Raw genomic sequence first — 57,671 nt, 5'->3', positions numbered from 1 at the left:
GGGTCGACGGCGACGGCGACGGCGAGTGGGCCATCGCGCTGCGCTGCGCGCAGATCGGCGCCGGGCCGACGCGCGGGTACGCGGAGTTCCGTGACACGATCCCCGTCGTCGCGCACGCGGGCGCCGGCATCGTCGCCGCGAGCGACCCCGAGACCGAACTGCTCGAGACCCGTGTCAAGTTCAGGCCGATCGTGGATGCCATCGCATGAACGCGCCCTCGTCGCTGCCGACGCGCGGGAGCGCGGTGCTCACGAACCTGCGGCTCGTCGACGGCGTCACGCCGGAGCCGCAGGAGGGACTCGCCCTCGTGATCGAGGAGGGCGTGATCGCGGAGGTCGCGGCGGAGGCATCCGTCCCGTCCTCGACGGAGGTGATCGACCTCGACGGTGCCTTCGTGATGCCCGGGCTCGTCAACATGCACAACCACTTCTCGCTGTCGCTGCCCGGTCCCGGCGGCGACGCCGTGAGCGCGCTCGGGCCGCACGACCTGGCGCTGTACATGGCGGATGCCGCACGCCGGACGCTGCTCGCCGGCGTCACGACCGTGCGGTGCGTGGCCGAGAAGTCCGGGGCCGACTTCGCACTGCGGCGCGCGATCGAAGCCGGGCTCGTGCCCGGACCGCGGATCCGGACGGCGGGACGCGCGCTGTGCTGCACCGGCGGGCACGGGCACGACACCGACGACACGGTCGAGTGCGACGGCGCGGACGCCTTCGCCCGTGGCGTGCGCGGTCAGATCGCGCTCGGCGCGGACCTCGTCAAGCTCATGATCTCGGGCGGCATCGCCGGCGAGCACGAGCAGATCACCACCGCGCAGCTGACCCGCGACGAGATGGCGGCCGCGATCACGACCGCGCACGCGTGGGGACGCAAGGTCACCGCGCACGCCGGTCCGGCGCCGGTCATCGCCGAGGCGGTCGAGCTCGGCCTGGACTGCGTCGAACACGGCTACGAGCTGACGCCCGACGTCGCGCGGCTCATGGCGGAGCACGGCACGGCGCTCGTGCCGACGCTCGTCGTCACACGCGCGTCGGCGTTCTTCGACGACCTCGGCGTGCCGCCGTGGATGCAGGAGCGCTCGCTCGGGGCCGGCGAACGCCACCGGGAGTCGTTCCGGTACGCCCTCGACGCCGGCGTCGAGGTGCTGCTGGGCAGCGACATGCCGCCGTACTGGGCGTTCGAGGGGACGACCGCGATCGTGCGAGAGCTCGAGCACATGGAGGCCGGCGGCCTGACCGGGCATGACCTCGTCCGCGCGGCGACCGCGGCGCCGGCGCGGTGGCTCGGCGACGAAGAGCGGTACGGGATGCTGCGCCCCGGCCTCGCCGCGGATCTCGTCGCGATGCGCGAAGACCCGACGGCCGGGATCGGGGCGCTGCGCACGCTCGAGCTCGTGATGAAGGCCGGGGTCGTCGTGCGCGATGACCGCGGCTGCGGTCGTCCGTAGGCTCGGGGCGTTTCGTCTCGCTTCGCTCGCTCAACGACCGGGGGCTGCTGCCGGTCGCCGAGCGCGACGAAACACACCCGGGGGCTGCTGCCGTTCGTTGAGCGAGCGAGCGCCAGCGGCGGCCTCCGGTCGTTGAGCGAGCGAGCGCCAGCGAGCGAGACGAAACGCCCCGGGCCCTTCGGTCGTTGAGCGAGACGATACGCCCGCGGCGGCCTCCGGTCGTTGAGCGAGCGAGCGCCAGCGAGCGAGACGAAACGCCCCAGGCTGCTCTCGGTCGTTGAGCGAGACGAAACGCCCCGGGCTACTGTCGGTCGTTGAGCGAGCGAGCGCCAGCGGCGGCCTCCGGTCGTTGAGCGAGCGAGCGCCAGCGAGCGAGACGAAACGCCCCGGCCCGCACAGACTCAGCGGCCGTTGAGCAGCGACCGCAGCGGGTCGAGGCCCATCGGACCGAGCGCGAGGGCGTCGCGGTGGAAGTCGCGGAGCGAGAACGCACCGCCGAGCCGGCGCTCGCGCGCGGCGCGCGCCTCGAGCCACAGCCGCGCCCCGACCTTGAACGCGAGCGCCTGCCCCGGCCAGCCGAGGTAGCGGTCGACCTCGAATCCGGCGAGCGCGGGTTCGACGAGCGCGAGCTCGACGAGCAGGCGGCGCGCGAGCTCCGGCGTCCACTCCCCCTCGGCCGCGAACGCGTTCGGCGGAATCGGTCGCCCGGTGTGCAGCCCGATGTCGGCGACGATGCGCACCGACCGCCAGATCTGGCCGAGGAGCAGCCCCAGCCGCTCCGCCGGGTCCCGGATGAGCCCGAGCTCGTCGGCGAGCTGCTCGGCGTAGTGCGCCCACCCCTCGGCGTACCCGTGGATGTGGCAGAGGTGCCGCTGCCAGGCGTGCAGTTGCGGGTCGGCGGCGGTGAGCACGAACTGCAGATGGTGCCCGGGCACGCCCTCGTGGTGGACGCTCGTCACCTCCTGCCAGCTCGCGGCGACCGGCACGCCGCTCGGGATGGTCCAGACCACGCGGCCGGGTATCGACCCGTCGGGCGCGCCCGGCGTGTAGTAGACCACGCCCGAGGCCGCCTCCGAGACGAGGCATTCGACGTCGCGCACCGAGTCGGGCAGGTCGAACGCCGGCGCGACCGCGTCGATCGACTCGGCCACCCGTGCGGTGAGCCACGTGCGGATCGCGTCGACGCCGTCGAGCCGGAACCGTGGGTCGGCATCGAGCGCGGCGGCCGCGGCCCGCACCGGATCGTCTCCCGTGCCGCCGAGCTCCACCGCGAGCGCGCGGGACTCGGCTACGAGCCGCTCGAGCTCGGCCCAGCCGTACGCATACGTGTCGCCGATGTCGATGCGGGCGCCGAGCATCGCGGCCGCGAGCTCCGGGTAGACCGCCTCGCCCACGCCGTCGGCCGCCGGTGCGACCGGCCGCAGCTCGTCTCGCAGCACCACGGCCAGCTCGGCGAGTGCCGCGGCCGTCTCATCGGCGGCGGCGCGCACGCGCGCGGTGTCGGAGTCCGAGACGCCCGGCGCGACCGGTACCGAGCCGAACCAGTCCGCGGCCACCCACGACTCGACCTGCGCGGCGAGGGTGTCGAGCTGGCGCACGGGCGCGACGCCGGTGCCCGTGAAGCGGTCGGCGTGATCGCGCGACCACCGCAGGGCGGCGATGTACTGGCGCACCGCGGCGGGCGCCGCCTCGAGCCGGCGCACGAGCGCCGCGCCCGCGGCATCCGGCGTCACCGTCAAGCCCTCGAACGCGTACCGCACCAGGTGCACGGGCGTCGCGAGGCCCGCGACGAGGCGCGACGTGAACCCGGTGTCGAAGAGCAGCCGCTCGCGTTCGAGGCGTTCGCCGAGCGCGGCGCGCAGCACCTCGTCGCCGGGCGCGGCGGCCCGCAGCGCGGCGAGGGTCTCGCCCTGCAGCTCGTACCTGCGCTGCAGCCACTCCGGCGACAGGTCGGGCAGCGGCGGCCCGTCGACGCCCAGGGCCATGGCGGCATCGGGTTCGTGCTGGGCCAGCTCGCGGACGTAGGCGTCGGCGACGACGCGGACGGGGTCGGGAACGCTCACCGATTCAGCCTAGGCGGCGGCGCGTTTCGTCTCGCTTCGCTCGCTCAACGAACGCAACCCGGCCGTCGAGCAACGAAGCGCAACGACCGCAACCCGGCCGTTGAGCGACGGAAGCGCAACGAACGCAACCCGGCCGTTGAGCGACGGAAGCGCAACGACCGCAACCCGGCCGTTGAGCGACGGAAGCGCAGCGACCGCAACCCGGCCGTTGAGCGACGGAAGCGCAGCGACCGCAACCCGGTCGTTGAGCGACGGAAGCGCAGCGACCGCAACCCGGTCGTTGAGCGAGGGAGCGCAGCGACCGAGACGAAACGCGCCGCACCCGTCAGCCGGGGACGACGCCCGTGCGGGCCAGCTGCCCGTACCAGAGCCCGCTGTCTTTCACGGTGCGGTCGAGCGTGTCGAAGTCGACGCGCACGATGCCGAAGCGCTTCGCGTACCCGTAACCCCACTCGAAGTTGTCGAGGAGCGACCACACGAAGTATCCCCGCAGGTCGACACCGCGCTGGATCGCCCGGTGCGCGGCCGTGAAATGCCGGCGGAGGTAGTCGAGCCGCTCGGGGTCGGGCACCGATCCGTCCTCGGCCACGACGTCGTCGAACGCGGCGCCGTTCTCGGTCACCATGAGCGGCTGCGCCGGGAACTGCTCCGACAGCGACACCAGCAGCTCTTCGAGACCCTCGGGCGCGATGTTCCAGCCCATGGCGGTGTAGGGCCCGGGCTGCTCGACGAACTCGACGACCTGGTCGCTGCCCGGCCACGCGGTGCCGCCGGCGGCGCCCTTGTGCCCGTCGTTCATCTGCTTCGGCGACACGCCGTCCCACAGCCGCACGGTCGCGGTCGAGTAGTAGTTGACGCCGAGCACGTCGATCGGCTGGTGGATCGCGGCGAGGTCGCCGTCCTGCACGAACGACCAGTCGGTGACGGATGCCGTGTCCTCGAGCAGATCGGCCGGGTACTCGCCGCGCAGCAGGGGGTGCGTGAACGCACGGTTCGCGAGGCCGTCGATGCGGCGCATCGCCTCGTCCGCGCCGTCGCCGAGGCCGCGCAGCACGTGGAAGTTGAGCGTCACCGAGTACTGCGGGTCGCCGGTCGAGGTCGCCCGGAGCGCCTGGACGGCCCGCCCGTGGGCGAGGTTCAGGTGGTGCACCGCGGCCAGCGCGGCGGCGGGCTCGTGGCGGCCCGGCGCGTGCCCGCCCTGGCCGTAGCCGAGGTAGGCCGAGCACCACGGCTCGTTGAGCGTCGTCCAGGTGTGCACGCGGTCGCCGAGCGCCGCACCCATGATCTCGGCGTAGCGCTCGAACGCGTCGGCGGTCGCACGCGAGGGCCAGCCCCCGGCATCCTCCAGCGCCTGCGGCAGGTCCCAGTGATATAGCGTCGCGACCGGGCGGATGCCGCGCTCGAGCAGCCCGTCGACGAGACGCGAGTAGAAGTCGACGCCGGCCTGATTCACCGCACCGGTTCCCGTCGGCTGGATGCGCGGCCACGCGATCGAGAACCGGTAGGCGCCCAGGCCGAGCTCCTTCATGAGGTCGAGGTCGCTCTCCCAGCGGTGGTAGTGGTCACATGCGACATCGCCGGTGTCGCCGTTCCACACCTTGCCGGGCGTCTTCGAGAAGGTGTCCCAGATCGACGGGCCCCGGCCGTCCTCGTCGAACGCGCCCTCCACCTGGTACGCGGCCGTCGCCGACCCGAACGTGAACCCGGGAGGGAACACCAGACCGGCGTCGCGGTAGTCGGGGTTCCCCTGCGGTCCAGGGCGTGCCGTCTCGTTCTGCTCGCGCAACGACCGGCGAGAGGGTGTCGTCATCTGGTCACCTCCGAGAGATTCACCCTAAAGGACTGCGAGCGCCCGTCGGGGTTCGTGACGGTGACGGATGCCTCGCCCTCTCCGCCCGGGAAGACCCGCAGCCGCAGGCCGTCGAGGTAGTCGTAGTCGGGTCGGTCGCTGCGCGCACCCCAGGGGATGACCGCCCCCGGCCGCACGTACAGCGGCAGCGAGGTGAAGCCGTGGTTCTCACGCCGCCACGAGCCGCCCTGGACCTCCTCGCCGGTGAGCAGATTCGTCCAGGTGCCCGCCGGCAGGTAGAACTCGACGTCTCCGGATGCCGAGAGGACGGGCGCGACCAGGAGGTCGCGGCCGAGCATGTACTGCTGGTCGAGGTACGCGACCGCGGGGTCGTCGGGGAACTCGAGCTGCATCGGCCGCAGCGTCGGCAGGCCGGTGGCGGCGGCATCCACCCCCGTCTGGAACAGGTACGGCATCAGGTGCATCTTGAGGTGCGTGAAGACGCGCGTGACCTCGACGGCCTCCTCGTCGAAGGCCCACGGCACGCGGTACGAGCCCGAGCCGTGGAAGCGGGAGTGCGAGCCGAGCAGACCGAAGGCGGTCCACCGCTTGAACACCGTGGCATCCGGCGTTCCCTCGAAGCCGCCGATGTCATGGCTCCAGTGCGCGAAGCCCGAGAACGCGAGCGACAGCCCGCCGCGCAGCGTCTCGGCCATCGACTCGAACGTCGAGGTGGAATCGCCACCCCAGTGCACCGGCATGGTCTGGCCGCCCGCGGTCGCCGAGCGCGCGAACAGCACCGCCTCCCCTTCGCCGCGCGCCTCGACCAGCACGTCGTACACCGCCTGGTTGTAGAGCTGCGTGTAGAGGTTGTGCATGCGCTCGGGGTCCGAGCCGTCGAAGTAGGCGACGTCGAGCGGGATCCGCTCGCCGAAGTCGGTCTTGAAGCAGTCGACGCCCTGATCGACGAGGGCGCGCAGCTTCGACTGGTACCACGCCGTCGCCTCGGGGTTGGTGAAGTCGACCAGGCCCATGCCGGCCTGCCACAGGTCCCACTGCCACACCGACCCGTCGGGGCGCTTCACGAGGAATCCCTGCGACGCGGCCTCGTCGAACAGCGGCGAGCGCTGCCCGATGTACGGGTTGATCCACACGCACACGCGCAGGTCCTTCTCGTGCAGCCGCGCCAGCATGGCCGACGGTTCGGGGAACACCCGCGGATCCCACTCGAAGTCGCACCAGTTGAACTCGCGCATCCAGAAGCAGTCGAAGTGGAACACCGACACCGGCAGCTCGTGCCGGGCCATCTCGTCGATGAACGACGTGACGGTCGCCTCGTCGTAGTCCGTCGTGAACGATGTCGAGAGCCACAGCCCGTACGACCACGCCGGCACGACCGGCGGCCGCCCGGTGAGCGCCGTGTAGCGCGTCAGGACGTCCTTCGGGGTGGGACCCGCGATCACGAAGTACTCGAGCTCCTCGCCCGCGACCGAGAACTGCACGCGCTCGACCGCTTCCGAGCCGACCTCGAACGAGACGTGGCCCGGGTCGTTGACCAGCACGCCGTACCCGCGGCTGGAGAGGTAGAACGGCACGTTCTTGTAGGCCTGCTCGCTCGAGGTCCCGCCGTCGGCGTTCCAGATCTCGACCGTCTGCCCGTTCTTGACGAGCGGACCGAAGCGCTCGCCGAGGCCGTAGACGAGCTCGCCCACCCCGAGGTCGAGCTGCTCGTGGACGTAGGTCGCCGACCGCGGTGCGCCGAGGCCGCCGCGAGCGTTCCCGGCGACGCCGTGCGCGGCATCCGTCGCCTGCGCCAGCTGGATGTAGCCCTGCGCCTTGCGGCCGCTGCCGGTGAGCCGCACCCCGTCCTGTTCGAACGACAGCGACCAGGGCGCGCCGGGCGCGACGCGCGCCGTCAGCGGTCCGGTCGCGAGCACCCCGCCGTCGACGGCGACGGATGCCTCGCCCGCTCCGCCGTCGACGGCACCGGGCAGGCCGAACCCGCCGTGCCACGCCCGTCCGCGGTGGTGCGAGATCCGCACGCGCACCACGCCCTCCAGCGGCGACGACAGCGTGACCGTCAGCACGGGGCGGTTGAGCGTGTCTCCGCGCTGGGAGATGACGCTCGTGGGCGCCGTGACCACGAGACCGGGGCCGTCGGCGGTGGCATCCGTCGCCTCGATGTCGTACGCCTCCTGCGCGTACAGCGCGGTGACGCCCGGTCGGAGCTGCCAGAACCCGTCGGTGAACTTCATTTACTTGACCGCTCCTGCCGTGATGCCGCGTGTGAGTGTGCGCTGGAAGATGAGGAAGAACAGCAGCGTCGGGATGAGGCCCAGCAGTGCCGACGCGCTGGTGGTGGTGACGTCCATGAGCCGGTCCCCCTGCAGCACGCTGATCGCGACCGGCACCGTCTGCGTCGAGTTCGACACCAGGAACGTCAGCGGGATGAGGAACTCGTTCCACGTCCAGATGAAGAAGAAGATGAGCAGCACCGACAGCGTCGGGCGGCTGATCGGGAAGATGACGCGCCACAGGATCTGCCAGCGCGACGCGCCGTCCATCGCCGCGGCCTCCAGCACCTCCTTGGGGAACGTGCCGTACACCGCCGACAGCAGATACGTGCCGAACGCCGCCTGGATGACGGTGAAGATGATGATCACCGACCACACGTTGTTGTAGAGGCCCACCGCCTTGGCCATGAAGTACAGCGGGTACAGCAGCGCCTCCTGCGGCAGCAGGTTCGCCAGCAGGAACAGCAGCACGATCCAGGTGCGGCCCTTCACGCGCCCGATGCCGATGGCGAAGGCGTTGAGCACCGAGATGAGCACCGCCAGCACTGCCGTCATCCCCGCGATGAAGAACGAGTTCCACACCTTCTCGGGGAAGTTCACGCGGTTCCAGAACGCGACGAGGCCGTCGGTGTAGAACGACGTCGGCAGGCTCAGCGGACCGCTGTTGGAATAGTCGGCGGGCGACTTGAACGAGTTCACGACGATCAGGTAGAACGGCGCGACGATGAGGATCGCGGCCACGATCGCGAAGGCGAGCACGAGCCAGTCCACGCCGCCGGGGCGCTTGCGCGTGTTCGCGCGCGGCCGGCGCACGGGCGCGGGCGCGGTGGTGGTGTCGGTGAGGACAGCGGGGGCGACCATCAGAGACCTGCCCTTTCCTTGCGCTCCGAGGCGTTCTGCGCCCGGATGAAGAAGACGGCCACGATTGCGATGACGACCGTCAGGGCCGTCGCGATGGTCGCGCCGTAGCCGACCTGCTGGGCCTGGAAGAACTCGCTGTACGCGTAGTAGGCCGGCACGATCGTCGAGGTGCCGGGGCCGCCGCGCGTCAGGACGTAGACGGGGCCGAAGACCTTGAGCGCCGCGATCGTGCACGTGAGGGTCACGACGTAGACCTCGGGGCGGATGCTCGGCACGGTGATCGCGCGGAACCGCTGCCACCAGTTCGCGCCGTCGAGCTCGGCGGCCTCGTACAGCTCCGGGTCGACGCGCTGCAGCGCCGCCATGAAGATCACGACGGGGTACCCGATCTGGATCCAGACCAGAACCACCATGATGCTCGCCAGTGCCGTGTCGGGACTGCCGAGCCAGTTGTGCGCGAGGTTTCCGAGGCCGATGTTCGTCAGGATCTCGTTGAGCGCACCGTCCTCGGGGCGCAGGATCCAGCCGATCACGATGCCCGCGATCGCCGCGGGGAGGATCTGCGGGAGGTAGTACGACGCGCGCAGGAAGCTCGCGGTGCGGCCGCCGAACTTCGTGCCGATGATGTCGAACAGGAACGCGGCCAGCAGCAGTCCGATGAGCGTCGGCACGACGACCATCGCCACGATCATCCAGACCGAGTTGATGAACGAGGTCCAGAACTTCGCGTCCTGGAACAGCTCGACCCAGTTCTCGAGGCCGATCCACACCGGGGGACGGATGCCGCGGTACTCGGTGAACGTCAGGTAGACGTTCCACACCAGCGGGATCACGATGACGGCGGTCAGCAGCACGAGACCGGGGATCAGGTAGAGCCAGTAGCCGCCCGAGCCGCCGCGGCCGCGCTGCGGGATGAGCGGCTCCTCGGGAGGGAGGCTGGCCCGTCGCGACCGCGCAGGGCGGACGAAGGGGACTGCGGTCATGACCGGTTCCTCACGTGGGGTGTCGGGGCCGTGGAGCGGGAGGATGCCGCGGCCCGCGGCATCCTCCCGCGTCCGTCAGCGGATGCTCGAGACGTACGAGTCGTACTCGTCGCCGAGCGAGGTCTGCACGTCGGCGGGCTGCTTCGTGCCGTTGACGAGCTCCTGGAGCTCGGCCACCAGCGCGTCGTAGAACGTCGGCGTCGGCCAGTCGGGGTAGAAAGACAGCCCGTCCTGCTCGGTGATCGCGTTGAACGCGGCGATGAGCTCCTGGCTCTTCGGGTCGGTGATGTCGGCGGGGTCGGCGGCGACCGGCACGCCGCCGTTGTTGCCGATGATCGCCTGGATCTCGGGACGCATCGTGATGTCGATGAACTCGTACGCGAGGTCCTTGTTCTTCGCGTTCTCGGGGACGACCCAGAGGTTGCCCGACGAGCCGAGGCTGAGGTCCGCGCCGGGGAACGGGAAGATACCCCACTCGAAGCCGGTGATCTCGGTGGCGAAGCGGCCGTACCACCAGCTGCCCGACACGAACATCGGGTAGTCGCCGGCGATGAAGGCGGTGCCTGCGTCCTCGGCCTTCATGCCCGACACGTCCGGCGAGAGGTATCCCGCGTCGACGTACTCCTTGAGCGTCTCGGTCGCGTAGCCGATCTCGTCGCCCTGCCAGTCGACGGGGTTCTCGTAGAGCTGGTAGTCGTTGACGAACTGGCGATCGGCCTGCGACAGCGCGAGCTGATACCACAGCTGTCCGAGCGGGTACTCCGCCCCGGCCTCGGCGAGCGGCGTGATGCCCTGGGCGACCAAGGCGTCGAGCACGTCCACGAACTCGTCGTACGTGGTGGGGACCTCCAGGCCCGCGGCCTCGAACATGTCCTCGTTGTAGTAGACCGTGACGAACTCGCCGTAGTTCGGGATGCCGTACCACGAGCCCGAGCCCATGATGCCGTCCTCGTCGTACCGCGCGGTGGTCTGCAGCGACGGGGCGAGCAGGTCGTCCCAGCCGTACTCGCCGACGGCGTCGTCGAGGCTCGAGAGCAGGCCCTGGCTCGCCAGGAGGCCTGCGGTCGCGTTGCCCTTGTTGTACTCGAGCAGGTCGGGTGCCTCGTCGGAGTTGAGTACCTGGCTCGCCGTCGAGCGGATCTGCTCGAAGCCCTTCGCCTCGAACTCGACCGTCGCGCCGGTCTCTTCCTCGAAGATCCGGATGGCCTCGTCCCAGGCCTTGCCCATGGCGCTGTCCTCACCCTCGTAGTGCCACAGCGTGAGGGTGTTCGCGTCCTGCTCCGAGTCGCCGGGTCCGCCCGAGCAGGCGGCGAGGGCGAGGGCGGCGGCCGACAGCGTGCCGACGACCGCGAGGGTCCTTCTGGTGGTGGTGCGTGCCATCGTCGGCACTCCTTTCTTGATCCCCATGACGGGGAGCGGGGGGTCGATGTGAAATTGTCGAAGCGCTTCGATAGCGGGTATGCGGAAGCGCCGTCGGGTGGGAGGGTTCAGTCCGCGGACGCCGGCGGGGGTGCCACCGTGCCGCGATCGATATAGGCGGGCGGGATGAGGTGCAGTCCCGGCTCGGGGCGCTCCGGGGTGAGGCTGCGCACCGCGAGGGCGACGGCGAGGTCGCACGACGGCTCGGGATCGAGCGGGATCACGTCGACCGGGTGCGTCAGCCGCGACGTGTCGAACGACGCCGCGACCGAGACGACCGACACGTCTGCGGGGACCGACATCCCCCGCTCGTCCAGTTCGGCCAGCACCACGGCGTGGACGTCGTCGGCGGCATGCACGAGGAGGGCCGTCGCACCGCCGTCGAGGAGGTCGGCGACCGCCGCGCGCGTCGTCTCGGCACTCGGGAGGCGGTCCCCCGAGACGCGGAAGGCGTGCGCGACGCCGCGCTCGTCTGCGCGGCGCTCGAACGCCCGCCGCACGCGCGGGGGGAAGTTCGACTTCTCGTACGCGACCTGCGACTGACCGACGAGCCCGACCGACCGATGGCCCGCGTCGGCGATCCGGTCGACGGCGAGCGCCGCGGCCGCGTCGAAGTCGAGGTCGACGCACACGAGCCCCTCGTGGTCGTCAGGGACGCCGATGAAGACCGTGGGGGTCTCGATCGACCGTGCGAGCGCGACCCGCTCGTCGTCGGGGGCGACGTCGAGCACGAGGATCGCGTCGACGAGCCCGCTCCCGGCGACGCGCGCCATCCCCGCCGAGGCGTCCTCCTCGGTCAGGAGCAGGATGTCGTACTCGCTGCGCCGCGCGGCGACGGTGGTCGCCAGCACGAACGACATGTGGGTCGGTGCGTGCGTGTCGCGCCGGAGCGGCTCGGTGAGGGCGAAGATGTGCGTACGGCTCCCCGCCAGCATGCGGGCTCCGGCGTTGGGGCTGTAGCCGAGCTCGCGGACCGCGCGCTCGATGCGCTCGCGCGTCGCCGGCGAGATCGGGCGCTTGCCGCTGAGCGCGTACGACACCGTGCTGATCGAGACGCCGGCGGCCTCGGCCACCTCGTTGATCTTCACCATGTCCACTCCGTCGTTCGCCTCGGCTGCCTTGCCGGCTGCGGCGACTCCCCGTTCGAATCAGGGAGTCGAAGCGCTTCGCGAAACGCTTCGACGACATGGTAGACACACGCGGGCGAGCGGCGCAAGTATTTGGTGGTTTTTCCCAACAAATACGTGCACCGCTCGCCGGACCGGGTTCACACCGAGCGCTGGTAGGCCCTGATCGACCGCACCGCCCACAGGAATGCGAGACCCGCGAGCACGACCAGACCCGAGAGCTCCCACCATCCTGCTGCCGGATAGTCCCCCGAGAGCCCGCCGCGCCCGAGCTCGACCGCCCACGTCATCGGGTTCCAGCGAGCAACGTCCTGCACCCACGGCGGCAGAAGGCCGGCGGGCATCATGGTCGTCGACAGGAAGGTCGCGGGCAGCACGATGAGCTGCGAGAGGCTGATGAGCGCGATCTGGCTGCGGGCGATCAGGGCCACGGCGGTGGATGCGCAGCAGAACACCGTCGCGAGCACGGTGGCGACGCCGAGCGCGGCGAGCATGCCGCCGAAGCCGCCCGGGTAGCGGGCCCCCGCCAGCCATCCGATGCCGAGCACCACGAGCGACTGCGCGAGGTTCAGCACGAGCTGCTGCGCGAGCTGGCCCGTGATGAGGGCCGACCGCCGCACCGGCGAGGTCAGGTACTGGTCCATCACTCCCGAGTTCATGTCGTCGATGAAGCCGGTACCCGCCCACGCCCCCGAGTACAGCACGGTCATCATGAGGATGCCGGGCACGAGGTAGTCGATGTAGCCTCCGGTTCCGGTGCCCGCCGACGCGCCGAACTGCGGGAGCGCGCCCAGCGACGCGAACACCTGCCCGAACAGCACGATCCAGATGACGGGCTGGATCAGCGACATGACCGGACCCCAGGCCTGCCGCAGCGACGCGAGGAGCCAGCGACGCAGCACCTGCCCGGTCTGGGTGAACCATCCTGCGCGCGCGGGGGCGAGGGCCGGCGAGAGGGTGAGCGTCGTCATGCTGCGGCTCCTGTCGTCGAGGCGTCGCCGAAGGTGTGGCCGACGAAGTGCAGGTACACGTCGTCGAGGGTGGGGTGGGATGCCGCGACCTGCCCGTAGCGCACGCCCGCGGCATCCAGCGCGGCGATGACCGCGCCGACGGCCGCCGACGCGTCGTCGGTGCGGGCGGCGAGCACGCCGTCGACGCCCGATGCCTCGACCACGACATCGCGCAGCCCCGCGATGCCCGCGACCGCGGCGCGCACGGCGGCGGGGTCGGGCTCGACGAGGCTCACGCGCAGCGAGTCGCCGTGCAGCCTCGCCTTGAGCTCGGCCGGCGTGCCCTGCACGACGGCGCGCCCACGGTTGACGAGCAGCAGCTCGTCGGCGAGGCGGTCGGCCTCCTCCATGTAGTGCGTCGTGAGCACCACCGTGAGCGCCTCCTCGCCCGAGAGCCTGCGGATCTCGGCCCACATCGCGGCGCGCGCCTCGGGGTCGAGGCCCGTGGTGGGCTCGTCGAGGAACAGCACGCGCGGGCGGTGCACGAGGGCCGCCGCGACGTCGAGGCGCCGGCGCATTCCCCCCGAGAACCTGCTGACGGGACGAGCGGATGCCTCGGCCAGCCCGAATTCGCCGAGCAGGCGCATCGCGCGGCTCCGCGCCTCGCCGGCGGCCACGCCCCGCAGGCGCGCCGCGATCTCGAGGTTCTCGCGTGCGGTGAGCAGCGGGTCGGTGCTCGTGCCCTGCGACACGTATCCGATCGACGCGCGCACCGACCCCGGGTCGGCGGCGACATCGTGCCCCGCGACGACGGCGGTGCCGCTCGTCGGACGCGACAGCGTCGTGAGGATCTTGGTGGTGGTGGACTTGCCCGCGCCGTTCGGACCGAGCAGGCCGAACACGCGGCCCGCCGGCACCGAGAATCCGACGCCGTCCAAGGCTCGGACGGCGGGCTTGCGGCCCCGTCCGGGGTAGACCTTCACGAGGTCGCGGGCGACGATCGCGTGGTCGTCGCGGAGGGTGTTCTCAGGCATGGCGAAGCATCCCTTCCTTCGAGTGGAGTCGAGTGCCCGATCGTCGAGGGAGCGGGCGGGGAACGAGCGGGACGAGAGGCTCGAGGCGTGGCGCGTCTCACCTCGCTCGCTCAGCGAGCGGTGGCGTCGGACTTCTTGTCGGTGCCGAAGAGCATGCGCGCCAGCACGAGCATCCACAGCGCGAAAGCGACGGCGAAGGCCACCGGCGCCCACCACCAGCCGACGGTGAACACGAGCACCGCGATCGCGGCGAACGCCAGGATCCAGATGGCCACGGTGTAGATGCCGAAGCGTGCGGCGGCCTCGGGCTCGCGCTCGAACCGGTTCGGCGGCTCCTGCGCGTGCGCGTGCCGCGTCCAGGCCTTGTGGCGGTTGGTCTGGGTGGCGCCGAGGAAGGCGAACAGCAGGATCGCCGCGATCACGCCGAGCGCCACGAAGACGATCCCCCACACCGGCATCGACCCGGCCCACACCAGTCCGCCGACGCCCAGGCCGAACGCGCCGAGGAACGTCGCGAGGGCATAGCCGCCCGCGCGCTGCTGCGGCATCGGATGGTTCGTCGTCGTCTCCTGCGAGAGGGAGTCGCCCACGAGGAGCCCGAGCGCCGTCGACGCGAAGCCGAGGAAGGCGATCTGACCGCCGAGGACGATGGGCAAGACGCCCACCGCGCTGAGGACGCAGAGCGTGATGCCGAGCACGGCCACGCCCGCCCAGATCACCGCCCGAACGACGAACCCCGGCTGGGGCCGGACACGGTACCGCTGATACTGGGCGGCGTAGTCGGCGCCTCGCGCGGCGCCTCGGGCCGACGGTGCGCCGCGGGTCGCGGCATCCGCCCCCTCGTCCGACAGGAGGTCGCGCACATCGCCCAGCTCGGCGACGGCCTCGATCGCGGCATCCGTCGACGTCAGCCCGGTCGTCTCGAGCTCGGCCGCGCGCGCCATCAGGTTGGCGCGCACCTCCTCCTTCAGGTCTTGCGCGTCGGACGTCATCTCGACGCCCTGGAAGGCCTCGTCGAGGAGGCGATGAATGTGGGTGTTCTCGGTCATTGGTCCTGCATGCCCTTCACGTCTGTGCTCTTGGTGGCTGCGCCCTTGACGTCCGCGCCCTTGACGTCCAGGAGGGAGTCGATGATGCGCCGCGTCGCGACCCAGGCCGCGACGTTGCTGCGGAAGACCGCGCGGCCGGCATCGGTGATGCGGTAGTACTTGCGGCGGCCGCCCTGCGTCTCGTCGCCCCAGTAGGACTCGACGAGCCCGTCCTTCTCGAGGCGGCGGTACGTCGCGTAGAGCGTGGCCTCTTTGATCTCGTGCTCGCCGCCGGTCGCATCGCGGATGGCCTTGTAGATCTCGAAGCCGTACGCGTCGCCGTGGCGCAGCAGCCCGAGCACGATCGTGTCGGTATGGCCGCGCAGCAGGTCGGCCGCGAAGGCGTCATCCTGTGTCATGGCAAGTACTGTATCACATCAAGTACTTGACGCATCAGGTATCTATACCGCGTCAATAGCTCGCGCGTACACTCGCGGCATGACGTTCGACGTCGCCGCGGACTCGTACGACCGCTTCATGGGCCGCTTCTCGCAGCCGCTCGCCGAGCTGTTCGTCGAGTGGGTCGCCCCACCCGCGGGCGGGAGGGCGCTGGACGTCGGGTGCGGCACCGGAGCACTGACAGCCGTGCTCGCGCGGCGCTGCGGTGAGACCGAGGTCGCGGGAGTCGACCCGTCCGCGTCGTTCGTGGCGGCCACCAGCGCGCGCTTCCCGTGGGCCGACATCCGCCACGGCACCGCCGAAGCCCTCCCCTTCGACGACGGCCTCTTCTCGGCGGCGCTCGCCGAACTGGTGGTGCACTTCATGACGGATGCCGCAGCCGGCGCCCGCGAGATGCTGCGCGTCACGCGGCCTGGCGGCGTGATCGCCGCGTGCGTGTGGGACTTCGCCGGGCACCGGGCACCGCAGAGCACGTTCTTCGACGCCCTGACGGCGACCGTCGACGGCGTCGACGATGAGACCGATCGGGTCGGCGCGCGCCGCGGCGATCTCGCGCACCTGCTGCGCGGCGCCGGCTGCGTGGACGTGAGCGAGACCGAGCTCGGCGTCACCGTCGGCCACGCCGGCTTCGACCAGTGGTGGGAGCCGTACACGCTCGGCGTCGCCCCCGCCGGCCGCCAGCTCGCCGCCCTGTCACCCGAGGATCGCGAGCGCGTCCGCGCGCGGTGCGCCGAACTGCTGCCCGCCGGGCCGTTCGACGTCGCCGCGACCGCGTGGGCAGCGCGCGGCATCGTGCCGTAGGCGGCGTCAGCTCGCGGCGAGGCGCTGCTTCTCGACGGCGACGTCGAAGGTCGCCGCGGGCCACTGCGGGTCGATGTCTTCGAGCGCCTCGAGCAGCAGGTGCTGCACCGCGAGCCGCGCGTACCACTTGCGGTCGGCGGGCACGACGTACCACGGCGCATACGTGGTCGAGGTGCGCTCGAACACCGTCTGGTACGCGGCCATGTACTGCGGCCAGAGCTCGCGCTCGTCGACGTCGCCCGGGTTGTACTTCCAGTGCTTGTCGGGGCGGTCGAGCCGCTCCATGAGCCGCTCCTTCTGCTCCTCGGGCGAGATGTGCAGCATGACTTTCACGACGCGGGTCCCGGCATCCGTCACGCGCTTCTCGAACTCGTTGATCGCCCCGTACCGGCGCTCGATCTCGTCGGCCGGCGCGAGCCGGCGCACGCGGCCGATCAGGACGTCCTCGTAGTGCGAGCGGTCGAAGACCCCGATGATGCCGGGCTCGGGCAGGCGGCGCTCGATGCGCCACAGGAAATCGTGCTCGAGCTCTTCGGGCGTCGGCTTCTTGAACGCCGCCAGGTCGATGCCCTGCGGATCGACGGCTCCGACGACGTGGCGGATGATGCCGCCCTTGCCGGCCGAGTCCATCGCCTGCAGCACCAGCAGGACGGAGGCGTGCGTGGCATCGACGCGGCTGCGGGCGTACAGGCGCTCCTGGTACTCGCTGAGCTGCGCGACCCCCGCCTCGAGATCTTCGGCGGCCTGCACCTTGTCCTGCTCGTATCCCGGAGTCGCGCGCGGGTCGACGTCGGCGAGCGCGAACCCGTCCCCGGCACGCAGCAGGTCTTGCACGTCTCCGGTCCAGTGCCTCTGGCTCTTGGCGATCATGGAGCCATCATGGCGGCCCCGCGCCCGCGCCGTCGAGCGTGGGGCGTGGTCCGGGCGCGGAGCGGAGGAGTGGGGCGGGGGTCAGCGCGGGGTTCAGCGCGGGGGCCGGGGCGGGGGCGGCCCGGGGGCAGAGGTCCGGGCGCGGGGTTCAGCGCGCGGGGGCGGGGGTCCGGGCGCGGGGTTCAGCGGTTGAGCGGGACCTCGATGAGCTGGCGACCGCGCACCGGCGAGGTCAGCACCTGGTCGAGCGCCGCGCGCGTCGTGACGCGGTGATGCTCCCAGCCGTACGCGAGCGCGAGCTGCTCGAGCTCCACGGCCTGCGGCGTGTACAGCACGCGATCCCGCGCGTCACGGCCGGCGACGGCCGCCACCTCGAGTCCGTCGAAGATCGTGCCGCCGCCGTCGTTGCCGACGACCACCTGCAGCCGCGGCTCGTCCTCGTCCGGCGGCAGCAGCAGCGCTCCGGCGTCGTGCAGCAGCGCGAGGTCGCCGAGCAGCACGCGGGTCACGCCCGGGCGTCCGTCGGACTGGCTCGCGACCGCGATCCCCGTCGCCGTGGCGACCGTGCCGTCGATGCCCGCGAGACCGCGGTTCGCGTGCACCGGCACCTTCTTGCCCGCAAGCACCGCGTCGGCCACGCGTACGAGCCGCGACGAGCCGAACACGAGCCGGTCGTGCGGCCAGGTCGCCCGCCACACCGCGTCGACCACGGCGGCGCGGTCCAGAGGTGCGCGGATCGCCGCGAGCTCGTTCGCGATCGCCCCGAGACGCTCCCCCGGCACCGCCGACGCGAGCCCGTCGGCGTCGGGAGCGGCGGGCGCCAGATCGACGGATGCCGCGCGCGAGGCCCGCATCCAGTCGCCCAGCCATTCGCGATCGGGGTCGCCCGGCGCCACCGCGACCGCGTCGACGGCGGCGGTCGTGCCATTGAGGTTGAGCGGCTCGCCCGGACCACGAAGCGCGATCACCTCGACCTGCGGGTCGGCGAGCAGGGCCGCCGTCTCACGGCTGAGCGTGGGGTGTCCGAGCGCCACCACCCGCTCGATCCGGCCGCCGAGCCGGGGATCGCGCAGCAGCTCGCGGTAGCCGTGCACGAGGTGTCGCCCGAACCGGGCGCCGCTGACGATCTCCGCGATGAGCGGCCAGCCGCCCGCATGGGCGAGCGCTTCGGCGTCGGGACCGGCATCCGCCCCGGCGAGCACGACCGTTCGCGGCCCGCGCACGAGCACGAGCGGATCTCCGTCGGGCTCAGCCGCGACATCGGCCTCGCCGATCCCGCCACCGCCTTGATAGAGCGCACCGGATGCCCCCCACGCCGTCTCGGCCGCGGGCGGGCCGGCCACTCCGGCGTGCGCCTCCGACGACGGCGCGTCGGCGTGGTGATCGCCGGCAGTGTGCGCGTCCGACGAAGGTGCGTCGGGGTGGTCGCCGGCGGCCGCGCGGAGCTCGGCCGCTCGCGGGTCGGCCGCTCGCGGGTCGGCCGCTCCGCCGTGCGCGTCCGCCGCTCCGCCGTGCGCGTCCGACGAAGTCGCGTCGGGATCGTCGTCGGCGGTCGCGCCGGACGACGGCGCGGGTACCCCGATCCAGGCCGGGAGCGCACCCGACAGCGGCTCGCGGTAGGGCAGGTTGAGGTGCACCGGCCCTGGCGAGCGCAGGCCCGAGCCGAGAGCGGCGGCGACCGCCTCCTCGGCGACGGCGCGCAGCATGGCGCTCTGCTCGGAGTCGCCGTCGGGGTCCAGGGTCTCGGGCACGGGGAGGTCTGCCTCGAACCGCATGTTCGGCGCGAACATGCCCGGCTGTCGCGTGGTCTGATTCGCGCCCACGCCCCGTAGCTCGGGCGGGCGGTCCGCGGTCAGCAGCAGCAGCGGAACCCCCGAGTGGTGCGCTTCGAGCGCCGCCGGCAGCAGGTTGGCGACCGCGGTGCCCGACGTGCAGACCACGGCCGCCGGCATCCGTGTCTCCCGTCCGATGCCGAGGGCGGTGAAACCGGCGACCCGCTCGTCGATGCGCACGTGCAGGCGCAGCGCGCCGCGCCGCTCGAGCTCGGCCGCGACGAGGGCGGGCGCCTGGGATCGCGACCCGGGGCTCAGCACGACGTGCCGCACGCCCAGCTCGACCAGCCGGCAGAGCAGCGCCGCTGCCGCGTCGGTCGCCGGAGCACCGTCTAGCGGTGCCGCACCCCCCGGCGCGCCGGGCGCACCTTCGGGGTCGGTCGCGTTCGGGTCGGTCGCCGGATCGCCGTCGAGCGGTGCCGGACCCGTCGGCGAGCCGGCCGCACCTTCGGGGTCGGTCGCGTTCGGGTCGGTCGCCGGAGCGCCCTCGAGCGGTGCCGGGTCCCCCGGCGCACCGGGCGCACCCTCGGGGTCGGTCACGTTCGGGTCGGTCGCCGGAGCGCCCTCGAGCGGTGCCGGGTCCCCCGGCGCACCGGGCGCACCCTCGGGGTTCGCGCCGCTCGCGTCGGCGCCGGTCGCGGCCGTCACGTCAGCCGACGGCTCCGCGCTGACCGCGGGTGTCGTCCTCGCCGTCCGCCGGGTGGGCCGGAGGCTCGGCGCGCGGGGTCGAGTTCGGCGCGTCGTCGTCGGCGGTGGTCGCCGCGTCGGCGGGCGCTTCGGCCGATGCCACGGAACCGCTGTCGGGGAGGTGACGCGGGTCGTCGTCTTCGGCGTCGAGCTGCGCGAGCTCCTCTTCGAGGCGGCGGATGCGCTCGTCCTGGTCGCTGATCGTGCCGATGCGTCCGAGGAACTCGGGATCGTCGTCGGGCGCGCGGCGTGCGACCACGGCGGACTTGCGGGTGCGACCCACCACGAGCCACATGATGCCGCCGAGCACCGGCAGCAGCACGACGATGAGGATCCACACCGGCTTGCTCACGCCGCGGTGACGCGACGGGGGCTGCACGGCGCAGTCGACGATGGTGAAGACCCAGAAGATGGCCGCCACCAGGGCCAGTATCAACAGTCCCCTCGCCATTCATCCATCCTAGGCGCGGCAGGGCCTGCGCGGGCGCCGGCGAGCGTCTCGTGACCGAACCGAAGCCCGGGGCACCCGCACCGGGAACGTAGGATTGTCGGGTGAAAGCACGCTCTGCCATCGTCTACTCGGTGCTGCGGCTGCTGGCGTTCCTCGTGCCGTTCGGCGTCCTGATGCTGTTCCCGGTCATGCAGACGTACTACTGGCTCGCCGCGATCTTCGCCGCGCTCATCGGGCTGAGCCTGTCGATCCTGTTCCTGCGCAAGCCGCTCGACGACGTGACAGCGGGCCTCGCCGAGCGCCGCACCCAGTCGCGCACCGCCGTCAGCGACGAAGAGGCCGAGGATGCCGCGGCCGACGCCGCCGCGTCGGACGAGCCCGACCGCCCCTGACCCCTGCGCCTCGGACCGCGCTCCGGCGCCGGCCCGCAGCATCCGTCGCCCGCGAGGCCTGCCTCCGCACCCGCTCAAGCCTGAGAAACCACATGTAGGTTGAGGCACACCCCCCAGCGGTGGTTTCTCAACCTCCGCGTGGTTCCTCAACCTCCGCGTGGTTCCTCAACCTGCGCATGGTTTCTCAACCTCCGTGTGACGCCTCGACCGGCGCGCGGTTTCTCAAGCTCCAGGGCGCCGGGCCGAGGCATCCGCCGCCCGCGCTAAGCGCCCACCCACCCCGCTCGAGGTTGAGAAACCACATATAGGTTGAGGCACGCCCCAAACCGTGGTTTCTCAACCTGCGCATGGTTTCTCAACCTCCGCGTGACGCCTCGACCGGCGCGCGGTTTCTCAAGCTCCGGGGCGCCGGGCCGAGGCATCCGCCGCCCGCGCTAAGCGCCCACCCACCCCGCTCGAGGTTGAGAAACCACATATAGGTTGAGGCACGCCCCAAACCGTGGTTTCTCAACCTGCGCATGGTTTCTCAACCTCACCGGCCGCGAGGCCGCGAGGCCCCGAGTCCGCGAGGCCCGCGAGGCCCGCGAGACCCGCGAGGCCGCGGAGGCGACGGCGGGACGGCGGGGGGATCAGCCGATGAACGCCCACATGAGGAACGCGCCGTAGGCGACCGAGGTCAGCGACGTGAGGCCGAGGGCGACGACGAGCTCCTTCGGGTCGCGGTAGGTCCACACGATCAGGATCGCCGGGAGCCCGGCCAGCAGTGCGAGCAGCGTCAGCCACGCGATCGGGTAGAACAGCGCGAGGAAGACCGCGATGCCGAACGCCGCGAGCACGAACACCGTGAACAGCCAGCGCGTCGCGGTGCGGCCGATCAGCACCGTCAGCGTGCGCTTGCGGGCGGCGCGGTCCTGGTCGATGTCGCGCAGGTTGTTCGCCAGCAGCACCGCGCACGCGAGGAGGCCCGCCCCGACACCCCCGAACCACGCCTCCTGGGGCAGGATGAAGGCCTGCACCCACGTGGTGCCGAGCGTCGCGACGAGCCCGAAGAAGACGAACACGAACAGCTCGCCGAGGCCGTAGTACCCGTACGGTCGCTTGCCGCCGGTGTAGAACCACGCGGCGAGGAGGCACACGGCGCCGACGGCGATGAGCCACCACTGCTGCGTGCGGATCGTGATCGCCAGGCCCGCGAGCGCCGCGAGCGCGAAGAACGCCAGTGCGACCAGGAGCACCGTGCGAGGCTTGGCCCGGCGCGACGCCGTGAGACGCGCGGGTCCGACCCGGTGGTCGTCGGTGCCCCGGATGCCGTCGCTGTAGTCGTTGGCGTAGTTGACGCCGATCTGCAACGACACCGACACGATGAGACAGAACAGCGCGATCACCCAGTGGAAGAGATCCGCCGCGAGGATCGCCGCCCCGGTGCCGATCAGCACCGGGGTGATCGCGAGCGGGAGCGTCCGCAGCCGAGCGGCAGCGATCCAGTCGCGCGCCGTCGCCGGGGCCACGCGCGCGGGATCGCGCGGTTCGCGCACCTTCTGCGGGTTGCCACGCGACGCCTTCTTCTTCGGGCCGGCGTTCTTGCGCTTCTTGCTGGAGGTTCCTGCCACGAATGCACATCATAGGCGCCTGCCGCGCGAGCCCGTGGCCGATGTCGGACGCCCGGCCCAGGATGGACGCCATGCTGAGCATCGGATCGATCGTGCTGACCGTCGAAGACATCGACCGTGCTGGCGCCTTCTGGCGCGCGGCCCTCGGGTACGTGAACCGCAGCGAGCCGAGCGAGGAGTGGGTGATCCTCGATCCGCCCGGCAAGGCGAACTGGGCGGCGCCGGGCGCCAGCCTCGCGCTGTCGGTGACGGGGTATCCGCAGCACTACCCGCCCCGCATCCACCTCGACCTCTACGCCGACGACCAAGCCGCCGAGATCGAGCGGCTGCGCGGACTCGGCGCACGCGACGTCGACTGGGACGACTACCCCGACGACGCCGACTGGGTCGTGCTCGAAGACACCGAGGGCAATCGGTTCTGCGTCGTGCAGACGGGTCCGTCCCCGCAGTCCTGAGTCGCCGGCCGGCGTGACGTCAATGCAGGGCGAGCACCGCGCGGCGGATGGCCTCGCGGTCGGGCTTGCCCGAGGGCAGCGTCTCGAGCTCGTCCACCAGCACGAGGCGCGACGGGCGAGCGTGCGGTCCGATCTCGTGCTGCACGGCGGCGCGGGCCTCTTCGAGCTGCACGGCCTCGCTGCGGCGAAGGGCCTCGCCGCGGCTGGCGACGATGACGGATGCCTCGCCCCACCGCGCGTCGGGAACCCCGACCACGACGGCCTCGTCGAGTCCCGGGATCGTACGGACGATGCGCTCGACGCGGTCGAGCGAGACGTTGACGCCGCCCGAGACGATGACGTTGTCGATGCGGCCCCGCACCCGCAGCACGCCGTCGTCGAAGAGCCCGGCGTCGCCGGTGCGATACCACCGCGTGCCGTCGGCATCGCGGAAGAACGCGGCCGGCCTGACGCTGCCGACGGCTCCGCCCGGCACGCCGACAGCGAGCGCCGGGGCCGTGGACACCGTCAGCTCCGCATCACCGAGGTACCCGTCGGCGAGCACCGGACCGGCCACCTGCACCTCGCCGCGCTCGATGCGCACGCGCACGCCGCGCAGCGGAACCCCGTCGTACACGCAGCCGCCGCTGGTCTCGGTGGAGCCGTACGTGCGCACGACGCGGACACCCGCGGCCTCGGCGCGCTCGAGCATCGCGGCCGGGAGCGCCTGGCCGCCCACCAGGATCGTCTCGAACGAGCGCAGCGCGGCCGCCACCGCCGAGTCGTGCTCCGCGGCGTCGAGGAGCTTCGAGAGCTGGGCGGGCACGAGTGACGTGAAGGTCGGAACGCGCTCACCGTGCTCGGTCGACACCATCATGAGCGCGGCCGCGGCGAACGCCTGCGGGGTGAAGGCGCCCGAGAGGATCGCGGGCTCGCGGTCGGCGACGAGCGAGCGCACCAGCACCTGGAGTCCCGCGACGTAGCTCGCCGGCAGCGCCAGCAGCCACGCGCCGTCGCCGATGCGGTCGGTGGTCGCCAGCGCGCTCGCGGTCAGGGCATCGCGGCTGAGGACGACGCTCTTGGGCACCCCGGTCGACCCCGACGTGGTGACCACGACGGCGGTGCCTGCCCGCACCTCCCCGGGGAGATCGCCGACCAGCCCCAGCGCGAGCGCGGGGCCGGCGCCGTGCAGCGCACCGCGGAGGCCCCGCAGGATCTCGCGCGGGTCGTCGCCGAGGACGGGCTCGAGCCTCATAGGTGTTCACGACTCCTGAGATCCGCGGCGACCCCGCCCCCGATGGGACTCTGCCGGCCCAGGGCCGCCAGGGTCTCAGGAGTAGCGTCCGCACGCATCAGAAGTGCCAGGGGTAGGGCGACCAGTCCGGGTCGCGCTTCTCGAGGAACGCGTCGCGTCCTTCGACGGCCTCGTCCGTGCCGTAGGCCAGCCGTGTGGCCTCGCCCGCGAACACCTGCTGCCCGACGAGCCCGTCGTCGACGGCGTTGAACGCGAACTTCAGCATGCGGATCGCGGTCGGCGACTTCGTCAGGATCGTGCGGGCCATCGCGACCGCCTCGCGCTCGAGGTCGGCGTGCGGCACGACGCGGTTGACCGCGCCCATCTCGTGCGCGCGCTGCGCCGAGTACTCCTCGGCGAGGAAGAACACCTCGCGCGCGAACTTCTGCCCGATCTGGCGGGCGAAGTACGCCGACCCGTAGCCGGCGTCGAACGAGCCGACATCGGCATCGGTCTGCTTGAACCGGCCGTGCTCGGCCGACGCGATCGACAGGTCGCACACCACATGGAGCGAGTGCCCCCCGCCCGCGGCCCACCCCGGGATCACGGCGATCACGACCTTGGGCATGAAGCGGATGAGCCGCTGCACCTCGAGGATGTGCAGGCGCCCCGCCCGCGCGTGCTGTTCAGCGGGAACGGATGCCTCGTCCTCGGAGTATTTGTACCCGTCGCGGCCGCGGATGCGCTGGTCGCCGCCCGAGCAGAACGCCCAGCCGCCGTCCTTCGGGCTGGGGCCGTTGCCCGTGAGCAGCACGACGCCGATGCGGGGGTCCTGCCGCGCGAGGTCGAGCGCGCGGTACAGCTCGTCGACGGTGTGGGGGCGGAAGGCGTTGCGCACCTCGGGCCGGTCGAACGCGATGCGGGCGATGCGACCGTCCTTCGACACGTGGGAGGTGATGTCGGTGTACCCGCCCGCGGGCGATCCCGGCGCCGTCGTCCACTCGTCCTCGTCGAACAGCTCCGAAACGCTCACCCGGCCAGCCTACGGCGACGCGACAGACAGCGTCATCTGGCCACGCGTACAAGGGGCCGGCGCCTACCCTGGATCGGTGACCTCGAAGCTTCGCTCTCTCGCCGCCGCCGCGGCATCCGTCGTCCTGCTGCTCTCGATCGCCGCGTGCGCCTCCCCCGCGCCCACGCCGAGCCCGACGGCGACAGGCGAGTCGAGCCTGTCGGTCACGACCGACGCCGCGTGCACGGGCGACTCGGGCGTCACGGTCGTCGTCGACGCGTCGGCGTTCGAGGGCGAATCGCAGGAGACGTGCGTCATCGCCGACGAGACCATCGGCGCCGCGGATGCCCTGGCGCTCGCCGGCGTCGAGACCGAGGGCACCGAGGAGTACGGCGACCAGGTCGTGTGTCGCGTCAACGGCGTGCCCGCCGAAGACACCGCGATCCCCGCCGAGGACGGCTCGGACTACTTCGAGACGTGCGCGGCGATGCCCGCCGCGTTCGCGTACTGGTCGCTGTGGGTCAAGCCCGCCGGCGGCGAGTGGGGGTACGCGCAGGAGGGCCTGTCGACCCTGCAGCTCGAGCCGGGCGACGCCGTCGAGCTGCTGTTCACCCTGCACGGCGAGCCCGCCGCGCCGACGACGTGACATGACGTTCCGGCCCGGTCCCCTGCGCGCCGCGGCGGTGCTCGCCGCGGGGTTCGTGGTGGTCCGGGTCGTATACCGCGTCCTCTTCCACGGCGCCGACGGCGACGGAGCGGTGCTGCTGGCGCTGCCCGAGCTGCGCCTGCCGCCGCCGTTCGCGCACGTCGTGATGCTCGGCCCCGTCACGACGGACGGGCTGGCGGATGCCGCCGCGAGCGCCCTGCCGATCGCTCTGGGCATCGTCGCGTTCGGGCTCGTGAACTCGCTCGTCGACGTCGCGCGCCTGCTGGCCCGCGCGTCGCGCCGCGGACCGCTGCGCGGACTCGCCCGCACCCTCGCGATCGCGTGGGCGACGCTCCCGTCACTCGCCGACGGCGCCCGGGCGGTGCGGTTCGCCCAGCGTCTGCGCGGTGAGCGCGGCGGGGTGCGGATGCTGATGCCGCTGCTGCAGCGCACCCTCGAGCGGGCCGGAAACGTCGCCGCCGCCCTCGAACTGCGCGGCTTCGCCGGGCGCGGGCTCGACGGCGACTGCCGCGCGGCAGTCGAGGCGCACGGGGTCGCACTCGGGTACGGCGGCACGACGGATGCCGCGCCCGTCGTCGACGTGCCGTCGCTGACGCTCGAACCGGGCTCGCTCACACTGCTGTCGGGGGCCACGGGCTCGGGGAAATCCACCGTGCTGCGGGCCCTCGCCGGGCTGCACGAGCATGTCGACGGCGGCTGGGCCGTCGGCTCGCTGCGCGTGGTCGGGCACGACCGCGGTGCGGTCCCGCCGCGCGACCTCGCGCAGCGCGTCGGCGTCGTGCTGCAGCATCCGCGCGACGCCTTCGCGACCGATCGCGTGCGCGATGAGATCGGCCTGGCGCTGGAACTGCGGGGGGTCGCACCCGTGATCGTCGGCGCCCGCGTCGCCGAGACGGCGTCGCGCGTGGGCATCGCGGAGCTGCTCGACCGGCCCACCCGCGGGCTCTCCGCCGGCGAGGCGACGCTAGTCGCGATCGCCGCCGCGATCGTCGAGCACCCGATCCTGCTGCTCGTGGACGAGCCGCTGGCCGACCTCGACGCCGACGCCCGCGTCCGGGTGGCGGGACTGCTCGATCGGCTCGCGCACGAGGCCGGCCTGTGCGTCGTGGTCGCCGAGCATCGCGTCGAGCCGATCGCGCCGTACGCGGACCTGCGGCTGCGGGTCGAGGACGGAACCGTGGTCGAGGCCCCGGACGAGGACGGCACCGTGGTCGAGGCCCCGGACGAGGCGGAGGTGCGCGCGGCGCACCGTCTGCGTGCGGCCCCGAGCCGGTCGCCGCAAGGCGAGCCCGCCCTCCGCGCCGCGGCGGTCACGGTACGACACCGGGACGTCGTCGCGGTCGACAACGCGACGCTCGAGCTGTTCGCGGGCGAGATCGCGGTGCTCGCGGGACCGAACGGCGCCGGCAAGTCGAGCCTGCTCGCGGCGCTGGCGCTTCCCTCGCGGGCAGGGCACGTCGATGCCGCGGGGCGCGTGGCTTTGGTTCCGGATGCCTCGGACGACCTGTTCGTGTACGACACCGTCGCCGCGGAGTGCCGACGCGCCGACCGCCGCGCCGCGAAGCCGAGGGAGCTCGCGCGGCGCGCCCACTCGGGTGGCGAGCTGCGCCGGGACGACGAGCGCTTCCCTCACCGTGATCCTCATCTCCACGGACGCCGTCAGCTCGGGGCTGCGGCGGCGGGGGTGACTGCGGCGCGGTTCGCCGGGTTCCTCGGGCTCGACCCCGCCGGCCCCGAGTTCGCGGCGCGCCTGGCGCGGCATCCGCGTGATCTCTCCGTCGGCGAGCGGCGGTGCCTGGCGCTCGCGATCCAGCTCGCGGGCGACCCGGCCGTGCTGCTCGTGGACGAGCCGACCCGAGGTCTCGACCCGGCCGCGCGCGGCTTGGTGTGGCGGGCTCTCCGCGGGCTGGCCGGCACCGGAACCGCCGTGCTCGTCGCCTCGCACGAGCCCGAGGCCGCCGCCCTCGCCGACCGCGCGCTGCGAATGGAGGCGGGGATGCTCCCGGCCGCGGGCACCGCGGCGCCGCGTGCCACAACTCCGCCTGAATCACACGTCATCCCCCGTGTCACCGGCTCCCGCTCGGACCCGCGCCGGGCTCAGGAGGAGTTGTGGACCGCGCCGGACCGGGCGGGCGCCGCCCCGCGGGCGGTCTCGCCCCCGCGCGCGGACTCGCCCCCGCGCGCGGTCTCGCCACCGCGGGCGGTCTCGCCACCGCGGGCGGGGGCGGCGCCACGCGAGCGGGTGGCGGCGGGGCCACCGTGGGACGCGGCAGACGCGGCATCCGTCAGCAGCCGGTCACTTACTCCGCCTGACGCGCGCGCGGCGCGTGGACGCACGGCGGAGAGGGCGCGCACACCCCAGGTCGAGGCGGAGTTATGGCACACCCGCGCGCCGGTCGCCGCCGGCCGGCTGTCGCCGTTCGCGCTGGCGGCGGCCAACCTCGTCGCCCTCGCGGCCTTCTGCTGGCCGCTCGTGGCGTCCGCCGTGCCCGAGCAGGCCCACGCGGCCGTCCCGGTGGTCGCGCTCGCGCTCGCGCCGCTCGCCGCACTGGTGGTCGTCGCGACCCTCGACGACACGGTGCGCAGCGCTCATCTCCTGGCGCTCCTCGGCACGCTCGCCGCGATCGGCGCGGCCGTGCGCATCGCGAGCACCGGGGTGGGCGGCGTGGAGGCGGTCTTCATCCTGCTGATCCTCGCCGGGCGCGCGTTCGGCGCACGGTTCGGGCTGCTGCTCGGGATGGCGACGATCGCCTTGTCGACCCTGATCACCGGGACCTTCGGACCCTGGACCCCTTTCCAGATGTTCGCGTGCGCGTGGGTCGGCGCCGTCGCAGGCCTCCTCCCCCGCCGCATCGGCCCCGCGGCCGAGATCGCGATGCTGTGCGTCTACGGCGTCGCCGCATCGTACGCGTTCGGGCTGCTGATGAACCTCTGGTTCTGGCCGTTCGCGGTCGGGTACGGCACCGGCATCTCGTACGCTCCCGGCGGCCCGATCGGCACGAACCTCACGAGCTTCGTGCTGTACTCGCTCGTGACCTCGACGCTCACGTGGGACACGCTCCGCGCGATCACCTCGGTCGCCGGCATCCTCGTCATCGGCCGTGCCGTGCTCGCCGCGCTGCGCCGCGCGAAGCCGCTCACCCGGCCGCACCGGGCGCTGGCGCCGCAGCGCGCCGCGGCCTTACAGTGACACTCGAGCCGACACGGAAGGGCACCACATGACGACGACGATCGTGGCACCCGCGCCGCTGATCGGGCACTACGTGCCGGAGATCCACGCGCTCGCGAGGCGGGGACTGCTGTGGGCGGTGCTCTACGGTCTGTTCGCCCGAGGAAGCTCGGGCGGATGCCTCGCCCCCGACGCCGCCGCGGACGCGGTCTGCTACACCGCCGTGCTGAACCCGTCGCCGCTGGTGTGGCTCGCGATGGCGGTGGTGTTCGTCGTCTCGCTCGGACGGACGTCGAAGGCGACCGACATCGTCGTGATCCGGCGGATCCTCTCGCGCGCGGCGACGGCGATGTGGGTGATCCCGCTCGCGGTCGCCGGCCTCAGTTTCTGGGCGTTCTTCGCGTCCTCGCCGGAGGCGTGGGTCGGCGGGACGCTGCCGCCGAACGTCACGGTGCGGATCGACGCCGGATGACGGATGCCGCGGCCCGCGGCATCCGTCACCGTATCGGGTGATCTCGCGACAGGTGCGGCACGAGGTCAGACCGAGAAGTACTTCGCTTCGGGGTGGTGGAAGACGAAGGCGTCGGTGGACTGCTCGGGGTGCAGCTGCAGCTCCTCGCTGAGTTCGACGCCCATGCGCTCGGGGCGCAGGAGCTCGACGACCTTGCGGCGGTCCTCCATGTCGGGGCACGCGGGGTAGCCGAGCGAGAAGCGGGCGCCGCGGTACTCAAGCTTGAAGAGACCGGCCGTGTCGGCGGGGTCTTCGCCGGCGAACCCGAGCTCGGAGCGGATGCGCGCGTGCCAGAACTCGGCGAGCGCCTCGGTCAGCTGCATCACGAGCCCGTTGAGCTCGTAGTAGTCGCGGTACCGGTCTTCGGCGAAGAGCTTCGCGGTCACCGAGTCGATGTGCGCGCCGGCGGTCACGAGCTGCACCGGGAGCACGTCGACCTGGCCCGACTCGCGCGAGCGCACGAAGTCTGCGAGGCACAGGTGCCGGTCGCGGCGCTGGCGCGGGAAGTGGAAGCGCAGGCGGTCGGCTCCGGGCGCGTCGCCCGACCCGCCGTCGGGTGCGAGCAGCCCGGCCGCACCGAGCGCGCCGGTCGGGTCGTCGCCGTGGTGCAGCACGACGACGTCGTCGCCCTCCGACACCACGGGGAAGTACCCGTACGCGACCGAGGCGTCGAGCATGCCCTCGGCGAGGATCCGGTCGAGCCAGTACCGCAGCCGCGGGCGCCCTTCGGCCTCGACCAGCTGCTCGTAGCTCAGCCCGTCCTCGCCGCGGCCGGGCTTGAGCCCCCACTGCCCCATGAACGTCGCGCGCTCGTCGAGGAATGCGGCGTAGTCGTGCAGCGCGATGCCGCGCACGATGCGCGTGCCCCAGAACGGCGGCGACGGCACGGGATTGCCGGATGCCACGTCCGAGCGCGCCGGCATGGCTTCGGGTTCGGTGAGCGTGAGCTTCGAGCCCGCGGCATGCCGGCGCTTCTTCAGGGCGGGGAGCCCGACCGAGGCCGGATCGGCGCCGCGTGCGATCGCGACGAGAGGCTCCATGAGCGCGAGGCCCTCGAACGCGTCGCGCGCGTACCGGACCTCGCCGTCGAACAGCGAGGCGAGGTCGTCCTCGACGTAGGCGCGCGTGAGGGCGGCGCCGCCGAGGATCACCGGCCACTTCTTCGCGAGGCCGCGGGACTGCAGCTCCTGGAGGTTCTCCTTCATCACGACCGTCGACTTCACCAGCAGACCCGACATGCCGATGACGTCGGCGTCGTGCTCTTCGGCCGCCGCGATGATGTCGGCGATCGGCTGCTTGATACCGAGGTTGATGACGTCGTAGCCGTTGTTGGTGAGGATGATGTCGACGAGGTTCTTGCCGATGTCGTGCACGTCGCCGCGGACGGTCGCGAGCACGATGCGGCCCTTGCCCGAGGCATCCGACTTCTCCATGTGCGGTTCGAGCAGAGCGACCGCCGTCTTCATGACCTCGGCGGACTGCAGCACGAACGGCAGCTGCATCTCGCCCGCGCCGAACCGCTCGCCCACCACCTTCATGCCCTCGAGCAGGTGGTCGTTGATGATCTGCAGGGGCGTGAGCCCGCCGGCGCGTGCGAGATCGAGGTCGGCCTCGAGTCCCTTGCCCTCGCCGTCGATGATGCGGCGCTCCAGCCGCTCGCCGACGGGGAGCGCGGCGAGCTCGGCCGCGCGCTGGTCGCGCAGCGCCGCGGTGTCGACGCCCGCGAACAGGTCGAGCATGCGCGCCAGCGGGTCGTACGTGATGTTGCCGTCGGCATCGTACTCGCGGCGGTCCCACACCAGGTCGAGGGCGACCTGGCGCTGCTCGTCCGAGATCGAGGCGAGCGGCACGATCTTCGCGGCATCCACGATCGCCGACGTCAGACCCGCCTCGACCGCCTCGTGCAGGAACGCCGAATTCAGCACGCTGCGCGCCGCCGGGTTGAGCCCGAACGACACGTTCGAGACGCCGAGCGTGGTGTTGATGCCGGGGTACTTCGCGCTGATCTGCCGGATCGCCTCGATCGTCTCGATCGCGTCGCGGCGGGTCTCCTCCTGACCGGTCGCGATCGGGAACGTCAGGCAATCGACGATGATGTCCTCGACCCGCAGGCCCCACCTGCCGGTCAGCTCGTCGACGAGCCGCGAGGCGATGCGCACCTTGCCCTCGGTCGTGCGGGCCTGGCCGTGCTCGTCGATCGTCAGGGCGATGACGGCGGTGCCGTGCTCCTTCACGAGCGGCATGATGCGACCGAACCGGGATGCCGGCCCGTCGCCGTCCTCGTAGTTCACCGAGTTCACCACGGGGCGTCCGCCGATGAGCTCGAGGCCGGCGCGGATCACGGCCGGCTCGGTCGAGTCCACGACGAGCGGCAGAGTCGAAGCCGACGCGAGACGCGAGACGACCTCGCGCACGTCGGCCGCGCCGTCGCGTCCGACGTAGTCCACGCACACGTCGAGCAGGTGCGCGCCGACGCGGATCTGGTTGCGCGCGATCTCGACGCAGTCGTCCCACCGCTCCTCGAGCATCGCCTCGCGGAACGCCTTCGAGCCGTTCGCGTTGGTGCGCTCGCCGATCGCGAGGTACGAGGCATCCTGCTGGAAGGGCACGTGCTGGTAGAGCGACGCGACTCCGGGGTCGGCGGTGCGCTCGGTCTCGCTGCGCTCGCTCGACGACCGGGGGCTCCGGGACGGCTGGAGGCGCTCGACGACCGCGGTTAGGTGCTCGGGCGTCGTGCCGCAGCATCCGCCCACCAGGCCCAGCCCGAACTCGCGCACGAACTGCTCGTGCGCCGTCGCGAGCTCGGCGGGCGACAGCGGATAGTGCGCGCCGTCGGCGGTGAGCACCGGCAGTCCGGCGTTCGGCATGCATGCGATCGGCACCGAGGCGTGCTTGGACAGGTGCCGCAGGTGCTCGCTCATCTCGGTCGGGCCGGTCGCGCAGTTGAGCCCGATCGCGTCGACGCCGAGCGGCTCGAGGGCCGTGAGCGCGGCGCCGATCTCGGAGCCCATCAGCATCGTGCCGGTGGTCTCGACCGTGACCTCGACGAAGATCGGCAGACGGATGCCGCGACTCACGATCGCCTGCCGGCAGCCGTTGATCGCCGCCTTGGTCTGCAGCAGGTCCTGCGAGGTCTCGACGAGGAACGCGTCGGCGCCGCCGTCGATGAGCCCCTCGGCCTGCAGCGCGAACGTCTGCTTGAGGTGGTCGTAGGTGGTGTGCCCGAGGCTGGGGAGCTTCGTGCCGGGTCCCATCGACCCCAGGACCCACCGCATGCGGCCGTCGGCGGATTCGGCCGCCTCGACCCGCTCACGCGCGATGCGCGCACCGGCGGAAGCGAGCTCGGCGATGCGGTCGTCGATGCCGTAGTCCCCGAGGTTCGACCAGTTCGCGCCGAAGGTGTTCGTCTCGACGGCGTCGACGCCGACACCGAGGTACGCGTCGTGGATGGCTCCGACGACGTCGGGCCGCGTGACGTTGAGGATCTCGTTGCACCCCTCGAGGCCGGCGAAGTCCTCGGCGATCGAGAGGTCGTGCTGCTGCAGCATCGTGCCCATCGCGCCGTCGGCGACGACGACGCGTCCATGGACCGCGTCCAGCAGCGCCTGAGCACGCTCGGGCCGCGGCACGCCGTCGATGTCGAGGGCGAAACGGGGTGCGGACGGAGCGGCGGTCACCCGCGCGAGTTTAGTCGCGGCATCCGCCCGGCCCGCCGTCCGTGACCGCCCGTGACTCGCCGGGGGCGTCGGGGCCGGGGCCGTCGGGGCCGGGGCCGTCGGGGCGGGGCCGTCGGGGTCGGGGCCGGGGGGGTCGGGGCCGGGGCGTCGCCGGGATCGGGGCCGGCCGAGCGCTTCATGTGGCACGACACGCGGCATCCGCCCGGTCATTCCGCGTGTCGCGCCACCCGAACGCCGGGCACCCCGCACGCCGAACGCTTCACGTGGCACGACACGCGGCATCCGCCCGGTCATTCCGCGTGTCGCGCCACCCGAACGCCCGGCACCCCGCACGCCGAACGCTTCACGTGGCACGACACGCGGCATCCGCCCGGCCATTCCGCGTGTCGCGCCACACGAACCACGACGTCTCGTCGGCGAGCACCACGCCCGGCCGCGGCCCCAGCACGGGCCGAACGCTTCACGTGACACGACACGCGGCATCCGCCCGGTCATTCCGCGTGTCGCGCCACCCGAACGCCAGGCACCCCGCACGCCGAACGCTTCACGTGGCACGACACGCGGCATCCGCCCGGCCATTCCGCGTGTTGCGCCACCCGAATCACGACGTCTCGTCGCGAGCACCACGCCCGGCCGCGGCCCCAGCACGGGCCGAGCGCTTCATGTGGCACGACACGCGGCATCCGCCCGGTCATTCCGCGTGTTGCGCCACCCGAACGCCCGGCACCCCGCACGCCGAACGCTTCACGTGGCACGACACGCGGCATCCGCCCGGACATTCCGCGTGTTGCGCCACCCGAACCACGACGTCTCGTCGGCGAGCACCACGCCCGGCCGCGGCCCCAGCACGGGCCGAACGCTTCACGTGGCACGACACGCGGCATCCGTCCGGCGATTCCGCGTGTTGCGCCACCCGAACACCCGGCACCCCGCACGCCGAACGCTTCACGTGGCACGACACGCGGCATCCGCCCGGTCATTCCGCGTGTCGCGCCACCCGAATCACGACGTCTCGTCGGCGAGCACCACGCCCGGCCGCGGCCCCAGCACGGGCCGAACGCTTCACGTGGCACGACACGCGGCATCCGCCCGGACATTCCGCGTGTTGCGCCACCCGAACCGCCGCGCCACCCGAACCGCCGCGCCACCCGCACCGCCGCGCGACCGCGCCACCCGAACCGCCGCGCCACCCGAACGCGCGCCACCCGAGCACGAGGCGGCGTCGGGGTCGTGGGGGTCAGGCGTTCTTGGCGTCGCGCCAGCGCAGCCACCGGGCGACGAGGTCGTAGTCCCAGTCCGGGCCGTGGAAGGCGAGCGTGAACAGGCGCACGCCGGCGGCGTGGAGCTCGTCGGCGTGGTCCTCGCCGCGCTGGTGCAGCTCGTTCGAGATGACGAGGTCGGACGTGTCGCGCTGCTCGCGCTCCGCCCACCGCTCGATGACGTCGAGCTTGTGCGGCAGCTCCTCGGGTCGCACGAAGCTGTGCCAGATGTCGGCGTGACGCGCGACCAGCCGCAGCGTCTTCTGCTCGCCCTTGCCGCCGATCATGACCGGGATCTCGCGCGTCGGGGTGGGGTTGAGCCTCGCCCACCGCGCCTCGATGCGCTCGAGGCCGGTCGCGAGGTCGTCCAGGCGCGAGCCCGCGGTGCCGAACTCGTAGCCGTACTCCTCGTAGTCCCGCGCGAACCATCCGGCGCCGGTCGCGAAGATGAAGCGGCCCTCGGCGCCGCCCTTCGCCGAGATGTGGTCCACGGTACGGGCCATGTCGGCCTGCAGGTCGGGGTTGCGGTAGCTGTTGCAGTTGACCAGCGCCCCGAACTCGACCCGCTCCGTCTGCTCCGCCCACGCGGCGAGCATCGTCCACGACTCGAAGTGGAGTCCGTCGGGGTCGCCCGACAGCGGGAAGAAGTGGTCCCAGTTGAAGAGGATGTCTACGCCCATGTCTTCCAGGCGGCGGACGGCATCGCGGAACGCGGCGTACGGGGCATGCTGGGGCTGCAGCTGCACGCCCAGGCGAACGGGAGTGTCGAGAAGAGGCATGGGGAAAGCCTATGGGCGGCGGAAGACGGTCGGCTCGGTCCCGCACCGTGACGGACGAGCCGTCACTCTCGGCGGTCCCGCACGGCCTTGAGCGCCGCGTCCACGGTGTCCCACGCCGCCACCCCGACGATCACGAAACCGGCGGCCACCGAGACGATGGCCTCCACCTGGGCACCGTCGCCGCCGAGGATGGTCGGGAAGTACGCCGGGTTGATCAGGCGGCCTTCGAACAGCAGCCACAGCGCAGGCACCATGATGACGAGATTGAGGATGCCGTTGACCACGGCGAGCGCGATGGTCCAGCGCCCGACGGCGTAGACGACCACCGCCAGTGCCGCCTCGAGCGCCATGACCACGAACAGGCCGGTGATCCACCACGGCCAGAGCCCAGGATCGAGGAACGACAGCCCCGGCTCTGACGGGATGAATCCGACGAACTGGTCCCACAGCACGACCCCGACCATGATCGCGAGGAACACGAGCGAGGCCACCATGTCTCCGAAGCCCACGCCGCGCGGACGGGGCTCGGGGAGCATGTCGGGGGTCCATTCCTCCATGAACCCTCGCGCCGTGAGCCGGTTGCGCCCGCCCGGGGTGGCCACGGTCACCGAGGGCATGGCGGGGATCTTCGCGTTCGAGCGCTCCACGATCGCGAAGACGAGCGTGATCCAGAACGTCAGGTGCACGATGATCGCGATGAGCAGCGGCACGACCGCGCCGACGATCTCTCCGAACGACGAGCCGCCCAGCGCCATCGCGAGAGAGACGCCGAACGCGGCGCACACCGGCACGATCCAGAGCAGGAGTTTCAGGAGGCGCCACCACTCGAGGTAGTACCGCGGACCGATGAGCCATAGCGGTCGGTCGGTGTACTGCGCCGCGAGCTTGTCGGGGTCGCCGAGCTCGGTCAGCACCGCGCGTTCCGCGGCATCCTTCTGCTCACCGTCGGCGATGCGGGCGTCGATCTGATCCTCGATCGAGCCGCGGAGCTCCGCGGCGAGGTCGTCGCGTTGTTTCTCGGGAACGGTCCGCATCGCGGCGTCGACATAGCGGTCGGTCAGGGTCGTCTTCACAGTCATGTCAGTTCTCCTCCGGAAGTGCGTCGATCGCCGTGGCGATCGCATGGAAGTCGTCGGTGAGCGTGGTGGCCAGCTGCACGCCGGCGTCGCTGGTTCGGTAGAACTTCCGGGGCCGGGCCTCGTCGGTGTTCCACTCGCTCGTCAGGAACCCCTGCTTCTCGAGGCGCCGCAGCAGCGGGTAGAGGGTGTTCGCGTCGGTGGGGAAGCCGCGCCGCCCCAGCTCTTCGAGCAGCCCGTACCCGTAGCCCGGCTTCTCGAGCAGCCGCAGGCATGCCAGCACGATGGTGCCGCGCCGCAGTTCCTGCAGGTGCGTCTCGAGGATGTCGGTCTCGCTCATGCTTCACACGTTACTGTGCGGCACACACTATCGTCAACTGCACATTGTTCTGAACATGGAGTCTGCCCGGTCGACTCCGGGAAATCGCCCGGGAGCGGCAGGATGGGGACGTGAGCAACGACGCACGCCTGCCCCCGCTCGGCGACATCCTCGAGACCGCGCGCGTGGTCGCGCTGCCGCTCGCGACGCGGTTCCGCGGCGTCGGCGTGCGCGAGGCGGTGCTGTTCGAAGGACCCGAGGGCTGGACCGAGTTCTCGCCCTTCCTCGAATACGACGACGCGGAAGCCTCGGTGTGGCTCGCCGCGGCCGTCGACTGGGGGTGGATGCCGCAGCCCGCCGCCCGCCGTGAGTCCATCGGCGTCAACGCCACGGTGCCGGCGGTGGCCGCGACCGAGGTGTCGGCGGTGCTCGCGCGCTTCGACGGCTGCCGTACGACGAAGGTCAAGGTCGCCGAGGCCGGGCAGCGGCTGGGCGACGACATCGAGCGCGTGCGCGCCGTGCGGGAGGCGATGGGTCCAGAAGGGCGCATCCGCATCGACGCGAACGGCGCCTGGAACGTCGACGAGGCCGAGCGCGCACTGCATGCCCTCGCCGAGTTCGACCTCGAGTACGCCGAGCAGCCGTGCGCGAGCGTCGACGAGCTCGCCGAGCTGCGGCGCCGCGTGAAGTACATGGGCATCCCGATCGCCGCCGACGAGAGCGTGCGCAAGGCGGCCGACCCGCTCGCGGTGGCTCGCGCCGGAGCCGCGGACCTGCTCGTGATCAAGGCGCAGCCGCTCGGCGGCGCGCGGCGCGCGCTCGACATCGTCGCCGAGGCCGGACTGCCCGCGGTGGTCTCGAGCGCGCTCGACACGTCCGTCGGGCTCGCGATGGGCGTCGCCCTCGCCGCCGCGCTCCCCGACCTCGACTACGACTGCGGGCTCGGGACGGCGTCGCTGTTCACCGCCGACGTCGCCGAGCCGTCGCTCCAGCCGCACCGCGGGGCACTGGCAGTGGGTCGAGTGGACCCCGAACCCGCGCTGCTGGACGCGCACGCGGCATCCGTCGACCGGCGCGACTGGTGGCTCGGGCGGGTGGCGCGCTGCTACGGCGAGCTCGAAGCCGCTCGCTGAGCCGGGGCGTTTCGTCTCGCTCGCTGGCGCTCGCTCGCTCAACGACCGAGAGAGGGACGGGGCGTTTCGTCTCGCTCGCTGGCGCTCGCTCGCTCAACGACCGAGAGAGGACCGGGGCCGTACAGCTCGCTCAGCGAGCGAGAGAGGGCCGGGCACACAGCCCGCTCAACGAGCGAGGGGCGCTCAGCCGGCGGGCGGCTCGATGATCAGCTCGGCGACACGGGCGAGCTCGGCGTTGGTGCAGCGGCACATCTCGTCGTAGTCGAGTCCCGCCATCGCGGCGCGCACGGACGAGCTCTCCCACACCGTCAGCATGAGACGCGCGGCCTCGTCGGAGGGCAGCCGGAAACGCAGCACGTTCGCGCGGCCGATGTCGTCGATGATCTGCGCGACGCTGCGGCGCATCTCGTCGTCCTGCGCGAGGTACGCCGCGGCGAGCGTGTCGCTGCGCAGCGCGTGGATGCGGATCTCGCTCATGAGCAGCACGCCGAGGCGGTCGTCGGCCGTGATGTCGAGCACCTGCTGGATGATCTCGAACGCGCTGTCGGCCGCACCCCGGAACACGCCGGCCCGCTCGAGCTCGGCCACGCGAGAGCGCACCGACTCGACCCGCTCACGTGCGACGTTCGCGGCGAGCTCGAGGAACAGCTCGTCCTTGGTCTCGAAGTTCGAGTAGAACGCGCCGCGCGTGAATCCGGCGCGTTCGCAGATCGCCTCGACGGATGCCGCGTCCAGCCCGACCTCGGCGAAGACCTGGGCCGCGGCATCCAGCAGCTTCTGCCGGGTCGCCTCGCGGCGGCGCGTAGTGACGACGGCGTCGGTCATGGGACCACTTCTCCTTTCGGCCAGTCTCACACGAGGTACACAGTTTCGGGGCCGTAACCCGCCTTACGATACACTCATGTATCCGATACAGCGCTGTATCGACAGTTCCGGAACCTCTCACCCGTGAAATCGGAGGCGCTGTGTCGACTCTTCTGTATGCGCTCGGCCGCTGGTCGTACCGCCACCCGTGGCGGGTGCTGGTGACGTGGGTGCTGCTGCTGGGCATCGCCGGCGGCGGCGCGCTGGTGTTCATGCAGGGCACCGACAACTCCTTCTCGATCCCGGGCACCGAGGCGCAGGAGGGCATCCAGCTGCTCGACCGCAGCTTTCCGCAGGCGAGCGGCACGAGCGCCCAGCTGGTCGTGGTCGCCGACGACGGCGATGCGATCGACGTCGACCCGTACGCGTCAGGTATCGCCGACGCGGTCGCCGAGCTCGAAGACCTCGACGGCGTGATCGCGGTGACCGACCCGTTCGACGACATGGTCACCGGCATGGTCGCGGATGACGGGTCCGCAGCCATCGTCCGTCTCCAGTTCGACGGCCAGGCGACCGACGTGCCGGACGACACGAAGGCGGCGCTCGAAGACGTCGCCGACGACCTGCGCGAGTCGCTTCCCGAGGGGTCGCAGGTCGCAATGGGCGGCGACCTGTTCTCGACGTCGGTGCCGGCACTGTCGCTCATCGAGGCGGTGGGCGTGCTGATCGCCCTCTTCGTGCTCATCGTGACGTTCCGCTCGTTCGCGGTCGCATGGTTCCCGCTGGTGTCGGCGCTCATCGGCGTCGGGCTGTCGATCGCCCTCATCTACGTCGCGACCGCGTTCGCGTCGATCTCGTCGACCACGCCGATGCTCGCGATCATGCTCGGCCTCGCGGTCGGCATCGACTACGCCCTCTTCATCGTCGCGCGACATCAGGACCAGGTGCGTGCGGGCGTCGACCCCGAGGAGTCCGCCGCGCGCGCGACCGGCACTGCGGGCTCGGCCGTCGTGTTCGCCGGCGTCACGGTGCTGATCGCGCTCGTCGGGCTCGGGTTCGCCGGCATCCCGTTCCTGACCACCATGGGCGTCGCCGCCGCGGTCGCCGTCGCGATCGCCGTCGTCGTCGCGGTCACCCTGACGCCCGCGCTGCTCGGGTTCGCGAAGGCCCGCGTGGCCGGCTGGGGCCACGGCCGCAAGCGGCGGGGGATGCCTCTCCCCCGCCTCTCCTCGAAGACCCAGGGCGTTTCGTCTCCCTCGCCGCGGTTCCTGAGCAGCGAGGGACGAGCCGTACCGAAGGGCGGTCGCTCAACGACGGATGACTCCCGGTCGTTGAGCGCGCAGAGCGAGACGAAACGCGTCGAACCCGAGGAACCGGCGATCTCGGACGGACACACGGCAGAGCCCACGGCGGGCGACTTCGCCCCCGCAGGACTCACGGGTCGCGCGGGAGCGCCGACGGATGCCGCGGAGACGCGCGAACCGAATCACGCCCCCACAACGCCGCCGACGCAGCCCTTGCACTCGAAGAAGACGAACAAGTGGGTGAACCTCGTCACCTCCCACCCGCTCGTCACCACCATCGCCGTCGTGGTCACCCTCGGGGTCATGGCGATCCCCGCCGCGAGCCTCGCGCTGGCGCTGCCCAACGCCGGCGTGCAGCCCGAGTCGAGCCAGGCGCGTCAGGCGTACGACCTCACCGCCGAGCACTTCGGCCCGGGCGCGAACGGCCCGCTCATCATGACGGGCACGATCGTCACGTCGACGGATCCCCTCGGGCTGATGGCCGACCTCGCCGACGAGATCGAGCAGGTGCCGGGCGTCAAGGAGATCGCGCTCGCGACCCCGAACGAGACGGCCGACACGGGCCTCCTCCAGATCGTGCCCGAGACGGCGCCCGACGACCCCGCCACGGCGGATCTCGTGCGGGAGCTGCGGGCCCTCGCGCCGGAGCTCGAGGACGAGTACGGCGTCGACCTCAAGGTGACGGGGTTCACGGCCGTCGGCATCGACATCTCGGATCGCCTGGGCGCGGCGCTGCTGCCGTTCGGCATCTTCGTCGTCGGCCTGTCGCTCATCCTGCTGATGATCGTGTTCCGCTCGATCTGGGTGCCGATCACGGCGGCGCTGGGCTACCTCCTCTCGGTGGCCGCGTCGTTCGGCGTGGTCGCCGCAGTGTTCGAGTGGGGATGGTTCGCCGAGTTGCTGCACGTGACGCGCACGGGCCCGGTCATCAGCTTCATGCCGATCATCCTCATGGGCGTGCTGTTCGGACTCGCGATGGACTACCAGGTGTTCCTGGTCAGCCGCATGCGCGAGGACTACGTCCACGCGCGCCGCGCGGCCTCGGGGCACCGGACGCGTTCCGCGCGCGACATCGCGCTCGCGGCCGTGCGCTCGGGCTTCACGGCGTCGGCGCGTGTCGTCACGGCCGCCGCCGTCATCATGTTCGCCGTGTTCGCCGCGTTCGTCCCCGAAGGCGACTCGTCGATCAAGCCGATCGCACTCGGGCTCGCCGTCGGCATCGCCGTCGACGCGTTCCTCGTGCGCATGACGCTCGTTCCCGCGGTGATGGCCCTGCTCGGCGACAAGGCGTGGTGGATCCCCCGGTGGCTCGAGCGGGTGCTCCCCCACTTCGACATCGAGGGCGAAGCCGTGGAGCGCGAGCTGTCGCTCCGGGACTGGCCCGAGCCCGCGACGACGGCGGCCGTCGTCGGCGACGGCGTCGCCGTGCGCGCCGAAGGCGGACGGACGGTCGGTGACGTCGCCCTGTTCGAGGAGGCCGCGTTCCGCGTGGAGCCCGGCGGCACGCTCGTGGCGACCGGAGACCCACGTGCGGCGCAGGCGTTCGCGCTGGCGATCGCCGGCCGCGTGCCGATCAGCGACGGCAGGCTGCGTGTCGGCGGGCACCTGCTGCCCGAGCGCGCGGTGTGGGTGCGCGCGCACGTCGGGCTCGCACTCCTCGGCGACGCCGACGACCGCGTGCAGTCGCTGCGCCGGGCGCTCGCCGGCGGCGCGACGGTCGTCGTCGTGGACGGCATCGACGCGCTCGACGCCGCCGAGCGCGATCAGGCCGCCGCCGCGCTGCAGGACGCCGCCGCGAAGCTGCGCAGCCGCTCCGGCGACACGGGCACCGCACTCACCCTCGTCGTGACCGCCCGCACCGAGGGCGCTGCGCTGGCCCTCCTCGCCGACGCGCATCGCTCCGGCATCATGTCGCTGCCGCTGCGCGCCGGCCGCACCCAGACCCCCACCACCGCAGAGGTGACCGCATGACCACGAACCGCTTCGCGCTCGCCATCGAGCGCGCCCGCTCCCGCCGCCCCGTCACGTGGCTGACGATCATCGGCGTGCTGCTGCTGCCCGTCGTCATCGGCGGCGTCCTCGTCGCCGCGCTCTACAACCCGGTCGAACGGCTCGACAGCCTGACCGCCGCCGTCGTGAACGAGGACGACCCGGTCACGATCGACGGGCAGACCGTGCCGCTCGGCCGCCAGCTCACCGCAGGCCTCGTCGAAGGCTCGGACGAGCTCGACAGCAACCTGACCTGGACCATCTCGAATGCGGATGACGCGGCATCCGGTCTCGCCGACGGCACATACGCCGCCGTCGTCACGATCCCCGAGAACTTCTCGGCCGCGGCGACCTCGACGCAGCCGGGCGAAGTGCCCGAGAAGGCCACGATCGAGGTGCAGACGCCGCCGGACAGCCTGATCGTCGACGACGCCATCACGGCGCAGGTCGCGAACGCCGCCGCCTCGGCGATGGGCTCGGAGCTGTCGAGCGTGTACCTCGAGAACGTGCTCCTCGGGTTCACGACCCTCGGCGACGAGCTCGGCACCGCCGCGGACGGCGCGCAGCAGCTCGCCAACGGCGCGCAGCAGGCGGCGGACGGCGCTGCCGAGCTGCCCGCCGGCATCACGCAGCTCGGCGACGGCGTGGCACAGCTGGCGAGCGGAGCGTCGCAGCTCGCGGGTGGCGCAGGGCAGCTCGCAGGAGGTGCCTCGTCTCTGCAATCCGGGCTTGCGACGATCGCGGACAAGACCCGCGAGGCGGCGGGCGGCGCGCAGCAGCTCGCCGACGGCGTGAACGCCGGCGCCGCACAGCTCGAGCAGAACGGCATCGTGGATGACCGCGTCAGCGGGGCGGCATCCGCCTCCGCTCAGGCAGCGGCGGGCGTCCTCGTCCTCGCCGAGCAGTGTGCCGCCAGCGGCGCGGCGCAGTCCTACTGCGACACGCTCCTGACAGCCGCCACGGGAGCGGATGCCGCGGCCTCGGGAACCACTCTCGCGCTCGGTGCGTTCGACACCAAGGCGACCGCCGAGTTCGCGAAGCAGTTCCGCGAGATCGGCGCGAACGTCGCGGCCCTCGGCGGCGGCCTCACCCAGCTCGCCGGTGGCATCGACCAGTCCGCCACCGGCGCAGCCCAGCTCGCGAGCGGTGCGACCGGCATCCAGGAGGGTGCGGCAGGACTCTCCTCCGGCGCGTCGCAGCTCGCGTCCGGCGCGGGACAGGCGGCGGACGGCGCGACGACCCTCGCGGACGGCATCGCCGAGCTCGCGACGGGCAACCAGGAGCTGGCGACCGGGCTGGCCACGGCATCCGACTCCCTCCCCTCGTACACCGACCAGGAGGCGACCGATCTCGCCACCGTGGTCGCCGACCCGGTCGAGGCGACCGGCCTGGGCACGTCGCTGTTCGGCGCATCGGCGGTGCCGCTGCTCGCGGCGCTCGCGCTGTGGTTCGGCGGGCTCGGCACGTTCATCGCACTGCAGGCCGTGTCGCGGCGGGCGCTCACCTCGCGGGCGCCCTCGGCGCTGCTCGCGCTGCGCTCGTACCTCCCCGCCGCGGCGCTCGGCGCCGTGCAGGGCCTGCTCGTCGCCGGCGTGGTGCAGCTGGCCGCGTCGTACTCGTGGGCGGAGTGGTCGGCGTTCGCCGCGGTCAGCGTCGTCGCCGGGATCGCGTTCGCGGCGGTGAACCAGGCGCTCGTCGCGGTGTTCGGGGGCGCAGGACGCTGGATCGCCGCGCTCGTCGGCGTGCTCGCGGTCGCGACGGGCGTCGTGTCGACCGCGCCCGGAGCGCTGAGCGAGGTCGCGGGATTCATGCCGACCGCGCCGGCGTATGACGGCATGGTCGTCGCGCTCACCGCGGGCTCCGGCATCGGCACGGCCTTCGCCGGGCTCGTCATCTGGACGCTCGTCGCCCTCGCGGCCACGATGCTCGCGGTCGCGCGCCGCCGCACGACGTCGGCCCGCGCGCTGCTCGAGGCGGCACCGGCCGCCGCGTAGCGCTTCCGCAGGAGAACTCCCGCTCCACAGGACGGATCCCCCGAGCCCGGCCTGCGGAAGGCGCCTTCTCCTGCGGAACGCGCGAGCCCCCTCAACCGGCCCGCCCGCATCGAAGATCGGCCGATCGGCCGATTGTGCGCGCACCGCGACACCGTCATGATCGGCACGTGAGCACCGAATCGCCGCAGACTCCGGCATCCTCGCCCGCGAGTTCCCCTCGTCTTCCGCCGCGCTGGTTCATCCGCACCGCCTGGGTCGTGCACCGCGCGATCTACAACGTCTCGCGCGGGCGGATGGGACTTCGCCCGCCGTCCGCGAAGGTGTGGGGCATGATGCGCCTGCACACGGTCGGCCGCCGATCGGGTGAGCCCCGCCAGGCGATCGTCGCGTACATCGAGGACGGTCCGAACCTCGTAACGATGGCCATGAACGGCTGGGGCGACCCGCCGCCGGCGTGGTGGCTGAACCTGAAGGCCCACCCCGAGGCATCCGTCGACCTCCCCGAGGGCCACCGCCGCGTGCGCGCCCGCGAGGCCGAGGGCAGCGAGCGCGCACGGCTGTGGAACGTCTACCGCACGCTCGAGGGCGGCGACGACCTCGACGCCCACGCAGCGCGACGCTCGCGCGAGACCCCGATCGTCGTGCTCGAGCCCGCGGGCGGCACGCGCTGACGCGGGCCGCCCGGCGGCTCACGTCTTCTTGCCCGGCGGGGTCGGGTTCGTCGGGGGAGTCGAACCCGACCCGCCGGAGCCGCCGCCGCTTCCACTGGAAGCGTCGTCGGTCACGATCGTCACCACTCCCCCGGTGCGCTGGTAGTTCACCGCGCTGTTCGGGAGGAGCCGGATGACGAAACTCTCGTCCTGCTCGGAAAGGTCGTCGCCGACCACCGTGAAGGTGATCGACACCGACGTCTGACCCGGAGCGAACGTGACGGTGCCGCTCACAGGCCCCAGCACATCGCTGCCGAAGGTGGCCGTGTCCCCCGCGTAGGCGGCTTCGACGCCCCACGCGAGGGACAGCGCCCCCTCGCCCGACGACCGTGTGACGGTCACCGTGACGGTTCTGGTGGTGCCGGCCGCACCCTCGGTGACGACCGCGTCGGCGATGGACACGGTCGGCGGGGGCGGCGGCACCCCGGCGTACGCGTCATCGTCGGTCTTGAGCCGGTACTCGTCGAACGACGCGACGATCGCGGCGCCGAGGCCGAATACGCCCTGCCGGCCGTCGCCGAGCGGCGAGTTGAAGGCGAAGGACGCGAGCACGTGGCCGTCGAGGGTGACCGTTGCGACCATCCCCTTCAGCACGAGGTTGAGGACGTGCTCGGAGCCGGCGACGAGCGCCCACGGGATGGACCGGTCGATGATGCGGACGCCGCGCGAGACGTGCCCGATGACGACGCGCTGGCCGGCGGCGTCGATCGCGACGAACTTGTGATCGGATGCCGAATACCAGTCGAAGACGAACCCGGTGAGACCGATCGCCCGGAGCCGGGTCTCGAGCTCGACGTAGCTGAGCGCTTCGAACACCGGCACCACGCCGGCGGCGGGGACGCCGACCAGCGCGATCGCGGTGCCGGAGGCATCCGTCGCCCCCTGCAGGCGCCCGCCGGCGATCGTCCACGTGCCCGTCTGCGGCGACCACACGACCTGCGGGGTGCCCTCGAAGAACTCGGCGCGTTCGATCGTGATCGCCGGGGAGATGACCGTCAGGGCGATGTTGTCGAAGAGGCCGCGCGCCTGGTCGGAGCCGAAGCCGGTCAGCCCCTTGTTGAGCGCCACCTGCTGCCCGTCGAGGATGCGCGGCGCGAACGTGTACGACAGCGCATTGCGCCCGTCGACCGTCACCGTCACGATGAGCCCGTTCACGATGACGTTGAGCTCGTAGTAGGTGCCGGCCTTGACGCCGCCGGGCACCGTGCCCTGCGCGAGAGCCGTCCAGCCCCAGCTCGTGCGGTGCCCGATGACGAGCTTGTTGGTGGACTGGTCGATGCCGGCGAACTTGAAGTCGAGCGGCCCGAAGTAGTCGAAGACGACGTAGGCGTTCGCCTTCCAGCCGGCGGTGGGCTTGTCCATCGAGATCTTCGCCGACAGCTCGAAGTACACGCTCTTGTAGGCGTCGGAGTACCAGACCGCGAGCGCGTCGCCCGAGCTGTCGGTCGCGGTCACCTTGAGGACGCCCTGCTGCACCGTGAAGACGCCGGAGTCGACCGCGAAGCCCTGCTGCGTGCCGTCGTTGAAGTCCGCGCCGCGCAGCGTGTCGCGCCGGCCGCCGGGGATGTTGCCGGCCTGCGGGTCGGTCGGCCCGCCGGTCTGCGTCTGCCACTGGCCGCGGTCGTGCTGCGTGATGAGCCCGAGCTCGCCGTACGGCTCGCCGTTGCGGATCTGCTCGGTGCCTTCGTCGCTCCAGCGCGTGAGGTCGACGCCCTGGCTGCGGCTCAGCGCGTACAGGAACTGCGGCAGCTGGGGCTCGACCTGGCGGCTCACCGTCGCGATGCCGAAGGGCGAGAAGGGCACGAGGTACGAGTTGAACTCGCCGACCCAGTCGATCAGCCGGTCGCCGCCGGTGTTGCCGATCAGGATGTCGAGCCCAGCGCCGCCGAACACGCGGTCCTGGAAGCTCGAGTTGACGCCGTCAGGGGTGTCGTTCAGCCACGTGTCGCCCGCGAGGGTGCAGGTGCCGTTCGGCGTCGCGGCGAGGCATCCGGAGTGCAGGTCGTCGTCGGCGTTGTGCAGGTCGTTGCCCCAGCCGCCCCACAGCGTGTCCTGACCCGTGCCGCCGACGAGCCAGTCGTTGCCGAGGTCGCCGAAGATCACGTCGTTGCCGTCGGAGGGCTGCGTGGTCGTGGTCTGCGTGCAGTTGCCCTTGTTGTCGACCGCGATGCAGGCGGTGACGTGGTTGCCGGTCAGGTCCTCGTGGTTCAGGAAGAAGTGGTGCGGGAACTGCGCGATCGGGGCGCTTCCGGTGCAGGTGTGGCCGCTCGGGGAGTACGACGTGCAGCCCCACACGCCGCCCGCCGCGCTGAAGAGGATCGTGCGCCGCGGGTCGTACTCGTTGTAGAGGTAGAACTCGCCCAGCCGCAGCTCGTTGTGGTTGTTCGCGTGCCACGGGTTGGTGTCGGCACCGAAGTGGAGCACGTCGCCGGGGTTCCACGGGTGGGCGAAGTCGATGTACTCGAGGCCGGCCGGGTCGCCGTCGGCGTCGAAGTGCTGCGCGTAGCCGGCGGTGCCGCCGACTCCGATGGCCTCGGCGCCGCTGATGGCGTCGTCGCCGGCGCCGCCGTGGATCCAGTCGTTGCCCCAGCCGCCGAAGATGATGTCGTCGGAGTTGTTGGCGTCGTAGGTCGGCTGGTTCGCCACGTGGTTCTGGCTCTGGTTGGTGTCGGGGCCGAGGTTGTAGACGGTGAGGTCGACGGACTTGACGAGCTCGCCGGCGACGTTGATCGTGGCGGTCTGCACCTGCCCGGGCGTGTAGATGTACTCGTTCAGCACGTCGCCCTGGCTCGTCTTGGTGTCGGGGTCGATGGTCCGCAGGCGGCGGACGCCGTACAGCGGCTCGGCGTACTCGGTGCAGACGACGGTGGACGCCACCGAGCAGCCGGTGTTGCGGCTCGTGAAGATGCGGCCGTCGTCGCCGAGGATGCCGTCGTCACCGGTGCCGCCCGAGATCCAGTCGTTGCCCCAGCCGCCGATGAGGTCGTCGTTCTGCGCGTCGCCGTAGAGCATGTCGTGGTCGGCGCCGCCGTAGACCGTGTCGTCGCCGGTCTCGCCGTGCACCTCGTCGCGCCCGCCGATCTGGGTGAGCTTCCAGGCGCCGGTCGACGTGTCGAGCACGAGCGAGCAGGTCGGCTGCGTCGGCGAACCGTTGCAGTCTGCGCCCACGCCGAGGCCGAAGTTCTGCGGCACGTAGTCGGGGCCGCCGACGGTGTAGTCGAGCAGGTGCACGCCGCGGACGACGAGGCGCAGCGTGCCCGCTGCGGCGCCGCCGTAGGTGTCGTACACGAAGGTCACGTAGTTCGGTCCGGTCGTGGGGGCGACCCCGATCTGCCCGGTGTTCGCGTTGCCGTTGACGTCGTTGCCGTTCACGCCGACGATGCGGATGATGCGGCCGTTGTCGCCGACGATGGTGTCGGCGTCGCGGGCGTCCATGTCGGCGGTCGCGGTGTTGTCGGCGAGCGAGCCGCCGGTCGTCGGTGTGCTGGCGGGCGCGGTCGGGCCGTTGGTCTGGTCGTTGATGCCGATCCGGGTGCCGGCGCCGCCGAAGATGATGTCGGCGCCGCGGTCGTCACCGGGCTGGTACCAGTCCGCCGGCGTCGGCAGCCCGTCGGGGCGCTCGGTCTGCTGGTCGAGGCTGAAGAAGTCGCTCGATCCGCCGATGATGTCGTCCTGGCCGAGCCCGCCGAAGATGCGGTCGTTGCCGCCGCCGCCCTCGAGGTAGTCGTCGCCGTCCGTCGCGGCTTCGAAGGAGCCCACGACGACGAGCGTGCCGGTGTAGTCGCACACGACGGCGCCGGCGGGCCCGACGCAGCCGAGCGGGGTGCGGCTCGCGCCGGCGTGCACGGTGATCTTCTGCACGCCGTCGCGGTCCTGGTCGGTGGCCCGCGCGAAGGCCAGGTAGGCGTCGCCGTCGCCTTCGAGCACGTCGTTGCCGAGCTGCCCGAAGACCAGGTCGTGACCGGCGCCGCCGGCGAGGTGGTCGTTGCCGAAGCTGCCGGCGCCCTCGGTGCCCGCGTCGATCGCGAAGGTGTGCCACAGCTCGGTGACGTCGTACTCGGCCCACCACGGCGCCCCGTCTGGGTCGCGGTAGGGCCTGGGCACGCCGTTCGTCAGCAGGACCCCCGAGTCGTTCTCGCTCGGCGCGGGCATGCCCGGGCACACCGCGGTGGGGATGTCGCTGCGCGAGTAGAGCAGGGTGCCGCACAGGCTCTGGAACCGGCCGTTCGTCCAGTCGCCCGGCGTGCGGACGAAGTGCACGTTGTCACCGAAGAGGATGTCGTCGGCCGCGTCGCCGTCGCCGAGGTCGTGGCCGGCGCCGCCGACGATGACGTCGCGCCCGAGACCGCCGAAGATCGCGTCGTCGGCACCGCGCTGCAGGTTGCGGCTCTCGATCGAGACGATCGTCGAGACCGCCGTGGTCTGGATCTTCTGCAGACGCGCGTCGGGCTCGTTGGTGTCGGCGGTGTTCCAGGCGTTGGGGCCGTTCTGGATCACGACCCCGTGATCGCCGAAGAGGATGTCGTCGAAGGCCTGGTCGGGGCCGGCGGGCACCGTGGCGCCGCGAGCCGGGTCGTCCTCGCCCCACAGCAGGTCGCGGCCGGCGACGAGGAGGTCGTCGCGCACCGGCGACGGGTAGGGCTGGATCGTGGTGCCGTTGTTGAGGTAGCCGGCGCCGGTGACGCTGGGCTTCGGCGAGCGGTCGGTCACGGCGATCTCGAGCACGCGGCTGAAGATGTCGACGTTGATGCCCGAGTCGCCGTAGATGTGGTCCACGCCGCGCATGCCGCGGATCTCGTCGTCGCCCGAGCCGCCGGCGAGGTGGTCGCCGGCCTGGCTGCCGATGATGAGGTCGTCGCCGAGGCCGCCGTAGGCGGTGATGCCGACCGACGGCAGGTTGCTGCACGTCGCGTTGCACACGATGTTCGCGAACAGGCCGCTGGCGTCGATGATGTCGTTGCCGGCGTGGTCGTACGGGTCGGCGAGGCCGAACAGCCACTCGTCGTCCTCGTTCTCGGCATCCGGGATGTGCGTGAACGGGTCGAACGGCTTCGGGCCGAACTCCATGCCGAGGACGTCGCCGGTGCGACCGGAGTACCAGACGCCGTCCTGGGACGTGTCGCCGTAGATGACCAGCGGCGAGTTCGGTCCGGCGGTGTTCGCCTGGTCGCACGGCACGGTGCGCAGGCCGTCCGTCGAGTCGGGGTCGGCCGGGTCGATGGGGGCGGTGAGGTTGCAGACGGTGATGATGTCGCCGCCGATCCGCGGGCCGCCGTCCTTGGCGCCGTCGAGGGCGCTGACGGTGAGGAAGGTCGTGAACCAGGTCGCGATGCCGTTCACGAGCTTGACGGTGGGCTGCAGCGCGGTGTGGGCGAACGTCATGACCGTCGCGGTCAGCGAGGCGACGGTGTAGATGCCCGGGAGGCCGCTGACGCGCACCTGCATGCCCACCCGGAATCCGTCGGTCAGGAACGAGCCGGACGAGCGCGTGAGCGAGTTGTGCCGGACGGTGAACTGGCCCGCGGCGGTCACCTCGAGCGGCTTCGCGACGTGGACCGAGACGTTCTGGATGCCGGGCGTCAACGTCGTGCCGCCGGGAAGCAGCGGACCGCTGAGGTACATGATGGCGCCGACGCCGCAGCCGGGGAACGCGTCGGCGAAGGGGCACGGCGCATTGCCGAAGCCGAGGATGAGGCGCGTGAAGCTCTCGCCGGCGAGCTGGATGTGCTGGAAGCCGGCGCCGTACGGGTTGCCGGCGACGTACCCGCTGCCGGGGAGGGCGCCGGTGTACGACCACGGCAGGCCGTCGAGCCGTGTCACGGCGAGCGCCGAGCCGGCCGGCACGCCGGGACCGGCGACCGGGACGGTGACGCTCATCTCGAACTCGTTGCGGATCGGGGCGTTGCCGCCGCCGTGGACCGTGGTGAGTCCGCCGTGCGGGCCGGGGACGTAGACCGTGCGCGTGCCGCCTGCGACGCCGGCGAGGCTGTCGCCGCGCGCGAGCGTCAGGGTCGTCGCGGTGACGCCGACGATGCGCCATTGGCCGACGACGTTCTGGATGCGCAGCAGCTGGCCGACCACGAACCCGTCGGCGATCCAGCTCCCGCTCGAGCGCGTGATGGTGCCGCCGTCGCTGCCGACCGCGGTGATCGTGACGCCGCCCGTGAAGGTGACGGGCACGTCCGCCGCGGTCACGATGCGGGATGCCTGTCCGGTGGCGGCCGTTCCGCTCAGCAGCTGCAGGTACATGACGGTGTTGTCGGTCGTGTCTCCGGGGAAGTCGTCGCCGAAGCCCACCACGCGGAACTGCCCCGTCATCCCGCTGATCGTGACGGTCTGGCCGATCAGGAAGCCCTGCGCCTTGAAGTCGAACGGCGTCGGGCGCGACAGGCGGTGCGTCGTGCCGACGGGAAGGCCTGCACCGGCTCCCTGCGTCTGCAGGACGACGGTGCCTGTGAGCTTCACCGGCACGTCGGGCTGCAGCGTGCCCTGGATGTCGAGCCGGTCGTTGCCGGAGCCGAGCAGGAGGTTGACGACCTCGATCGTCGAGGTCGCGGCATCCGTCTGGTAGACGCCGTCGACGAACTGCACCGAACCGAACCCGATGCCGCCCGCGAACACCTGCGGCTCGCCGAACGTCTCACCCGAGTCCCCGCCGTACGCCGCGCCGAAGTCGAGGTCCTTCGCCATGCCGAAGCCGGTGAGGCCCGTCTTGGTCATGACGCCGCGGCCGTGCGCGACGCTGGAGTCGTTGTAGATCGTCAGGACGTCGATCTGCTTGGACTCCGGCGCCTGCGTGGCGATCGCGAACAGCGGTCCGTCCTGTTCGCCCGGCAGCTTCAGGCCGAGCTCGAGCGAGCGGTCGGCACCGGTGACGCCGCCCTCGACCGCCAGCGGTCCGCGCAGCCGCGAGAGCAGGTGCGTGTTGGCCGGGAAGACCTTGACGCCCTGACGCTGGATCGGCTGCGTGAACCACGTGTCGGCCTGCAGTTCGATGTACTTCTCGGTGGCCCAGTCGCCGGCGAAGTGCACGACGGCGGCGATCCGCTCCACGGTGAACGAGCCGCCCGACAGGAACGCGGCGAGCGTGTCGCCCGAGCCCTCCAGGCGCAGCTCGAGGATGTTGTCCTTCGTGGCGTTCGTGCCGCGGATGACCGCGATCTTGGCCCGGATGCACGTGCCGCCCTGGCAGATCTGCACCCACTGCCCTTCGAGGAAGCCCTCGGTGAGCCATCCCGGCGCCGACGGGTCGCGCACGAGCCGCCAGCCGGTCGTGGCGGTCCCGGCCTGGATGGTCGCGGCGCCGTCCCACGTGCCGACGCGCGTGAGGATGTTGATGCTCGCGCCGGTGCCCGAGCCGCAGCCGCCCACGGGCGAGGTGACGGTGATCGTCGACGCCGAGACGGACTGGATCGTGAAGATCGCGGGTCCGCACGACGAGATCGTGATGCGCTGCCCGGCCGCGAAGCCCTCGTCGAGGAAGCTGCCGAGGTCACTGCCGTTCGCCCGCGTGATGAGGGTGCCGGCGAAGGTCAGGTTGCCGAGGAACCGGCGGCTCGGGACGTCGCCGCCGATGACCGCGTAGTCCGTCGGCGAGACCGCGACGCCGCCGACCGAGACGACGTCTGCGAGGCCGTCGGTCACCAGCGCGATCTGCACCTGGCCGTTGGGGGCCTTGGTGAGCCGGATCGTGTAGCCGTCGTTGCACTGCACCGGGTTGCCGCACGGGAGGATGACCGTGTCGGTGCCGGTCGGGATCGACACGACGTTCGGCGTCTCGTCGTCGTAGACGAGCACGTCGGTGCGCTGCAGGCCGCTGCGCAGGTTCGGGAACGGGTAGGCCGCGGCGACCGCCGGGAGCGTGCGCGTGAGGTCGAGCGTGTAGCTGATGACGGCGGTGGTCGGGTCGCCGGGGTCGCTGTTGGTGCGCGCACGCACGACGATCCGCACCGGGTCGTCCCAGTTGGTGGCGTCGAACCAGACCGAGTACCACGTGCCGGTCGCGTCGACCACCATGACCCAGCGCGGGTCGAGCGGGTTCGACGGGATGCCGCTCAGGTCGAGCGTCACGAGGCGCTGGCTGTCGGCATCCATCCAGATCTTCACCCACACCCGGTCGGTGCCGTTGGGGGCCTTCGCGAGCGAGAGCAGGATGTCGTCGGTGCGCTCGGTGAGCGCCGACCCCTCGATGACGATCGTGCGGCCGTCGAGATCGGTGCCGCCCGGAGTCACGGGCACGGCGTAGACGCCCGGGGTGTCGTTGTCGTAGACGAGCGCGTTCACCTGGCGCACCGCCGCACCGTGGAAGCGGGCGTCGGCCGAGATGACGGAGTGCTGGATGACGACGATCCGGTCGCCCTCGGCGCGGGTGTCGTCGACCGCCCACAGGTACACGCGCTGCCATTGGCCAGCGGCCGACCCGGCGAGGTAGGTGAGCACGACGGCCCGGCCGTTCTCGTCGACGAACTGGCCGTTGACGACGTAGTGGCGCTGGAACTCGGATGCCTCGTCGCACTGCGCGTCGGCGGTGCCGACGCACAGCCACACGGTGTCGCCGATGCCGTTGGGCAGCGGTGCCGGGTTGATGAGGGTGCCGTTCGCCTCCTGCGACGGCGACCACGCGGCCGAGACGGTGACGTACACGTTCGCCGTCGGCGACACCGCGAGCGACACCTCGTAGTAGGCGTAGCTCTTGATCGGTCCGGTGCCGCCGCCCTCGCGGACGTTCGTGCCGCCGGTGGCCTCGCGGATGACGACGATGCCCTGGTTGCCGGTCGCGACGTTGTACGGCACGCCGTCGGTGGGCAGACCGTTGTAGCCGGGGTCGTTCGGCGCCGTCACGATGTGGTCGACGGCACCCGAGAGCCCCTCGAGCTCGCGCGTCACGATGTCGGCGGTGACGTCGCCGGCGACGTTGATGCGGTCGGAACCGAGGCCGCCGATCACGCGGTAGGCGACGCCGAATGCGGTCGACAGGACGAAGAACTCGTCGTCGCCTTCGAGGCCGTCGATCTCGAGCACCTCGATGGTCGTGTACTTGACGTTGAGCCCGGCGCCGTAGACGGCCTTGTCGGTGATCGCGAAGTCGTCGGCGAACTCCGTGCCGAGCACGACGAGCTTGTCGAACCCGGTGCCGCCGTCGACGTTGACCGGCGCGTTGACGTTGTACTGGACCTCGTCCTCGCCGCCGCCGGCGCGGATGTCGAGCGGCCGTGCGGTCGAGAATCCGAGGCCGATCACGGGCACGGCGACGCCGTTCGCGTCGAGCGGGATGACGTCGTCCTCCCACATCGTGTGGTCGAGGTCGACGTTCGAGCCGGGTGCGTGGGTGAAGGTCATGTGCGCGTCGGCGTTGTTGCAGACGCCGTCGCCGTTGTTGTCGTAGCGGATGTAGTTCGCGATGCCCTGGTAGGTGCCGATGACGCACTGGCCGCCGACGGCGGTCGGGAACTGGCCGCCCGCGGGGCGGAAGTCGACGTCGAGCAGGCCGCAGCCGGCGATGTTGTCGGCGCTGGTGTCGCAGACCGCCGCGATCGCGAAGGCCCGCACCACGAACAGGTCGTTGTCGTCGTCGCCGTTGAGCTGCACCTCGGCCTGGTTCGAGTACACGGTGAACCGGTCGTTGCCGGTGCCGCCGGTGACCAGCAGCGGCGCGTGCGTGCCGGGGCTCAGCCACCCTCGGGTCGTCGGGATGAGCGACGGGAACGTGTCGGCCGGCAGGAGCGCACCGCCGTCGGGCGCCGACTGGCCGTCGCGCTGGGTGCCGAAGATCTGGCCGATCTGGAACTGATCGTCGCCCGCACCGCCGTCGAGCGTGATGGTGGCCTGCGTGTCGTCGACGAAGAAGGCGTCGTTGCCGCCCTGGCCGTAGACGGTGATGCGTCCGTTGAGCGCGCGGTCGTAGTTGATGCGCTGGACCATCCAGCTCGGCTCGTTGCCGGCGATGCGGTCGCGGTACAGTCCGAGGCCGCCGTCGCCGCCGTCGCCGGCGGTGCCGTTGCCCGCCAGCAGAGCCACGAATGCCGGGTGGTCGGCCTGCTCGGTCGGCGTGCCGCACGCGCTCGGGATGCCGCCGAGAAGCGTGAACGGCGACTCGTTGTCGATGCACTTCAGCGCCCGCAGCAGCCAGATGTCGTCGACCGGCTTGCCGGCGCCGTTGTAGCCGGCGGCGGTGTTGTCGTAGCCGTAGATCGCGAGCTCGTCGACGCCGTGGTTCGCGGGGCCGGAGTCGAGCACGTTGATGACGTAGTTGCGGAGGCTGCCGTGGCTGCCGTTGGTGTACACGGCGTAGTAGTCGGTCTCGCCCTGGCCGTCGAGGTTGAGCGCGTGGCCGGCGCCGTTGCCGTTGCCGATCGTGCCGGCGGTGCCCTCCTGGAGGCCGGTCGGGCTGGTGACGACGTCCATCGACTGGAGGTACCAGACCGTGATGCGGTCCTCGCCGTCGGCGGTGTTGGAGGCGAGCGTCGCGTTGCCGTGGATCGTGGTCTTCGACCCGAGGAAGATGTAGCCCGGGCTCCCCCACGTCGTCTTCGAGCCGGGCTGCGCGGTGTCGAGCCCCGACGGGTCGCCGAGCTGGATGATGTCGACGTCGCTGCCGCCCCACACGTGCGTCTGGCGTCCGGCGACGGGATTCGCGGTCGAGGGTGCGCAGCTGCCCATCGGCTCGTCGCCCGGGCCGCCGGCGGTGACGTTGCAGTCGGCGATGATGCGACCGCGCAGGATCATCGACGTGCCGTACTCGCCCGCACCGCCGCCGGTGTCGGCGTTGCCGAAGTCGCCGCGGATGTCGATCGACAGGTTCGCGAGGATCTGGCTGTTCTGGTGGAGCGTGACGTCGTCGCCGACGCGGAGCTCGACGCTGCCGACCTCGGCGAAGATCGTGCCGTTCGGGACGATGCGCGGTGCGTCGGCGTCGGAGTTCGGGCCCCGGGTGCCGGATTCCGCGAAGCGGGCGGTGCCGCTGTGGATGAGATACAGGTCCTCGTCGGTCTGCGACGTCTCGCGGACGGTGAGCCGGATGTTGCCGGTGAGCGAGTGCGCGAGCACCAGCCGCAGGTACGAGTCGGTCTCGGTGTAGTAGATGCCGCCCGTGGCCTCGAGCCCGACGTCGTCGCCGGCGGACGCGAGTGCGGGGTCGGATGCCCCGGTCACAGGGTTGTTGCCGCAGTTCGTGTACGTGCAGCCGAACGGGGGCGCGCGTCCCGAGTCCACCATGACGTCCTTGGACTGCAGGCCGATCGACCCGCCGTTGGCGTCGATGTCGACCGAGTCGGCGCGGATGTTGTCGGTGTCGTCGAGCTTGGCGTTGAGCACCGAGCCGTCCACGGTGCGCAGGCCGGCGTTGCCGGTCGCCGTCGACGAGTTGCCCGCGGTGTAGATCTCCCACAGCGGCATGTCTCCGGTGAGCTCGTCGAGGTAGATGCCCGCGGTCTGGGCGTCGTTCGAGTCGAGGTCGTAGGCCTTGAGCACACCGTCGCTCACGTCGTCCCACGTCGGGTCGAGCACGGCGGTGTTGATCTCGAGCCAGTCCGTCGGCAGTCCGATGCCGCCGATACCGCCCGCCTCACCGGCGAACATCGTGATGTTGATGCCCGTGACGTCGATCGTGGGCCGGCTGTCGGCATCCAGGATCCGCATCGGCGAGTGCAGCTCGACGTCGCCGTTTGTGGAGTGGATGTGTCCGACGAGCATGTCGCCGGCGAGTTCCGTCGCCGTGATGTCGCCGTTGGTGCGGAGGAAGATCTGCGCGACGTTCACCGCCATGCCCGGGTCGTCGACCGGCCCGGTGTGGCCGCCGCCGGTCCACGCGACATCCGTGTTGATCACGATGTGGATCGTCGTGTCGGGCGTCGTGTCGGCCGTCACGGTGTGCGTGCCGCTGTCGATCGACGTCGTGTAGCAGGTCTTGGGCTCCTGTCCGCCGGTCGTCACGTGGCAGATGTCGATGTCGTCGCCGGCGCGCACCTCGGTGAAGTCGTACGTCGAGTCGATCTCGCCGTCGTTGTCGGTGCCGAGCGCGCGCAGGATGTGCGCGAGATCGGCGTTGGACACGTCGGGGCGGAAGTGCGTCTCGTACTGGCCCGAGCCGGTGCCGCAGTCGCCCGGGTAGGGGCCGGCGCAGTCGCCGCGCTGGATCGAGTTGCCGTCGTTGATCGCGGGCGTGAAGGTCGACGGGAACGTGAAGCCGTAGTAGGTGGAGGTGGCCGCCGGCTCGTAGAGGTCGACCACGACCAGCACGAGGCCGCTCAGGTCGTTGCCGTTCTTGGAGTCGTTGAGCACGACGTCGACGTCGTCGCCGGCGCGGATGCGGTCGATCACGATGGTCGCGGGAGTGCCGAGGGCGGTGTCGGTGCGACGGAAGTACGTGAGGTCGACGACCACGTCCTTGCCCGCGTCGAGCGTCACGATGGGGGCCTTGTCGCACGGCGCGCTCCCCGGGCAGAAGTCGGGGTCGGGGTGGAGGTAGTGGACGAGCTCGATCTCGATCGGGTTGCGCACCGGGTCGGGGTTCTGGTGCGTCGGGCTCTGGTGCCCGATGCTGCCGTGCGGCGCGTCGATGTCGATGATGTTGGTGCGGATCAGCTCGTGACCGCTGCCCGACAGGATGTCGCCCGAGGCGTTGAAGATCTCGGTCTCGCCCAGCGGGTTCTCGATGTAGTCGTCGAGGCGGATGAAGGGGTTGCGGACGGGGCACGCGAAGGCGCACGTGTTGTGGATCTGCACGTACGTGGGCGGGAACGTGTACTCGATGTCGAAGTCGAACGTCGTGTTCGGGTCGGCCTCCGGCAGCGACGCGTTCGCCGCGGCGCCGTTGTTCCAGATCTCGTCGACGCGAATGTCGATGCGCGGCGGGCTCTGCGAGTTGACGACGTCGATGATGTTGGTGACGAGGTTGAGGTTCGACGCGTTGATGATGCGCACGAAGTCCCACGTCTGCTGGAACTCGAACCGGCCGACGCCGCCCCAGATGTTGCCGTCGGGGCCGCCCAGGAGCGACAGGTCGTTCGCGAGGAAACGGGCGCGGGCTCCGCGGTCGTGGACGATGTCGTCGACCGTGATGGTGGTGCCGGTGAGAGTGCCCTGCGTGTGCGTGTCGGTGAAGGGGTTGTCTTCGAAGCAGTGGCCCTGGTCGTCGCACACGCGCACGTTGACGATCTCGACGATGGCACCGCTGCCGTCGATGACGAGGATCGGGTTGGGCTCGCCGAGCATGATGACCCGGACCTCCCAGAAGATCTCGCGGCGCAGGGAGCCGTTGTCGCCGACCGCGTCGCCGTCGTTGCCGAAGTCGAGGAAGCCGTCGGAGGTGTCGGCGTGCCGGCGCATCCGCTGGATCTGGTCGTTCACCTGGACGGTCAGGTCGGAGGTGGTGATGACGGCGAGGTTGCGACCGACGACCTTCGCCTCGAGCGTCGGGTGGATGCGGGCGTACGAGTCGGTCGCGCCGCCGCCGCAGTCGCACTCGGCGAACGCGTCGGAGTTGAAGTCGACGCCCAGCCACTC

35 protein-coding genes (2 of these 35 cut by a window edge) are annotated in these 57,671 nt (G+C 71.7%); 12 read left to right on the top strand and 23 right to left on the bottom strand.

Translation table 11 applies throughout. The annotated features are described in order from the left end of the window. Together IM778_RS03340 and IM778_RS03335 are read left to right on the top strand one after the other, a co-directional pair. Positions 1 to 209, top strand: partial view of an isochorismate synthase gene (locus IM778_RS03340; protein ID WP_228484726.1) — the final stretch only. 1,087 nt of this gene lie to the left of the window's left edge; the window shows 209 of its 1,296 coding nt (coding positions 1,088-1,296); the start codon falls outside the window, past its left edge; the stop codon is at positions 207 to 209. After that, a complete protein-coding gene (locus IM778_RS03335; protein ID WP_194410679.1) occupies positions 206 to 1,447 on the top strand; it encodes an amidohydrolase family protein in 1,242 nt (413 codons plus the stop codon). The genes IM778_RS03340 and IM778_RS03335 overlap by 4 nt, the downstream gene beginning before the upstream one ends. 401 nt (positions 1,448 to 1,848) lie before the next feature. Here the strand turns inward: IM778_RS03335 and IM778_RS03330 are convergent, their stop codons facing one another. The 11 genes from IM778_RS03330 to IM778_RS03280 all read right to left on the bottom strand — a co-directional run bounded on the left by IM778_RS03330 (position 1,849) and on the right by IM778_RS03280 (position 15,414). Then, positions 1,849 to 3,510: a DUF885 domain-containing protein gene (locus tag IM778_RS03330; protein ID WP_228484725.1), complete on the bottom strand. Its 1,662-nt coding sequence runs from the start codon at positions 3,508 to 3,510 to the stop codon at positions 1,849 to 1,851. 325 nt (positions 3,511 to 3,835) lie between these two features. Beyond that, positions 3,836 to 5,320 (bottom strand): GH1 family beta-glucosidase, encoded by a 1,485-nt coding sequence (locus IM778_RS03325; protein WP_228484724.1) that lies wholly within the window; start codon positions 5,318 to 5,320, stop codon positions 3,836 to 3,838. After that, a complete protein-coding gene (gene yicI / locus IM778_RS03320; protein WP_194410678.1) occupies positions 5,317 to 7,554 on the bottom strand; it encodes an alpha-xylosidase in 2,238 nt (745 codons plus the stop codon). Before yicI ends, IM778_RS03325 begins: the two co-directional genes overlap by 4 nt. After that, a complete protein-coding gene (locus IM778_RS03315) occupies positions 7,555 to 8,454 on the bottom strand; it encodes a carbohydrate ABC transporter permease (protein ID WP_228484723.1) in 900 nt (299 codons plus the stop codon). Further along, positions 8,454 to 9,437 (bottom strand): carbohydrate ABC transporter permease, encoded by a 984-nt coding sequence (locus IM778_RS03310; RefSeq protein WP_194410677.1) that lies wholly within the window; start codon positions 9,435 to 9,437, stop codon positions 8,454 to 8,456. The genes IM778_RS03315 and IM778_RS03310 overlap by 1 nt, the downstream gene beginning before the upstream one ends. Before the next feature lie 75 nt (positions 9,438 to 9,512). Beyond that, a complete protein-coding gene (locus tag IM778_RS03305) occupies positions 9,513 to 10,817 on the bottom strand; it encodes an ABC transporter substrate-binding protein (protein WP_194410676.1) in 1,305 nt (434 codons plus the stop codon). 107 nt (positions 10,818 to 10,924) lie between these two features. Then, positions 10,925 to 11,947, bottom strand: coding sequence for a LacI family DNA-binding transcriptional regulator (locus IM778_RS03300; protein ID WP_194410675.1), 1,023 nt, complete (start codon positions 11,945 to 11,947; stop codon positions 10,925 to 10,927). 176 nt (positions 11,948 to 12,123) lie between these two features. Next, positions 12,124 to 12,954 (bottom strand): ABC transporter permease, encoded by an 831-nt coding sequence (locus IM778_RS03295; RefSeq protein ID WP_194410674.1) that lies wholly within the window; start codon positions 12,952 to 12,954, stop codon positions 12,124 to 12,126. Continuing rightward, entirely contained in the window at positions 12,951 to 13,967 is a 1,017-nt protein-coding gene (locus tag IM778_RS03290) for an ABC transporter ATP-binding protein (protein WP_194410673.1), read from the bottom strand. Before IM778_RS03290 ends, IM778_RS03295 begins: the two co-directional genes overlap by 4 nt. Before the next feature lie 110 nt (positions 13,968 to 14,077). Then, on the bottom strand, positions 14,078 to 15,016 hold the full coding sequence (locus IM778_RS03285) for a permease prefix domain 1-containing protein (RefSeq protein ID WP_194410672.1): 939 nt from the start codon (positions 15,014 to 15,016) through the stop codon (positions 14,078 to 14,080). Next, entirely contained in the window at positions 15,013 to 15,414 is a 402-nt protein-coding gene (locus IM778_RS03280; protein ID WP_194410671.1) for a PadR family transcriptional regulator, read from the bottom strand. The genes IM778_RS03285 and IM778_RS03280 overlap by 4 nt, the downstream gene beginning before the upstream one ends. A 79-nt stretch (positions 15,415 to 15,493) precedes the next feature. On the opposite strand from IM778_RS03280, the gene IM778_RS03275 reads away from it, so the two are divergent. Then, the gene (locus tag IM778_RS03275) at positions 15,494 to 16,255 is read left to right on the top strand and encodes a class I SAM-dependent methyltransferase (protein ID WP_194410670.1); all 762 of its coding nucleotides are present in this window, start codon (positions 15,494 to 15,496) and stop codon (positions 16,253 to 16,255) included. A gap of 6 nt (positions 16,256 to 16,261) precedes the next feature. Here the strand turns inward: IM778_RS03275 and IM778_RS03270 are convergent, their stop codons facing one another. The 3 genes from IM778_RS03270 to IM778_RS03260 form a co-directional block, all read right to left on the bottom strand. Further along, complete coding sequence (locus IM778_RS03270) at positions 16,262 to 17,125, bottom strand: polyphosphate kinase 2 family protein (protein WP_194410669.1); 864 nt, start codon at positions 17,123 to 17,125, stop codon at positions 16,262 to 16,264. Between the two features lie 182 nt (positions 17,126 to 17,307). Then, positions 17,308 to 19,257 (bottom strand): thiamine pyrophosphate-binding protein, encoded by a 1,950-nt coding sequence (locus tag IM778_RS03265; RefSeq protein ID WP_194411701.1) that lies wholly within the window; start codon positions 19,255 to 19,257, stop codon positions 17,308 to 17,310. 349 nt (positions 19,258 to 19,606) lie between these two features. Further along, positions 19,607 to 20,095, bottom strand: coding sequence for a PLD nuclease N-terminal domain-containing protein (locus IM778_RS03260; RefSeq protein ID WP_194410668.1), 489 nt, complete (start codon positions 20,093 to 20,095; stop codon positions 19,607 to 19,609). 101 nt (positions 20,096 to 20,196) lie between these two features. On the opposite strand from IM778_RS03260, the gene IM778_RS03255 reads away from it, so the two are divergent. After that, positions 20,197 to 20,487 carry a DUF4229 domain-containing protein gene (locus IM778_RS03255; protein WP_194410667.1) on the top strand — a complete coding sequence of 97 codons (291 nt, stop codon included), beginning with the start codon at positions 20,197 to 20,199 and terminating at the stop codon, positions 20,485 to 20,487. 629 nt (positions 20,488 to 21,116) lie between these two features. Here IM778_RS03255 and IM778_RS03250 read toward each other — a convergent pair. Continuing rightward, positions 21,117 to 22,097, bottom strand: a complete 981-nt coding sequence (locus tag IM778_RS03250) for a 1,4-dihydroxy-2-naphthoate polyprenyltransferase (RefSeq protein ID WP_194410666.1) — start codon at positions 22,095 to 22,097, stop codon at positions 21,117 to 21,119. Positions 22,098 to 22,168: 71 nt separating this feature from the next. On the opposite strand from IM778_RS03250, the gene IM778_RS03245 reads away from it, so the two are divergent. Then, positions 22,169 to 22,552, top strand: coding sequence for a VOC family protein (locus IM778_RS03245; protein ID WP_194410665.1), 384 nt, complete (start codon positions 22,169 to 22,171; stop codon positions 22,550 to 22,552). Between the two features lie 19 nt (positions 22,553 to 22,571). Here IM778_RS03245 and IM778_RS03240 read toward each other — a convergent pair whose 3' ends face one another. Together IM778_RS03240 and IM778_RS03235 are read right to left on the bottom strand one after the other, a co-directional pair. Further along, positions 22,572 to 23,786 carry an AMP-binding protein gene (locus tag IM778_RS03240; protein WP_194410664.1) on the bottom strand — a complete coding sequence of 405 codons (1,215 nt, stop codon included), beginning with the start codon at positions 23,784 to 23,786 and terminating at the stop codon, positions 22,572 to 22,574. Between the two features lie 97 nt (positions 23,787 to 23,883). Next, positions 23,884 to 24,798 (bottom strand): 1,4-dihydroxy-2-naphthoyl-CoA synthase, encoded by a 915-nt coding sequence (locus IM778_RS03235; RefSeq protein ID WP_194410663.1) that lies wholly within the window; start codon positions 24,796 to 24,798, stop codon positions 23,884 to 23,886. Positions 24,799 to 24,874: 76 nt separating this feature from the next. On the opposite strand from IM778_RS03235, the gene IM778_RS03230 reads away from it, so the two are divergent. Genes IM778_RS03230 through IM778_RS03220 form a run of 3 tightly spaced genes read left to right on the top strand, consistent with a single transcriptional unit; the run spans position 24,875 to position 29,085 of the window. Beyond that, the gene (locus IM778_RS03230) at positions 24,875 to 25,423 is read left to right on the top strand and encodes a hypothetical protein (RefSeq protein WP_194410662.1); all 549 of its coding nucleotides are present in this window, start codon (positions 24,875 to 24,877) and stop codon (positions 25,421 to 25,423) included. Between the two features lies 1 nt (position 25,424). Beyond that, positions 25,425 to 28,634 carry an ATP-binding cassette domain-containing protein gene (locus IM778_RS03225; RefSeq protein WP_194410661.1) on the top strand — a complete coding sequence of 1,070 codons (3,210 nt, stop codon included), beginning with the start codon at positions 25,425 to 25,427 and terminating at the stop codon, positions 28,632 to 28,634. A gap of 28 nt (positions 28,635 to 28,662) precedes the next feature. Continuing rightward, entirely contained in the window at positions 28,663 to 29,085 is a 423-nt protein-coding gene (locus IM778_RS03220; protein WP_194410660.1) for a hypothetical protein, read from the top strand. Between the two features lie 65 nt (positions 29,086 to 29,150). Here IM778_RS03220 and metH read toward each other — a convergent pair whose 3' ends face one another. The 4 genes from metH to IM778_RS03200 all read right to left on the bottom strand — a co-directional run bounded on the left by metH (position 29,151) and on the right by IM778_RS03200 (position 36,255). Then, on the bottom strand, positions 29,151 to 32,801 hold the full coding sequence (gene metH, locus IM778_RS03215) for a methionine synthase (protein WP_194410659.1): 3,651 nt from the start codon (positions 32,799 to 32,801) through the stop codon (positions 29,151 to 29,153). Between the two features lie 1,237 nt (positions 32,802 to 34,038). Beyond that, positions 34,039 to 34,839 (bottom strand): LLM class F420-dependent oxidoreductase, encoded by an 801-nt coding sequence (locus IM778_RS03210; RefSeq protein WP_194410658.1) that lies wholly within the window; start codon positions 34,837 to 34,839, stop codon positions 34,039 to 34,041. A gap of 62 nt (positions 34,840 to 34,901) precedes the next feature. Next, the gene (locus IM778_RS03205; RefSeq protein WP_194410657.1) at positions 34,902 to 35,918 is read right to left on the bottom strand and encodes a permease prefix domain 1-containing protein; all 1,017 of its coding nucleotides are present in this window, start codon (positions 35,916 to 35,918) and stop codon (positions 34,902 to 34,904) included. 1 nt (position 35,919) lies between these two features. Next, entirely contained in the window at positions 35,920 to 36,255 is a 336-nt protein-coding gene (locus IM778_RS03200) for a PadR family transcriptional regulator (RefSeq protein WP_194410656.1), read from the bottom strand. 110 nt (positions 36,256 to 36,365) lie between these two features. On the opposite strand from IM778_RS03200, the gene IM778_RS03195 reads away from it, so the two are divergent. After that, the gene (locus tag IM778_RS03195; protein WP_194410655.1) at positions 36,366 to 37,367 is read left to right on the top strand and encodes an o-succinylbenzoate synthase; all 1,002 of its coding nucleotides are present in this window, start codon (positions 36,366 to 36,368) and stop codon (positions 37,365 to 37,367) included. 183 nt (positions 37,368 to 37,550) lie between these two features. Here IM778_RS03195 and IM778_RS03190 read toward each other — a convergent pair whose 3' ends face one another. Further along, a complete protein-coding gene (locus tag IM778_RS03190) occupies positions 37,551 to 38,192 on the bottom strand; it encodes a TetR/AcrR family transcriptional regulator (protein ID WP_194410654.1) in 642 nt (213 codons plus the stop codon). A 140-nt stretch (positions 38,193 to 38,332) separates the two neighbouring features. On the opposite strand from IM778_RS03190, the gene IM778_RS17700 reads away from it, so the two are divergent. The 3 genes from IM778_RS17700 (at position 38,333) to IM778_RS03170 (ending at position 44,129) form a co-directional block, all read left to right on the top strand. Further along, positions 38,333 to 41,446 (top strand): MMPL family transporter, encoded by a 3,114-nt coding sequence (locus tag IM778_RS17700; RefSeq protein WP_228484722.1) that lies wholly within the window; start codon positions 38,333 to 38,335, stop codon positions 41,444 to 41,446. After that, positions 41,443 to 43,458 (top strand): YhgE/Pip family protein, encoded by a 2,016-nt coding sequence (locus IM778_RS03175; protein WP_194410653.1) that lies wholly within the window; start codon positions 41,443 to 41,445, stop codon positions 43,456 to 43,458. Before IM778_RS17700 ends, IM778_RS03175 begins: the two co-directional genes overlap by 4 nt. A 167-nt stretch (positions 43,459 to 43,625) precedes the next feature. Next, positions 43,626 to 44,129 carry a nitroreductase/quinone reductase family protein gene (locus IM778_RS03170; RefSeq protein WP_194410652.1) on the top strand — a complete coding sequence of 168 codons (504 nt, stop codon included), beginning with the start codon at positions 43,626 to 43,628 and terminating at the stop codon, positions 44,127 to 44,129. Positions 44,130 to 44,147: 18 nt separating this feature from the next. Here IM778_RS03170 and IM778_RS03165 read toward each other — a convergent pair whose 3' ends face one another. Beyond that, a protein-coding gene (locus IM778_RS03165) for a Calx-beta domain-containing protein (RefSeq protein ID WP_194410651.1) crosses the window boundary here: on the bottom strand, positions 44,148 to 57,671 show its end. The gene runs 18,144 nt beyond the window's last position; 13,524 of the gene's 31,668 nt are visible here — the last part of the coding sequence; the start codon falls outside the window, past its right edge; it ends in the stop codon at positions 44,148 to 44,150.

Source organism: Microbacterium cremeum (genome assembly GCF_015277855.1).
Taxonomy (GTDB): Bacteria; Actinomycetota; Actinomycetes; order Actinomycetales; family Microbacteriaceae; genus Microbacterium; species Microbacterium cremeum.
This window is presented reverse-complemented; position numbering and strand designations above follow the sequence as displayed.

Excerpts from the sequence above, each read along its gene's own strand:
- yicI (WP_194410678.1), bottom strand. The coding sequence starts at position 7,554 with ATGAAGTTCACCGACGGGTTCTGGCAGCTCCGACCGGGCGTCACCGCG.
- IM778_RS03225 (WP_194410661.1), top strand. The coding sequence starts at position 25,425 with ATGACGTTCCGGCCCGGTCCCCTGCGCGCCGCGGCGGTGCTCGCCGCG.
- IM778_RS03300 (WP_194410675.1), bottom strand. The coding sequence starts at position 11,947 with ATGGTGAAGATCAACGAGGTGGCCGAGGCCGCCGGCGTCTCGATCAGC.
- IM778_RS03305 (WP_194410676.1), bottom strand. The coding sequence starts at position 10,817 with ATGGCACGCACCACCACCAGAAGGACCCTCGCGGTCGTCGGCACGCTG.
- IM778_RS03190 (WP_194410654.1), bottom strand. The coding sequence starts at position 38,192 with ATGACCGACGCCGTCGTCACTACGCGCCGCCGCGAGGCGACCCGGCAG.
- IM778_RS03325 (WP_228484724.1), bottom strand. The coding sequence starts at position 5,320 with ATGACGACACCCTCTCGCCGGTCGTTGCGCGAGCAGAACGAGACGGCA.
- IM778_RS03240 (WP_194410664.1), bottom strand. The coding sequence starts at position 23,786 with ATGAGGCTCGAGCCCGTCCTCGGCGACGACCCGCGCGAGATCCTGCGG.
- IM778_RS03275 (WP_194410670.1), top strand. The coding sequence starts at position 15,494 with ATGACGTTCGACGTCGCCGCGGACTCGTACGACCGCTTCATGGGCCGC.
- IM778_RS03220 (WP_194410660.1), top strand. The coding sequence starts at position 28,663 with ATGACGACGACGATCGTGGCACCCGCGCCGCTGATCGGGCACTACGTG.
- IM778_RS03280 (WP_194410671.1), bottom strand. The coding sequence starts at position 15,414 with ATGACACAGGATGACGCCTTCGCGGCCGACCTGCTGCGCGGCCATACC.
- IM778_RS03245 (WP_194410665.1), top strand. The coding sequence starts at position 22,169 with ATGCTGAGCATCGGATCGATCGTGCTGACCGTCGAAGACATCGACCGT.
- IM778_RS03285 (WP_194410672.1), bottom strand. The coding sequence starts at position 15,016 with ATGACCGAGAACACCCACATTCATCGCCTCCTCGACGAGGCCTTCCAG.
- IM778_RS03270 (WP_194410669.1), bottom strand. The coding sequence starts at position 17,125 with ATGATCGCCAAGAGCCAGAGGCACTGGACCGGAGACGTGCAAGACCTG.
- IM778_RS03290 (WP_194410673.1), bottom strand. The coding sequence starts at position 13,967 with ATGCCTGAGAACACCCTCCGCGACGACCACGCGATCGTCGCCCGCGAC.
- IM778_RS03310 (WP_194410677.1), bottom strand. The coding sequence starts at position 9,437 with ATGACCGCAGTCCCCTTCGTCCGCCCTGCGCGGTCGCGACGGGCCAGC.
- IM778_RS03315 (WP_228484723.1), bottom strand. The coding sequence starts at position 8,454 with ATGGTCGCCCCCGCTGTCCTCACCGACACCACCACCGCGCCCGCGCCC.
- IM778_RS03205 (WP_194410657.1), bottom strand. The coding sequence starts at position 35,918 with ATGACTGTGAAGACGACCCTGACCGACCGCTATGTCGACGCCGCGATG.
- IM778_RS03200 (WP_194410656.1), bottom strand. The coding sequence starts at position 36,255 with ATGAGCGAGACCGACATCCTCGAGACGCACCTGCAGGAACTGCGGCGC.
- IM778_RS03210 (WP_194410658.1), bottom strand. The coding sequence starts at position 34,839 with ATGCCTCTTCTCGACACTCCCGTTCGCCTGGGCGTGCAGCTGCAGCCC.
- IM778_RS03295 (WP_194410674.1), bottom strand. The coding sequence starts at position 12,954 with ATGACGACGCTCACCCTCTCGCCGGCCCTCGCCCCCGCGCGCGCAGGA.
- IM778_RS03335 (WP_194410679.1), top strand. The coding sequence starts at position 206 with ATGAACGCGCCCTCGTCGCTGCCGACGCGCGGGAGCGCGGTGCTCACG.
- IM778_RS03175 (WP_194410653.1), top strand. The coding sequence starts at position 41,443 with ATGACCACGAACCGCTTCGCGCTCGCCATCGAGCGCGCCCGCTCCCGC.
- IM778_RS03260 (WP_194410668.1), bottom strand. The coding sequence starts at position 20,095 with ATGGCGAGGGGACTGTTGATACTGGCCCTGGTGGCGGCCATCTTCTGG.